A 53624-nucleotide genomic window follows, 5' to 3' on the forward strand; every position below is an offset into this window, starting at 1 on the left:
GGCGGCCCGTCGTAGGCGGCCCGTCCCGGTGACCGTCAGCCGGTCGGGAGGCCCAGCCCGTAGTAGGTGACGTGGTAGCCGTCCACGTACGAGGCCTCGCCGCCGATGATCAGGTCGGTCGGTTCGGCGACCCCGGCGGCCTTCGCCGTCGCCACGAGCATCTCCGCGAGGGCCCGGCCCTTCGGCTCGCCGGGGCCGCCCGCGTCCACGCGCCACACCGGATCGTCGTCGTCGAAGATCGACGCGGTCCCCGGGTGCTCGGCGACCGTGCCCCAGCCGAGGGCGGCGGCGTCCACCTCGTCCCGGGCGAAGCAGGCGATGGCCAGGCGGTCGCCGCACACCACGTCGAAGAGGAGCGGTGCGCCGCGGCCGTCGCGGCCGTAGAGCGGCATGGCGATCCTGATGCCGAGGGCGGTGGTCTCGGTGGGCAGCGCGTCCAGGAAGTCCGCCAGCGACCGGGTGAGCGTCTCCCAGCTGCGTGCGGTCCAGCCGCCGGGGAAGCCGAGGCCGGCGTTGGCCGCGTCCCGGTTGCTCCCGAAGAAGCCGCCGATCGAGTGCTCCTCGCCGACCCCCTGGCGCCAGAACCAGTCCTCGGCCGGGTCGGTGGGCTGGAGGACCAGCTCCGGCCCCGTCCTGCCGGCGCGCAGTTCCAGGGTGTCGGGCGTGCCGCGCCAGCGGACGAAGGGCGTGCCCCAGGGCTGTCCGCTGTCGAAGAAGGGGCCGAGGTCGCCGTGCGAGCCGATGACGGACGGCCTGCCCAGCGCCTCGGTCACCTCCTCGCGGGCGGCGCGGAAGGCGGCGGCCTGCGCGGCGGCGTCCGGTGCGACGAGCGCCACCGGCACCGCGAGTTCCACGTACGACTCCCCGTCGACGTGGCGTTCCTCGTAGGTGCCGACCGGGCGCAGGCGGGCGTCGCCCGCGGGCCGGCCGGTGATCAGGACGGGACGGTCCGGTGTCCCCTGCCAGGCCCAACCGAGCGCGGCCGCGAGGGCCTTGACGCCCTCGGGCGACCAGCCGCCGCTGTCGGCCGCGAGGAGGCGGCGGGCGAGGTCGGCGGTGGACTGCTGCGTGGTGCTTCCCCGTTGTTCGTTCATCGGGTCATCGTGCCCCACCGCGGAGGTCGCGGTTCCGCTGGGGTGGAGGTCAACACCGCGCGGGAGTCGGGCCGGTGGGATAGGTGGGATAGGTGGGATAGGTGGGACCGGCCGGGAGCGAGACGTCCGGGACCCCGGATTGGTTCAGTCGGTCGATCGTGTCATTCAACACAATCACTAGACATTGTCGAGTGACAAAGTCGCTTGTACTTTGAAAGGGACCGAAGGAAGCGGAACGAAAGGCACGCCATGACCCAGCCGTCCGTCCTCACCCGGCCGATCCCCGAGCGCTCGTCCCTGCCCCTGTTCGGCCACGCCCTCTCGCTCCCGAAGGGCTTCGACGCGACCCTGCACCTCATGAAGGAGGTCAAGGAGCTCGGGCCGCTCTACCGGCTGCGCGTCTTCGGGTCCGAGGTCGTGATCGTGGGCGGCCCGGACCTGGTGGCGGAGCTGTCGGACGAGTCCCGCTTCCGCAAGAACGTGCACGCCGACCTCGTGGAGATCCGCCGGTTCGCCGGGGACGGCCTGTTCACCGCCTTCTCCCACGAGGAGAACTGGCGCAAGGCGCACGACATCCTCATGCCGGCGTTCTCGCTGGGCGCCATGCGCGACTACCACCCGACGATGCTCGGGGTCGCGCGGTCCCTGATCGGCAAGTGGGACCGGGCCGCCGGCCGGGAGGGCGTGGACGTCTCGGAGGACATGACGCGCCTGACCTTCGACACCATCGGGCTGTGCGGTTTCGGCTACGACTTCGAGTCCTTCCGGCGCGACGAGGCGCACCCGTTCGTCGAGGCCATGGGCCGGGCCCTCGCGTTCACCCAGGACACGACCGAGTCCCTGCCGGGCACGGACTGGCTCAGGCCCGGGCGCACGGAGCGGTTCGGCCGGGACGTCGCGGTGATGACCGACCTCGTCGACGAGGTCATCCGGCAGCGCAGGCTCTCCGGCGACACCCGCACCGACGACCTCCTGGGCCGGATGCTGCACACCCCCGACGCCCGCACGGGCCTGCCGCTGGACGACGTGAACATCCGCAACCAGGTCATCACCTTCCTCATCGCCGGGCACGAGACGACCAGCGGCGCCCTGTCCTTCGCGCTCTACCACCTGACCAAGCACCCGGAGGTCCTCGCGCGGGCCCAGGCCGAGGTCGACGCGCTGTGGGGCGACGAGGAGACCCCGGATCCCGGGTACGCGGACGTCGGCAGGCTCACCTACATCCGCCAGGTGCTCAACGAGAGCCTCCGGCTGTGGCCGACCGCGCCCGCCTACGCGGTGGAGCCGCTGGAGGACACCGTCATCGGCGGCCGGTACGCCGTCCGCAAGGGCGAGACGTTGATGATCCTGACCCCCGCCCTGCACCGCGACCCCGCCTGGGGCGAGAACGTCGAGCTGTTCGACCCCGAGCGCTTCACCCCGGAAGCGGAAGACCGGCGCCCGGTGCACCTCTTCAAGCCGTTCGGGAGCGGCGAACGGGCCTGCATCGGCCGCCAGTTCGCCCTCCACGAGGCCACGCTCCTGCTCGGCCTCCTGGTGCACCGCTACCGGTTCGTCGACCACACCGACTACCGGCTGACGATCAAGCAGACGCTCACCCTCAAGCCCGACGCCTTCTCCCTCACACCGGTCCGGCGCACCACCGGGGAACGCCGTCGGCCCCCCGTCGCGGAGGTCGGGACACCGGCCGGGCGCCACGGACAGTCCGGGCCGGAGGCGCTCGCGGTGCGGCGGGCCCCCGGCACCACCCTGACCGTGCTGCACGGCTCCAACCTCGGGACCTCCGCCGGCATCGCCCGCGACCTGGCCGCGGAGGGCGCCGACCGGGGCTTCGCCCCGACCGTGGCCTCCCTCGACGACCACTCCGGCCGACTGGACCCCGCCGCCGGTCCGCTGGTGATCGTGGCCGCCTCCTACAACGGACGGCCCACCGACGACGCCGCCGCCTTCGTCGCGTGGCTGGAGGGCCTGGAGCCCGGCTCGCTCACCGGCCTCCCGTACGCCGTCCTCGGCGTCGGCGACCGCAACTGGGCCGCCACCTACCAGCGGATCCCCACCCTCCTCGACGAGCGCCTCGCGGCGGCCGGCGCCGTGCCCCTGCTCGAACGCGGCGCCGCCGACGCCTCCGGCGACCTCGCCGGCGCCGTCGACCGCTGGACGGCGGACCTGTGGACCACCCTGCTCGCACGGTACGGCGAGGACTCGGTCGACGCGTCCCCGGCGCCCGTCGAGCCCGACGCGGACCAGGCGCTGTACGCGCTGGAGGACGCCCCCGCATCGGTGCGCGACGGCCTCGCCGCGCGGCACGGCGTCCGACCGATGGAGGTCCTCGAAGCGTACGAACTCGTCGACACCGCGCACGAACTCGGCCGCTCCAAGCGCTTCCTGCGGCTGCGGCTGCCCGAGGGCGTCACCTACCGCACGGGCGACCACCTGGCCGTCCTGCCGCGAAACCCCGAGGCCCTGGTCCGGCGGGTCGCCGACCGGTTCGGCCTCGACCTCGACCGCACCGTCCGCCTGCGGGCCCTGCGCCACAGCCGCGGCGCCCTGCCCGTCGACCGTCCGCTGACCCTGGGCCGCCTCCTCGCCGACTTCGTGGAACTCCAGGACGCCGCCACCCCCGAGCAGGTGGCCGTGCTCGCCGGGCACACCGCCTGCCCGCCCGAGAAGCGGCCCCTGGACGCCCTCGCCGCCGCCGACCCCGAGGACTTCCGCGAGCGGGTGACCTCACGGGGCCTGGGCGTCCTGGACCTGCTGGAGCGCTACCGCGCCTGCGAGCTGCCGTTCGAGCGTTTCCTGGAGATGCTGCCGGTGCTGCGCCCCCGCCACTACTCCATCTCCTCCTCCGCGAGCGCCCGGCCCGGCGAGGTGGACCTGATGGTGTCCCTGCTCCGCGCCCCGCACCGCGCGGGCGAGGGCACCTTCCGCGGCATCGCCTCGGACCACCTGGGGCGCGCCGAGGCCGGTGACGTGGTCCAGGCCCGCGTCCTGCCGTGCGGCGAAGCCTTCCGCCTGCCCGAGGACCCGTCCGCACCGGTGATCCTGGTCAGCGCGGGCACCGGTCTCGCGCCCTTCCGCGGCGCGGTCCTCGACCGGCTGCACGCCGGCTCGACCGGGACCCTGTTGTGCTACTTCGGATGCGACCACCCCGAGGTCGACTACCTGCACCGCCGGGAGTTCGAGGCGGCCGAGGAGGCCGGGGCCGTCAGCATGCGCCCGACCTTCATGCACGCCCCCGTCGACGGGGTCCGCTTCGTCCAGGACCGCATCCTGCGGGAGGCCGAGGAGGTCTGGGCGGCCCTGGAGGCGGGCGGCGGCGTCCGCGTCTGCGGCGACGGCCGCCGGATGGCGCCCGCGGTGCGGGAGGCGTTCACGGCGATCCACCGCGAGCGGACGGGCGCGGGCGCGGGGGCGGCGGCCGCCTGGCTCACCGGCCTGATCGAGTCCGGCCGCTACGTCGAGGACGTGTGGGCCGGCTGAATCCCCGACCTCGCGTCGGGTCACGACGGCGGCCACGGGTGCGCGGGCACCCGTGGCCGCTTCGGCGTGCGCGGCGGCGTGCGCGGGGTGCGCGGGGTCGTCAGTCGATCGGGCCGGCCGTCAGGTCCAGCCGGCCGCCGGCGAGCGCCACCGTCGCGGCGACCAGCACCCTGAGGTCGACGCGCTCGGTCGCCTCCTCCGGGGCGTGCAGGCGCTGCATCGTCAGGCCGTCGAAACCGTTGAGGAAGAAGCGGGCGACCAGGTCCGCGGGCTGGGCGAGGACGTATCCCGTGCGGGCGGCCGTCTCGGTCATGATGCGTTCGGTGATCTCGTTGACCTGCCGGTGGTGCGACCTGCGGGCCTCGTCGAGGGCGGGCGTGCGCACCGCGAGCAGGGTCAGCTCCGTGAGCAACCGGTAGCCGGCCGACTCCTCCTCGACCGTGCGCCACAGGGCGCCGGCCAGCGCGGCGATCGTCTCCTCGAAGCCCGCGCCCTGCGGCGCGGCCCGTTCGACCTGCGCGATCAGGTCCCCGGTGAGCTGCTCCATGACCGCCCGGTACAGGTCCTCCTTCGTACCGAAGGTGTAGTGGACCGTCGCCTGGGCGACGCCGAGTTCCGAGGCGATGGCGCGCGTGCTGCCCGCGGCGACTCCCTCCCGCGTCATGAGGGCGATGGCCGCATTGATCAGCTGGGGGCGGCGCTCGGCCGCGGAAACGTGAGCCATCCGGCCACTATACCGACTTGGTCGGTGGACCAAGTCGGTAAAACAGCACGTGGGAGCGGGCGGGGCCGGGGCCGGCCCACGCCTCGTCGCGGGGTGTGCCGGCGCGGCGCGACCGCGAGCACTTCGCCGCTTCGTCGCTTCGTCGCTTCGTCGAGCGGGATCGACCCGTCGGGCCGCGACTGCGCCTCCCGCGTCACGCCCGACGACAGGGCCGCGGCGGAGGCCGGTCGACGGCCCGTCGGCGCCACGTGGGCTCGGCGTCGGGCCGGACACCACGTCAACCGCCTGCTCCCGGCTGCCGTTTCGGAGGGTTTCGGCCGGCGCCGCGCGAGGCCCCGTGGCCCGGACGGTCACCGGCCGCCAGACTGGGCGACGTGAGGATTGCCGTCATGACAGCGGGATCGCGCGGGGACGTCGCCCCGTACACGGGCCTGGGCGCCGGCCTGGCCCAGGCCGGGCACGAGGTCACCCTGGTGACCCACGAGGCCTTCGCACCGCTCCTGGCCGGGTCGGGGGTGCGTTTCGCGAGCCTTCCCGGTGACCCGAAGGCCGAGTTGCACTCGACGCGCGGTCGCGGGCTGCACCGCAGCCGCAGCGGGAGCGCGAAGCTCCTCAAGGCCGTCGCCCTGGCGCGGCGCATCGCGCCCGAGATGACGGACCCGCTGGTCCGCGCGGCACGCGACGCGGACGTCGTACTGGCCTCCGGCAGCATCGCGCCCCTGGCCTGCGTCATCGCCGAGGGCCTCGGCCGGCCCAGCATGGGGTTGTTCCTGCAACCCCTGCACGCGACCCGCGCCTTCCCGCCCCCGATGCTCGGCACCCGCTCGCTGGGCCCGCTGGGCAACCGGCTCGGCGGGCACGCCGTCGGAGCGGCCGTCGACCACGTCTTCACCGGCGCCGTCCGCGCCCTGGCCTCGGAGCACCGACTCGCCCCCGTCCGCCTGCCCTTCGCCCGACGCGCCCGCGAGCGGCGGGGCTGGCCCGTGTGGCACGGCTTCAGCGAGCTCGTGGTGCCGCGCCCCCACGACTGGCGGCCGGGGCTGCGGATCTCCGGGTACTGGTGGCCCCACGACGGGGTCGACCGGCTCCCGTCGGAGCTGGAGGACTTCCTCGCGGCCGGTCCGGCCCCGGTCTACGTGGGCCTCGGGAGCGCCACGACGCCCGATCCGCGGCGGGTCAGCGACCACGTCGTCGCCGCCCTGCGCGCCGCCGGCCTGCGCGGGGTGATCCAGCGGGGGTGGGCGGGGCTCTCCGCCGGCGGCGACGACATGATCACCATCGGCGACGTCCCGCACTCCGCGCTCTTCCCGCGCATGGCGGCCGTCGTCCACCACGCCGGCGCCGGCACGACGGGGGCGACCCTGCGCGCGGGCGTGTCCTGCGTGCCCGTACCGGTGCAGTTCGACGCCCGCTTCTGGGCGTCCCGCCTCGTGGCGCTGGGCACCGCCCCCGGCGCGATCCCCCTGCCCCGGCTCGACGCGGACGCCCTGGCCCCCCTGCTCCGACGGGCCGTCACCGACCCCTCCCACCGCGAGCGCGCCCGGCACCTCGCCCGCCTGCTGGCCGCGGAGGACGGCGTCGCCCCCATCGCCGCCGCGCTCGAACGCCTGGACCGCCCCTGAGCGCGCGGGCCGGACCGGCCCGCCGCCCGACCGGCACGTCCTCGCGGGCCCACCCGGGGGCCCGCTGTACGGTGGGCCGATGCGCTATGGGTTGAAACGTCGGGATTTCCTCCTCGTCGCGGCCATGGCGGCGGTGACCGGCTGCGATGCCGCCGGGGACCGGCCCGCGGGTCGCTCGACCGCCTCCCCGAAGGCCTCCGGCTCCCCCGCCCGGCTGTCGATCCCGCCCCTGTTGGAACCCGCCGCGGACGCCGACGGGGTCAAGGTGTTCCGGTTGACGATGCGGAAGGGGCGGACGGAGTTCCTGGCCGGTCGTCCCGCGCCGACGTGGGGGTTCAACGGCTCCTACCTCGGCCCGACGTTGCGCGCCGCGCGCGGGGACAGGGTCAGGGTGGAGGTGGTCAACGGGATCGGCGAGGACACCACCGTCCACTGGCACGGGCTGAGGGTGCCCGCGGAGATGGACGGCGGCCCGCACCGGATCATCGGGCCCGGGGCCACCTGGAGTCCGCACTGGACGGTGGACCAACCCGCCGCGACCGCCTGGTAACATCCGCACCCGCACGGTTTCACGGCCCAGCACGTGTACCGCGGCCTGGCGGGGATGTTCCTGCTGGACGACCCCGAGGCCCGGGCGTCGGGGCTGCCGAAGGACTACGGGGTCGACGACTTCCCGCTCATCGTCCAGGACAAGGTCATCAACGCCGACGGCACCCTGTCGGAGGAGCGGCTCGACGAGGGACGTTTCTTCCTCGGTGACACGGCACTCGTCAACGGCACCCGCAACCCCACCCTGGAGGTGGGCACGACCCGGGTGCGGCTGCGGCTCCTCAACGCCTCCAACGCCCGCCTGTTCCACATCGGCTTCGCCGACGGGCGCACGTTCCACGTGGTCGGCGGTGACGTCGGCCTGCTGCCGGCGCCGGTCCCGGTCACCCGCGTGTCCCTCAGCCCGGCCGAACGGGCCGAGGTCGTCGTCGCCTTCAGCCCCGGCGAGAGCGTCGTACTGCGCGGCTTCGGCGGCGTCGACGAGATCGACCGGGGCGACTTCGACCTCCTCACCCTCACCGCCGCGCGGGAACTCGCCCCCTCACCCGCGCTGCCGGACCGACTCCCCTCGACGCCGCCCATCGAGGTCCCCGCCGACGCGCGGGTGCGCCGCTTCGCGTTGGACGGGACCGACGAGATCAACGGCCTCGACTTCGCGATGGACCGCGTCGACGAGGTCGTACCGGCCGGCGCGCGCGAGATCTGGGAGGTCACGGCCTCGCACTACGCGCACAACTTCCACATCCACGAGGTCGCGTTCCGGGTCCTGGACATCGACGGCCGACAGCCCCCCGCCTGGTACCAGTCGCACAAGGACACCGTCTACCTGCCGGCGAAGTCCACCGCCCGCCTCGCCGTGGAGTTCGGCCGCTTCACGGATCCGACGTCGCCCTACATGTACCACTGCCACATCCTGCGCCACGAGGACAAGGGGATGATGGGCCAGTTCGTCATCGTCGAGCCCGGCACGGAGTCGACGGTCCCGCGCACCCTCCCGACCGCAGCGGCCCACGCCCACGCCGCCTCCGCCTCCGCCTCCGCCTCCGACGGCTGATCGCCACGTCGGAGCGGGCGGCGTCCGGCCCTCGAAACGGGGTGGTCCGGACGACCGGTCCTTGCCATGATCGCCCGATGACCGATGACCAGCGCACACACCCCTCGACGGTGGCCGACGACCGCACGTCGCTCACTTCGTTCCTCGACTACCAGCGCGAGACCCTGGCCATGAAGTGCGCGGGGCTGACCGGCGAGCAGCTGAGGCGCAAGGCCGTCCCGACCACGGGGCTGACCCTCCTCGGCCTGGTGCGCCACGCGGCCTCCGTCGAGCGGGGGTGGTTCCGCGCCGCCGTGAACGGCGAGGACGTCGAACCCCTTTGGCCCGGCCTCGTCGACGGCACGTACGCCGAGTTCGACGTCGAGGACGCCGACGTGGACGAGGCCTTCGCGGCCTGGCGCGAGGAGTGCGCCCGCGCCCGCGTCGTCACCGCCTCCTTCGCCTCCCTCGACGACACCGTCGAGTTCCGCGGCGAGACGATCTCGCTGCGCTACGTCCTCACGCACATGATCGAGGAGTACGCGCGGCACAACGGCCACGCCGACCTGCTGCGCGAGGCCCTCGACGGAACCGTCGGCGAGTAGCCGGGGGCGCGCCCGGCACGCCCCCGCCGCGGGCCGGTCCGCTTCACCTCACTCCCAGCGCAACCGCCCCGCGTCGTCCACGGCGGGGGCGTGACCGTCGAGGGGCCGGCCCGCCTCCAGGCAGCCGGCGATCCCCTCCAACAGCAGCGGAAGGGAGGTCCAGGCCTCGTGCGCGACGCGCCGGACTCCCTCCACGGGCTCGACCCGGTGGACCCGGCCCCGGTCGATCCCGCCGCGGTGGTCCAGCACGAGGCCGCCCCCGCCGACCTCCCGGCCGAGGGGGATCAACCGCGGATGCCCGTACAGGAAGAAGCTGGATCCGATCGTCAGGAGGTCGTCCTCCGCCCGCGCTTCCTCCTCCTTCGACAGGTGCGGGTCGAAGTAGGGCGACATGTGCCGCCAGTCCCCCGCGATCTCGCGGGCGCCGCGCGGCACGTAGGAGCCGGGGAACAGTTCGGACCGACCGTCGAGGACGCCGTCGTGCCGCAGCAGCGACGCGACCAGGGGTCTCGGCAGCGGCCCGCCGACGACGCGTTCGGTCGCGGCGATGTCCGCCGGATCGGCCGGGGGCGCGAGGGCCGCGTGGGTGGCCGGCGCGTGCTCGGCCAGCCAGTTCTCGATGCGTGTCCAGGAGTCGTTCACCGCTGCGGTCATGGAACGGCATGCTGCCGGACGCCACCGACATCACCCGGCGGCGGCCCCACCGGTCCGGACAGGGTGAACCCGCTGTAGCCGGCCTTCGCGGCGGTGTCGCACTCCTGCCGGTAGCGGTCGAGGCCGCCCGCGTAGGCCAGGAACACCCGTGGTTTGCCGGGCACGTTGGCCCCGTTGTACCAGGAGGCGACGTCCCGGTAGAGCGTCCCGTCCGCGAGGGAGGCGACGTGTTCTCCCCAGGCCTGCTCGGCTTGCGCGGTGGCGTCGATCTCGGTGTGGGCGTGCTCGCGCAGGTGGGCGATGCAGTCGGTGATCCACTCCACGTGCTGCTCGATGGCGACCACCGCGTTGCTCAGCACGGAGGGGCTGAGCGGGCCGAGGACGGTGAACAGGTTGGGGAAGCCGGCCGTGAGCAGGCCCAGGTGGTTGCGCGGGCCGTCCGCCCACCGGTCCCGGAGCGTGGCACCGCCCTTGCCCACGATGTCGACGGCGACCTGCGAGCCGGTCATCGCGTCGAAGCCGGTGGCGTGGACGATGACGTCGACGGCGTGCTCGCGGCGGGCGGTCCGGATGCCGAGCGGTGTGATCTCCCGGATCGGGTCCCGCGTGAGGTCCACGACGTCGACGTGCGGCCGGTTGTAGGTGGCGTAGTAGTCGGTGTCCAGGCACGGGCGTTTGGTGCCGTACGGGAATCCGCGCGGGGTGAGCGTCGCCGCGGTCTCCGGGTCGGTGACGATCGCCCGGATCTTGGAGCGGACGAAATCGGCGACCGTCTCGTTGGCGCGCGGGTCGACGAGGATGTCCGTGTACGTCCGCAGCAGTCCGCTGAGCAGTCCCGATTCCCAGCCCTGTTCGTAGGCCGCGTGGCGCTCGGCCTCCGTCGCCGCCAGGGCGGACCCGGTGGGCGGGTCGAAGACCGTGCCGCCCCTGGAGGCGCGTTGGGCCGTGCGGAACCGCGGGTAGTCGGCCTTGAGGGCGGCGAGTTCCGCCGCCGACAGGGGCCGGTTGTGGGCGGGCAGCGCGTACACGGCGGTGCGTTGGAAGACCGTGAGGGAGGCCGCCCGTTCGGCGAGCAGCGGGATGGCCTGGACGGCGGAGCAGCCCGTGCCGATCACGGCGACGCGCCGGCCGGTGAGGTCCACGTCCTCGTGTGGCCAGTCGGCGGTGTGCAGGGAGCGGCCCGCGAAGGTGCCGGCGCCGGGGATGTCCGGTTCCTTGACGGCCGACATGCATCCGGTGGCGAGGACGAGGAACCGGGTGCGCACCCTCTCCCCCGTGTCGGTGGTGACCTCCCAGGTGTGCGCGGCCTCGTCGTACACCGCCCGGTCGACCCGGGTCCGCAGGCTGATGTGCGCGCGCAGCGCGAAGCGGTCGGCGACGTGCCGCAGGTAGCGCAGGAGCTCGGGCTGTGTCGCGTAGCGCTCGCTCCACTCCCATTCCTGGTCCAGTTCCGGGGAGAAGGAATAGGAGTAGGAGGTGCTCTCGATGTCGCAGCGCGCGCCCGGGTAGCGGTTGCGGAACCAGGTGCCGCCGATGTCGTCGCATGCCTCGAAGAGCCGTACGTTCAGGCCCAGTTCGCGCAGGCGGTGGAGCTGGTAGAGGCCGGAGAAGCCCGCCCCGACCACGACCGCGTCGAGCGGTGTGGCGGCGGAGGGGGACCGGTGGGGGCGGGGCATGCCGTGCTCCTGGTGGCTTCGGGGCGTGCGCGGGTTCCGTGTCGTCTCGGGTGCTTCGTCCCGGACGCGCCGTCTCAGGCGGGTCGTCTCAGCCGTGCCGTCTCAGGCGGGTCGTCCGGGGGCGGGCGCCGAGGGGGTGAGGGCGGAGATCTCCGGCAGGCTCATCCCCATCTGCTCGTTGAGGAAGCGGACGATGGTCCAGTGCGGCAGGGCGGCCTCGTCGAAGGGGCCGAAGGCGGCGGTGTACAGGGGGATCCAGCGCAGGGCCTCCTCGACGGACCGCTCGCGCCCGCGACCGGCCCCGTCGCCGCTCGCGGCCCCGCTCCCGTCCCCGTCCTGGTAGTCGCCGTAGGCGATGCTGCGGTGGTGGATGAAGCGCCGGCCGGGCAGGCGCTCCTCGCACAGTTCCCGGTACTCGCGGGTCTGGAGGATGAGGAAGTGCCAGATCTCGTCGATCTCCTGCTCCACGGGCAGGAACAGGCCGGCGAGGCGGTCGGGGTGGCGGGAGACCAGGTAGAGGTAGCGCAGGCATTCGCGCACCTGGTGCTCGACGTGGTCGCGTTCGTACGGGGTCTTGGCGGTGAAGTACCCGACGGTCTCCTCGTGGAGGGCCGCGCCGAGCAGGTCGACGGCGGTGACGGCGTGGGGTGCTTGTGCTGCGGAGGCGCTCATGGGCGGGTTCCTGTCCGGGCCGAAGGGGCGGTGGGCGGGGGCCGTCAGCCGGCACTCCGGAGCCAGGCGTACTTGCCGGAGCGGCCGATCGGCAGGTGGGTGCGGTGGGCGGGCGCGCAGGGGCGGCCCGTGAGGTCCTGGACGGCGGCGGCGAGGCGGGCCGTCCGGGCCGGGTCGAGCGGGACGTCGTCGAACGTCACGTACGCGAGGGTGGTGGCTCCCCCGTCGGCGCCCCCGTCGGCGGCCTCTGCGCCGGCCTCGGCGCCGGGCGGCTCCGCTGGGCCGAGGCGGTACAGGAACACCCGCTCGCTGATCGCCGCGATGCGGGCGTCGAGGTCGGCCTGGGCGACGGGACCGTACGGGGTGTCCAGGAGTTCCTTCTCCCGGCCGCAGAAGGCGGTGATCCGCCCGGGGTCGGTGGTGCCGTCGGAGGTGCGCACGCAGTCCCCGGAACGGTAGCGGACCAGGGGCATGAAGGGGTTGCGCAGGCTGGTGACGATGAGGCTGTGGATGCCGCTGCCCGGGGCGACCGGGATGAGCTCGACGCTCATGTCCTCCAGGTGGGGCCGGTAGCGGCCGGTGTGCGGGTCGCTGGAGTAGAGGTAGCCCAGCTCGGTGCTGCCGAAGAGGTCCACGACGGGGCAGTCGAAGCGTTCGCGCAGCAGCGCGCGGACGTTGAGCGGGGTGTACTCGTAGGCGTGGACGATGCTTTGGGGCCGGGGGAACTCGTCCCACAGGTTCCAGGCGTCGACCTTCCGGACCAGGTGGGCGAGGTGGTAGCCCGAGCAGTCCAGGTGGTAGGTGCCGGTGGGGTGGGCGTCGGCCACCGCGCGGATCTCGGCGAGCATCGCCCGCACCTCGATCGGGGTCCAGTCGGCCGGGTCGAGGGTCCGGTTGAGGTAGAGCGTGCGGTCGTCCAGCCAGCGCTCCCCTGCCGTGGCCCCCGGCTTCCCGGCGTTGACCCGGGCGACGTGCTCGGTGGCGAGCACGGTGGTCAGGGAGATGCGCTTGCCGTGCGCCTCCCAGGTGGCGCGCAGGTCGGGGTGTTCGCTCCACAGCCGGTAGTAGGAGCGGAGCAGGAAGTAGGGCGGCCGGATCAGCTGCATCCGGGCGTGGTTGGTGCCGGTCGACAGGACGAACTCGGCCTCACCGGAGGCGAGCGCCTCGGCCAGGTGGGGGGTCATCCAGTTGTCGGGGAAACCACGGGCGATCTCGGGCTTCTCCAGGATCGGGAAGTCCCCTCGGGCGACGCTCTCGCGGTAGAGCGGGATGTCGCGCACCCGGTCCACGACGTGGGGGCTGGGCAGCGGGCTCATCGGGGCCTCCGTGGGTCGCGGGGGTGGACGGGGGCGACCGCCGCCGTGCGCGGACGGCGACGGCCCCCCGTGCGGGTGGGGGTGGATCAGGAGATGCAGCCGGTCTTGCCGGCGACGCTGATACAACCCTCCTTCGGGGTGGCGCTGATGCAGCCGTCCTTGGCGCCCTGCGCCGAGTTCGCGGCGACCCACTTGGCCCAGACGGCGTCCTGGGTCATGTGCTCGATGAGCCGGTCCATGGTGGTCCTCCTCGCATGCCGGGGATCTGGAACGCGGGCGCCGAGATCCCCCCTCGGCAGCCCGCCCACCGAAGGTAAAGAGTCGTTCAATCGCATGTCAACGAAGGGTCAAATCGATTGGCGTGAAGTGATCGCGTTGATCATTCGGAATCGCCGTTCACAGCGCTCCCGACGCCTGACGAAAGTCTCGAATTCGGTGTGTCGGTCGAGGTCCGCACGACCGGGAACGAGCGCGAGAGGGTCAGGGAACGCCGGCGGTCCGCCGGGCCGCGGCGGGGCAGACACGGCGGCCGTCCGTGTGACAGGCTGACGGCGTGATCGTCAGGGTGAGTGAGGCACGCGTCCGTCCCGAACGGTTCGAGGCGTTCCACGAGTTGATCGTCGCCGCGGTGCGCGGGTTCCCCGATCTGCACCCCGGACTGGTGGACCACGAGGTGCTCATCGCACCGCCCGACTCGCTCGTGTACGTCAGCCGCTGGCGCGGCGAGGAGGACCTCGTCGGCTACGCCGGCGCGCACTGGCGGGAGCGTCCGGTGATGCTGCCGGGCGAGGAGGAGTACCTCCTCGGCCCCCTGGTGGTCCGCCACTTCACGCACGCGCCGTTGGCCTGACCCAGCGGGCCGCGTCGACGCGGCCCGACACGGTGTGGGGCATCGGCGGGGGCCACCCGGGTGACCTGCGTCCGTCCCACGGCCCCGTACCGCCGCGCCGCGGCGCGGCGGTACGAGGATGGGCGGGTCGTTTCCCCCTCCCCGGCTGGAGTCTTTCCGTGCTCGAACGCAAGCAGCTCAAGGGCCGTACGCGGATCACGTTCGTCCTCCCCGCGGAAACCCCGCACGGGCCCGTCAGCGTCGTCGGCGACTTCAACCACTGGAACCCCGCCGCCCACCCGCTGGAGCCGCGCGGGGACGGCACCCGCGCCGCGACCATCGCCCTGCCCGCCCACAGCGCGTTCTCCTTCCGCTACCTCGGGGCCGGCGACCACTGGTTCGACGACGAGCACGCCGACGGCCACGACGGCGCCAACGGCCGCGTCCACACCTGACGCCGCCCGGGGCCCGCGGGGGCGGGGCTCACCCGGCCACGGACCCGCCGGCGCCGGCCGCGCCCGTCCCGGGGTCGACGGCGGACCCCTCCATGCGGCGCTGGTCCTCCTCGCTCCAGGCACGGGTGTCGCGCGGCCGGACGTAGGGTTCCGCGTCCGCGGGCATCCCCGCGGCGATGGCCCGCTGTCGGCTCAGTTCCGCGTCGAATTCCAGGCCCAGGAGGATCGCCAGGTTCGTGATCCACAACCAGACGAGGAAGACGATCACGCCCGCGAGGGCGCCGTACGTCTTGTTGTAGGAGCCGAAGTTGGCGGCGTAGAAGGCGAATCCGGCGGAGGCGATCATCCAGATCAGCAGGGCCAGCAGGCTGCCCGGTGTCACCCAGGAGAAGCCCCGGCCCTTGGCGTTCGGCGCGGCCCAGTACAGCAGCGCGATCATGATCGTGACGAGGAGGACCAGGACGGGCCACTTCGCGACGGACCACACCGTCAGCGCGGTGTCGCCCATCCCCAGGACGGCGCCGGCCCGGCGTGCCGGCGCTCCGCTGAAGACCACGATCAGCGCGCCGCCGCAGGCGAGGAGCATCAGCGCGAGGGTGAGCGCCAGGCGCAGCGGCAGCACCTTCCACAGGGGGCGGCCCTCGGGGACGTCGTAGACGGCGTTCGAGGCGCGGATGAACGCGCCGGTGTAGCCCGAGGCGGACCACACCGCGACGACCAACGCCACGGCCGCCACCGCGGATCCGACGCCCGCGTTGCCCTGGAGCTGCTCCACCGCGCCGGTGACCACGTCCCGGGTGGCGCCGGGCGTCAGGCCGCGCAGTTCGTCCAGGAGGCGTCGCACGGTCGATTCCCCCGTGACGCCCAGCAGCGAGACCAGCACCAGCAGGGCGGGGAAGATCGCCAGCACGCCGTAGTAGGTCAGTGCCGCGGCGCGGTCGGCCAGTTCGTCGTCGCCGACCTCCTTCAGGGTGCCGAGCAGCACCTCCTTCCATGAACGTGCGGGCAGTTCGGTGGGGCGTCGCGGTGCTCGTTCCCCGATCCCCTCGTCGGGGCCCGTCACGGCCTGTCGGTCGCCGGTCCCCCGCTCGGGTTCGCCGCCGTGGTCGAGATGCGCAGTCTGCTTCATGCCCTGCGGTTGTCCACGACCGCGCGACTCATGTCACGGGGCTCGATGACGGAATCATCGAAGGTGTCGGCGCCGGGGAGGCGATGGCGTGCGGCGATCAGGGCCGCGTGGACGTCGGTGGTGCCCGTCGCGACGCACAGGGCACGCGCGACGTCCGCGATCTCGGCCCGTACGAGCGAGGCGCCGTCCCCTTCCGCCAGGACGGCCAGGGCCCAGTAGCGATCGACGAGACCGGGCAGCACCGCCGGGTGAGCCATCAGCATGGACGAGTCCTCTCCTCAGTGATCATTCCCTGGATGGCCGTGCGGGTACCCGGTCGCCCGCCGTCCAATCGGTCGCGGGAACGCCTGATCGGAAAGATCCGCCGGTTCTCCCTCGCGCCCGACGCCGTGACGTACCGGTCGGCGGGGCGACGGGGTCTCGGCGGGGCGCGGGGGGTGTCGTGCGGCGGGCGCTCTCAGACGCGGCCGCCGGTGAGCCGGGAGAGGGGGCCGCGGCGGCGCAGTCCGGCACGCCGGCCGAGGGCGTACGCGGTGGTGACGACGGCCGCGGTGACGGTCACCGCCCCGGCCGTGACGGCCTTGCGGGCCCCGATCGCGCTCCACACCCAGCCGGTCTTCCCGACGGAGCCCCGGACGGCCTCGGTCGCGGCGGCGGTCTTCTCCGCGAACGGGGCCGGCAGGGCGGCCAGTACCCCCACCGGTCCGCTCGTCGTCTCCGCCGCGGTGCTCGTGCCCTCGCGGACGGCGCGGGCCTTGCTGAACTTCTCTGATTCGGTCATGTCCCGCGTGTGACCGCGAGGATGTCCCGCAAACCCGCATCGGGGCCGCCGCACGCCGTCCGTTGGTGTCCGGAGCGAAAGTGGGGCAAGCTCTGGCCCATGGTTTCGGTGGTGCAGAACGTGGCGATCGACTGTGCGGATGCCTACGGGCTGGCGCGGTTCTGGAGCGAGGTGACCGGCAGTCCGCAGGATCCGCAGGACAGACCGGGCGACCGGGAGACGCAGGTGTTGCTCGCGGAGGGCCCGGTGTTGTACTTCAACCAGGTCCCCGAGCCCAAGGAGATCAAGAACCGGATCCACCTGTGCCTGCGCCCCGAGACATCGCGCGAGCGGGAGGTGGAACGACTGCTCGGTCTCGGCGCCACCCTGGTCGGCGATCACCGCAACCCCGACGGATCCGGCTGGGCGGTCCTCGCCGACCCCGAGGGCAACGAGTTCTGCGTGCTGCGCAGCCATTCCGATCGCGCCGCGACCGGTTCCTGACGGCCGGGCACGCGCCGAGCGGCGGCGGGGCGCGCGGCCCGGTGGGGTAGCGTCCGGCCCATGACGGACGAAGGCGGGGCGCGGGCACCCTCCGAGGCGGAGCTCAAGGACGCCGCAGGGGTGCGACTGGTGGAGGACCTGGTCGCCCGGGTGCCCGGGTTCCAGGAGACGTACGCATGGCACGTCGACAACGAACACGAGGTGCTCGACCACCTGTTCTTCTGGGAGGTCGTCAAGGAGACCGTGCTTTCGTACCGGGGGGAAGGCGGGGCGGGCGGCCCCGACTGGCGGCGGGTCCTCGACTTCCTGGAGGAGGAGACGCGGCGCCGCGTGCCCGGCGCGATCGAGGTGATCGTGACGTCCTTCATCCACCGCCTCCCCTACGAGGGGCAGCCCGGGTACGGGATCGAGGCGCACCTCGGGCCCGAGATGATGCGGACCTACCGGGCACTGCGCCCCTGGTACGGGGCCGCCGCCCCGGGCGACACGCCCCCGCCGGAACCCGCCGGGTAGCCCCGGGCGGGGTGCGGGAAGGTCAGTCCCCGAGCGCGCGGGGGCGGCGCAAAGGCGACAGCAACAACGGCAGCACGGCGCCCAGTTCGGCGACCGCCCCGACCCACAGGGCGGACCTCGCCCCGGCGTACCGGCCGAGCAGACCGCCGATGAGGGCTCCCACCGGCATCGCGCCCCACATCACGAAGCGGACCGTGGCGGTGACCCGTCCCAGCAGTTCGGGCGGGCACAGCCGCTGCCGCAGGGTGACCGCGCCGATCCTGAAGGGCATGAAGGCGGCCCAGCCGAGCCCCTGGAGGGCGACGGCGACCGCGAGGCGCCAGTCGGCCTCGAAGCAGGGCACGGCCGCCAGCCACAGCACCCCGCTCAGCAGGACGGACGCGCACATCGCGGGCCCCGGGCCGAGCCGGGCCGCGACGCGCGCGGTGAGCAGGCCGCCGAGGAGGCCGCCGAGGGCCTCCGCCGTGAACACCAGGCCGCACCACAGCGGCGACAGGCCGAGTTCACCGGCGAGCAGCACCATCAGCATGGCCGCGCCGATCGTGCCGCACAGGTTCGAGACCGCGCCGGCGAGGGTGACGGCCCGCAGCGTCGGGTGTCCGAAGACGAAGCGCAGACCCGCCGCGATCTCCGTACGGAGGTCCGCCGCGGCCGGGGCGCCGGCCCCGGCATCGGCGTCGGCCTTGGTCTTCGCCTCGGTGGGGGCGTCCGTACGGCGGATACGGGTGAGCAGCAGCGCGGAGGCCAGGTAGCCCAGCGCGTCGAACGCGAGCGCGAAGGGCGCCGCCACCACCGCGAGCAGCGCTCCGCCCACCCCGGGCCCGGCGGCCTGGACGAGGCTCCGGGTGGCTTCGAGTCGGACGTTCGCGGCCTCCAGCGCGTCGCCGTCGACCAGTCGGGGCAGCAGGCTCTGGGCGGCCACGTCGAAGAAGACGGTGCAGAAGGAGAGGCCGAAGGCGACCGCGTACAGCTGGGGCAGCGTCAGGACGTCGAGCAGGGCGGCGACCGGGACCGAGGCGAGCAGGGCCGCCCGGCCGAGGTCTCCCGCGATCATCACGCGACGGTGGCGCGAGCGGTCCACCCAGGCGCCGGCGGGCAGCCCGACGAGGAGGAAGGCCAGGTACTCGAAGGTCACCAACAGGCCGACCTGGAACGGGGTGGCGTGCAGGGTGCCGATGGCGAGGAGCGGGAGGGCGAGCAGGGTGACGGCGGTGCCGGCCTGGCTCACGGTGTCGGCGGCCCACAGGGCGCGGAAGTCGGACGGGTCGGTGGCACGTTCCGTGTCGACGAACGCGGCGGTGTCAGCGGCAGCGGCGGGGTGAGAGGGCGTCATGGCCGTGAGATCACCAGGCGGCGGCGTGCGCGACCATTGATTTAGCCTGGGCCGAAAGGTCATGCGGGGTGGGGTGCGGCGAGAGGCGGGGCGGGACCATGGGCGCGGTGCGCTTGGGGGCGGACGACCTGGCGAACGTGAGGTTCGCCGTCTCCCCGCTGTGGGAGACGGTGGCGGGACTGCGGGCGGTGACGGATCCGGGTCGGCACGCGGTGCACCTGCCGTGGATCAAACAGGCCCTGGCGGCCGGCGGTCCGCCACCCGCACCGGGGTTCGGCATCGGGCTGGACCTGGACGCCGTACCGCCCCCGCGGTGCCCGCTGGCCGGCATCGAGGAGGAACTGGCCGCCGTGACAACGGCGTCCGGCGGGATCGTCGACAACGACGGCGACGGCGGTGGGCGGACCGACGTGGTGCTGCGCTGGTGGCGGATCGCGGTGCGACCCCACTGGCCGCGCGTCCGCGCCGTCCTGGAGGCCGACATCGCCTACCGGACCCGCCAGTTGGCCGAGGACGGCATCGGGGAGGTGCTCACTCGGCTGCACCCCGCCCTGACCTGGACGGGGAACCGGCTCGTCTCGGCCGACCTGCCGGCCGAGGGGTCGACCCCGGGCGGGGCCGGGGTGACGCTGGTGCCGTCCGCCTTCGCCGAGCGCTGCCGGCTGGTGGCCGGCCGGGGCGCCGTGCCGCCCTGCGTGGTCTACCCGGCCCGGGGGGTGGGCACGTTGTGGGAGCGCGGCGCCCGCCTCGGCGACGGTCTGGCGCGTCTGCTCGGCCGCAGCAGGGCGGGCCTGCTCGCGGAGGTCGCCGCACCGGCCACCACCACGCAACTGGCCGCCCGCACGGGGCTGAGCCCGGGCGCGGTGTCGCAGCACCTCGCGGTGCTCCGGGACGCCGGCCTCGTCACCGGCCACCGCTACGGCCGGGAGGTCCACTACGTCGCCGGCGACCTCGGGCGCGCCCTCCTCGGCGACACCGCCGACCCGCTCCCGGCCGGCTGAGGCCTCCGGAGCGAGGGGCGGCGGGAGGGTGCCCGCGCTCCCGGGGCTGCGGGCCTCGCCCGGGTTCGCCCGGCCGCGGGGGCGTCCGACCGCGGTGATGCGCGGCTGAGCCGAGCAGGGCGAGAAGGGGGCCACCTCGTGCGCGGGGGTGGCCCCTTCGTCGTCGGCGCGCTCACGCGAGCGCGCCGCGAGCCCCGCGTCATGGGCCTCGCCTCACGGGTCCCGCCTCACGGGCCTCGACGGCCCCGCGTGGTCTCCACCGCCCCTTTCCACGCCGCGTGTTGCTCGCGTGCTGCGGGAACGTGAACTGCGTGAACAAGCCGTGGCCGGCGGTGGAGGAAGGAGCCGCGGCGCACCGGCAGCGGCTAGCGTCCCTCTCGGAGCCGTTCCGAGGAGCCACCGCGACACGGGACCGGGCACCGGACGCCCGGCCGCACCATCGGCCGCGGTCGTGTCGGCTGCCGTTCACCGCGGTCGGTGCCCGCGCCGACTCCGCCCCGAGCCGCACCGACCGGCACCCCGTGACACCGCCGGTTCCGGGCGCGCCACGCGCGCCCGCGGCTCGCCCCCAGCAGCGCGCGGCGCTTCCCGGCTGCGCCTTCCCCCGCTATCACCCCCCGAGGACCTCCTGATGCCGTTCTCCCTGCCCACGGGCGGGCGCCTCGCCGTGCTCGCCTGCTCCCTCGCCGTGGCCCTCGGCGCCGCCGGCCTAGCGGGATCGCCCGCCTCGGCCGACCCGGCCTCCCCGTTCGGGCCCCAGCCGCCGCAGAACCCGGTCACCGCGGCCAACGGCGCGGCCACCATGCACGGTGACAGCGCCTCCAGCGGCACCACGCCCTACCCGGGTCCCGGCACGGCCGCCATCGCCTACTCCCGTACCGCCCTGGCCTCGGCCTGCCCCACGGTGCTCGTCGGCGGCGACGGCTACGTGATCGCCCTGTGCACCACCATCTTCGGGCAGACGCCGACCGTCCACCTGCTCGATCCCGCCACCGGAGCCGACCTGGCCTCGCTGGCCCTGCCCAAGGGCAGTCTGTTCGGCGGGGTCTACGCCTACCTCGACAACACCGACCGCCTGGTCGTCGTGGACGGGAACGACAACCTGGTCCGCGTCGGCCACCACCGCACCGGCACCGGTGGCGGCTGGACGCTGCGGATCGACCAGTCCACCCCCCTGGGCGACGCGGTGCCCGCCGGCGACAACATCGTCGGCCTGACCCCCGCCTGGGACGGCAGGGTCTGGTTCGCCACCAGTGGCGGCGTGATCGGCACCGTCGACACCGGTACCGGGGCGGTCCGCAGCATCAGCACCGGTGAGGGCGTCCAGAACAGCATCTCCACGGTCCCCGGCCGGACCGCCGTCGCCACCGACCACGCCCTGTACCTGCTGTCCGCCGGACCCGACGGCACCCCCGTCGTGGACTGGCGGGCCCCCTACGACCGCGGGCCGGCCCGCAAGCCCGGCCAGCTCAGCTGGGGCACCGGCACCACGCCCAGCTTCTTCGGCCCCGGTGACGGAACCGAGTACGTCACCATCGTCGACAACGCGGCCCCGCACGGGAACCTCCTCGTCTACCGGGCGGCCGGCGGACCGGAGCCGATCTGCCGGGTCCCCGTGCTGACCCAGCACGCTCGCAGCGGCACCGAGGACGCCGTCATCGCCTCCGGCCGCAGCGTCTTCGTCACCAACACCTACGGCTACGCCTATCCGGCCCTGCCCGCGGGCGCTCCCGCCAGTCAGCCCTCTTCCGCGAACTTCGACGGCGGCCTCAGCCGGATCGACGTCGACGCGGGGGGAACGGGCTGCTCGGTGGTGTGGAACAGTCCGGTGAAGTCCGCCGCGCTGCCCCGCCTGTCCCTGGCCGACGGGAAGATCTACACCGTCTCCGTGACGGGGCCCACCGGCAGCGCCGGCCTCAACACCTTCGCCCAGTACCACCACTCCGTCATCGACCCGGCCACAGGGGCGCAGCTGAGCAAGTCCTTCCTGGGCATCGGGCTGGTCTACAACCCGCTCCAGATGCGGGGTACGGCCGCTCCGGACGGCACCCTCTACCAGGGCACCGAGACCGGGGTGGTCCGCATCTCCCGGCGCTGACCGGGGACCGTCGCCGGATCGGGGCGGGTTGCCCGAAAGCGCTGGTGCGCCGCGTCCCGCCCGTGGTTACCTGGGCGCATGACCGTACTCGTGACCCGTCGCCACGTCGACTACGTGCGTGTCACGACCACGGGTTGTCCCGTCACCGCCTGACGCGGCGCCGCGCGGCATCGCCCCGCGCTCCCCACCACGCCCACCGGGCCTGCGCGTACTCGTCGTACGCGGTCGCGTCGTACCCCCTCGCGTCGCCCCGGGCCGGCTCTCCCGTGCCCGTCCGGGGCCCGCACCGGCACCGCCGTACCGCGCTCGCGCGTACCGGTGGCCGCCCGCCGTTCCACCCCCGCGCTCCGCGCTCCGCCCTCACCTCCGAGGAGTCCCATGAGCCTGCCCATCGACGCCGTCACCGCCGAGCACACCCCCGACGACGAGCCCGCCCGGTCCCACCCCGCGGCCTGGTCCTTCGAGACCCGCCAGCTCCACGCGGGCACCACCCCGGATCCGACCACCGGTGCCCGCGCGGTCCCGATCTACCAGACGACCTCGTTCGTCTTCCGCGACACGCGACACGCCTCCGACCTGTTCTCCCTCGCCGAGCCCGGGAACATCTACACCCGCATCCACAACCCCACCCAGGACGCCCTGGAGCAGCGCGTCGCCGCCCTCGAAGGCGGCCTGTCCGCCGTCGCCCTGGCCTCGGGGCAGGCCGCCGAGACCCTCGCCATCCTGAACCTGGCCTCGGCGGGCGACCACATCGTCTCCAGCGCCTCCCTCTACGGCGGCACGTACAACCTGTTCCGCCACACGCTCCCGAAGTTCGGCATCGAGGTGTCGTTCGTCGAGGACCCCGACGACCTCGACGCGTGGCGGGCCGCCGTACGGCCGCACACCAAGGCCCTGTTCGCGGAGACCCTCGGCAACCCGCGCGGCAACGTCCTCGACGTCCGGGGGGTCGCCGACGTCGCGCACGCGGCGGGCGTGCCGCTCGTCGTCGACAACACCGTGCCCACCCCGTACCTGCTGCGCCCCATCGAGCACGGGGCGGACGTCGTCGTCCACTCGGCCACCAAGTTCCTCGGCGGACACGGAACCACGATCGGCGGCGTGGTCGTCGACGCGGGCACCTTCGACTTCGGCGCGCACCCCGAGCGCTTCCCCGACTTCACCGAGCCCGACCCCAGTTACCACGGCCTGCGCTACTGGCCCGCCCTGGGAGCGGGCGCGTACGCCGTCAAGCTGCGGGTGCAACTGCTACGCGACCTGGGCCCCGCCATCGCCCCGCACTCGGCGTTCCTGCTCCTCCAGGGCGTGGAGACCCTGAGCCTGCGCCTGGAGCGGCACTCCTCGAACGCCCAGGCGCTGGCGGAGTGGCTCGAACAGCGCGACGAGGTCGCGGCGGTGCACTACCCCGGCCTGCCGTCCAACCGCTGGTACGAGGCGGGGCGGCGCTATCTGCCGCGCGGCGCGGGCGCCGTGCTCTCCTTCGAGTTGCGCGGTGGTGTGGAGGCGGGCCGACGGTTCGTGGACGGGCTGGAACTGTTCAGCCACCTCGCGAACATCGGGGACGTGCGCAGCCTCGTCATCCACCCGGCGTCCACCACCCACAGCCAGCTCGACGAGGCGCAGCTCGCCGCCACCGGCACCACCCCGGGGCTGGTGCGGCTGTCGGTCGGCATCGAGAACCTCGCCGACCTGCGGGCCGACCTGGAGGCGGGCTTCCGCGCCGCGAAGGAAGCGTCCTGAACCCCGCCCCCACCTCGCCGGCCGGCGCGGTCCCCCTTCCGGCCACGGGTGCGTGGCGGGAGGGGGACCCGCCGGGGCGTCGCCGGTGGCACCGGCGGATGCGTCCGCTGGCGTTGGAGGCGGGTGGTGTGCTGCCCCGGCTGCGGCTGGCGTTCGAGACCTGGGGGCGGCTCGCGCCCGACCGTTCGAACGCGGTGCTCGTCCTGCACGCGCTGACGGGCGACAGCCACGTGGCGGGCGCCGCCGGGCCCGGTCATCCGACCCCGGGGTGGTGGGACGCGCTGGTGGGGCCGGGTCGGGCGCTGGACACCGACCGGTGGTTCGTGGTGGCGCCGAACGTCCTGGGCGGCTGCCAGGGAAGCACCGGACCCGCCTCCACGGGTCCCGGGGGGCGCCCCTGGGGCGGCGCCTTCCCCCGTCTGACGCAGCGCGACCAGGTGCGCGCCGAGGTCGGCCTCGCCGACGCGCTCGGCATCGGGCGGTGGGCCCTGGTGGTCGGGGGGTCCATGGGCGGGATGCGGGCGTTGGAGTGGGCGGTCGGCGAACCGGGGCGGGTGGCCGCGTTGTTGCTGTTGGCGTGTCCGGCCGCGGCGAGCGCGGACCAGATCGCCTGGGCCACGTCACAGGTCCACGCGATCCGCGCCGACCCCCTGTGGCAGGGCGGCGACTACCACGACGGCGGGCCCGGTCGGGGCCCCCACGCGGGGCTGGGCATCGCCCGCCGCATGGCGCACGTCACCTACCGGTCGGCCGGGGAACTCCAGACGCGCTTCGGCCACGCGCCCCAGGAGGGGGAACAGCCCCTGCTCGGCGGTCGGTACCGGGTCGAGTCCTACCTCGACCACCAGGCCGACAAGCTCGTACGACGCTTCGACGCGGCCAGTTACGTCGCCCTGGCCGAGGCCATGAACACCCACGACATCGGGCGGGGTCGCGGCGGTCCTCGCGCGGCCCTCGGCGGGGTGCTCGCGCGGACTGTGGTGGCCGGCGTGGACTCCGACCGTCTCTATCCGCTCGCGCAGCAGGAGGAGTTGGCGGCCGGCATCTCCTCCGCGGACCGGGTGCGGGTGGTCCGCTCGCCCTACGGGCACGACGGATTCCTGTTGGAGACGGATCAGGTCGGCGCGCTGGTGCGGGAGCTCCTCGACACCGCACCGCGCCCGCCGCGGGCCCGCGCCACCCCGTAGGGGGCGGCGGGCGGACGTGCGTCGTGGCGGCGGCCCTCACGGGGCCGCCGCCACGCGCACGTCATGTCACGTCACGATGTTCAGACGTTGGCGCAGACGTTGCCGGCCGCCGGGTTCAGCGCCCCGATCACGTTCACGGAGTTGCCGCACACGTTGATCGGGATGTGCACCGGCACCTGGACGACGTTCCCCGACAGGACACCCGGCGAACCCACCGCCAGACCGTTCGCCCCCGCGTCGGCCACGGCCGCACCCGCACCACCCAGGACCACACCCGCGGCCACACAGGCGGCGACGACCATCGCGCGAACCCTCATGCTGATCTCCCAACGGTGAGACGAAAACGAAACGACCCGCACATCCCACCCCACCCACCACCCCCACCCCCCACATTCACCTGATGGTGGGCGAAGCGTCAGGCCGAATCGCGCAGTCCCGACAGGAGCCGGTCGAGGGCCTGCTCCGCGGCCCGCGCGTCACCGCCCCGCGCGATCCACAGGGCGGTCTCGTTCATCGCCCCCGACAGCAGTCGGGCCAACGGTTCCACCGGCTGGTCGGGGATGGTCCCGGCCGCGACGAGCGCCGTCAGGGCCTCCGCTAGGTGCCGGGCGGAGGACTCCTCGTCCAGGGCCCGCCACTCGTCCCAGCCCAGCACCGTCGGCGCGTCCAGCAGCAGGATCCGTCGCACCGCGGGGTCGGTCCCGGCGGCCAGGAAGGCCCGGCAGCCCGCCCGCAACTGCTCCCAGAGGTCCTCGTACCGCCCGGCCTCGGTCGCCACCCGTTCGCCCAGCTCCCGCTGCACCTCGGCGACCACGGCGCGGAACAGTCCGGCCTTGCTGTCGAAGTGGTGGTAGGCGGCTCCCTTGGTGACCCCCGTGGCCCGTGCCACCTCGGCCAGCACCACGTGGTGGTACCCGTCGGCCGCGAACCTTCGTCGCCCTTCGGCCAGGAGGGCCGCTCGTGTGGCCGCTCGCTGCTCCGCCCGGATTCCGGTCATCGGGTGCACCGCCCTTTCCATTTCGCGTACCGGGGGTATGCTAGCCCCATGGTTCGCATACCCGGAGTATGCGAGATGCGTGAAATGGATCCGAAGGGCTTCCGTCATGACGAACGAACGCACTCCCGCCCCCGCCCCCGCCGCCGCCGCCGCGCCCGCGAACCGTCTCGGCGGCTTCTACCCGGTGCTCGCCACCCGGGACGTGGCGGCCTCCCGCGACTTCTACACCCGCCACCTCGGCTTCGAGACCACCTTCGAGGCCGACTGGTACGTCAGCCTGCGCCGCCCCGACGCGCCCGCGTACGAGCTGGCCCTCCTCGACCCCACCCACCCGTCCGTCCCCGAGGGCCACCGCACCGCGCTCCGGGGCGGCCTGCTGCTGAACTTCGAGGTGGACGACGTGGACGCCGAGCACCGGCGCCTCGTGACGGAGGCCGGGCTGCCCGAGGTACTGCCCCTGCGCACCGAGGAGTTCGGCCAGCGCCACTTCATCGTCGCCGCCCCCGACGGCGTGCTGATCGACGTCATCACCGTCATCCCGCCCGGCGAGGAGTACGCCGACCTGTACACCGGCGCCTGAACCGCGCCCGCGCGCCGCCTCAGCGGTTCCGGCGGTGGAGTTCGAGGGCGGCCACGACGGCCACGCCGAGGGTGAGGTGCATGACCGTCAGGGCCGCGACGGTGCCGCCGTCGGCTCCGGAGGACAGCGGGCCCGCGACCGACAGCAACGCCAGTCCGCCGCCGACGTACTGCGCGATCCGCAGGAAGACCGGCTTCCACAGGGCCAGCAGCAGGGCCGCGCCCAGCCCGACGACGAGCGGGACGACGGAGGCGCCGACGACTCCCCCGACCGTGATCGGGTGCTCCGTGCCGGCGTCGTCGATGACGAGCGAGGCGCCGGACAGTGCGGCGACCGCGAGGACGACCAGGTTGACCACGGCGGCGCCGACCGCGCCTCCGACCAGGACCTTCCACCAGGCCGCCCCGGTAGGGGCCTTCGCCCCTCGGGCGGCATCGGCGCGGACGGAACGGGAAGCGGAACGGGAAGCGGTGCTGCTCGACATGGGGTTTCCTCCGACGTGCGGGTGCCGCGCCGCCGAGTGGCGGGCGGGATGGGGAAACCCTCGGACCTGAACCACGCTTGAGGTCAACCCCCGATCGACCCATCCTCGACCGGTCCACTTCGGTCGGGACACGTTTGACCCGCGAGAAAGCGCGCAGACGGCTGTGGACACCGAACCGGTCGAACGGAGTGGGAGACGCATCGTGGGCATCATCGCGTGGATCATCATCGGGCTGCTGGCCGGCCTCATCGCCAAGGCGCTCATGCCGGGCAGGGACCCGGGCGGCATCATCATCACCACGCTCATCGGCATCGCGGGCGGCCTGCTCGGCGGTTGGCTGGGCAAGGTCCTCTTCGGCATCGACTCCATCGACGGGTTCTTCGACCTTTCCACGTGGATCGCCGCCATCATCGGCTCCGTGATCCTGCTGGCCGTCTACCGCCTCGTCACGGGCAATCGCCGACACGCCTGATGCCGCGCGCCGAACACCGAACTCGAAGACAGCGCGCCGAGCGGCGGCCACCGGAGACGTCGTCCGGTGGCCGCCGCTTCCGCGCCACGCCGATCAGCCGGAAGTCGAGTTCCGGTCGCCGGGAGTCGACGTTAGGGTCGACGGGACGGCACGCCGAAGACCGGTGGCGCGGCCCGGGACGAGGGAGCGGGGAGTGGACACGCTCTTCTTCAGCAGCGGGAACCTGGAAGAGACCGAGGCGTTCCTGTCGGCGGCGTACACACCGATGAGGATCGGCGGCAGGCCCGAGGAGTCCAGGGCGCGGATCGTGCGCCGCAGCTCCGACGGCATCGTGGTGGACCGGCTGGCCTTCGACTACACGATGGCCTACGACGCCGGCTGCCTGAACCGGGTGTGCCTGCTCACCATGCACCGGGGCACCTGCGCGGACACCACCGACGGGCGGGAGAAGGTCTTCGGGCCCGGCGAGACCTTCATGATCGCCCCGCACGACCGCCCGTACCGGGGCGAGGTCCGCGCCGCCCACTACACGATCACGATGTTCGACCCGGCGCTGCTCACCGAAGTGGCCGCCACCGGCGCCGGGTTCCGCGGCCCGGTCGAGATCACCGGGCAACGGGCGATCGACCGGGCCGCCAACGCGCGACTGGGCGCGGCCGTCGCCTACCTGCGCGACCACGTCCTCACGGACGCCGCGATCGACGCCGGCCCCCTGGTGGCCGCGAGCGCCGCCCGCCATCTGGCGGCCGTCGTCCTCTCCGCCCTGCCGAACACCACCCTGGGCGACGACCCGCGGCGTACGGACAGCCGCGACGCCACCAACGACACCCTGCGCAGGGCCATGGCCTTCGTCGAGGCGAACGCGCACCGCGACATCGGCCTGGCCCAGATCGCCGCGGCCGTGCCCGTCACCCCCAGGGCCGTGCAGTACGCCTTCGCCCGCCACGCCGACACGACTCCCCTGGGCTACCTCAGACAGGTGCGCCTGGCCCGCGCCCACGAGGAACTGCGCCGGGCCGGGGCGGGCACCACCGTCGCGGGGATCGCCCGACGCTGGGGCTTCGCCCACCAGGGCCGCTTCGCCGACGCCTACCGCCGCCGGTACGGGCTATCCCCCTCCGCGACCCTGCGCGGCTGAGCCGACGGCCTCAGGCGGGTACGGAGGGATCCGGTCCGCCGTGCGCGGCACGGACCGAGGGGGCCAGGGTGAAGAGGGTCAACGCGCCCGTGATCTCCAGCAGTCGGCGCAGTTGCGCGGGCAGCGGGCCCACCAGGACCAGCTCCCCGGCGGCGCGCAGCCCCAGCAGGCAGTTGAGGAAGGCGGAGTCGGCGAAGGTCACGTCCCTGACGTCCACCACGAGGCGACCCGCGCCCGCGCGGTCGCGGACCGCCGCCACCACCCCGGTGAGGTCGGGGACAGTGTCCTGGTCGAACTCCCCCGCGCAGTGGATCACGTACGCTCCCGCCGAGACGACGTCGAGTCGGACGGGCACGGGCCTTCTCCTTGGTCGCACGGGCGGGCACGCGTGCTCGCCCCGCGCGGCGCCGCGGGTCGATGGCGTCCTCCCAGCGAAACACGGCGGGCCCGACGAGGGGAGGGCGCCGGGCCGGATGTTCGTTCACGGCGCCGGCCGCCCTCGGCGGCCCGCCGGCCGGACGACCGCCGCGCGGCCCCGCGTCCGAGGGGGATTCCCTACCCCGCACCGGCCCGTCACGGCGTGGCCGGCGTCCCGCACGTTGCGTTTTCCGGACGATGGCCCTCACCCACCCGGGGGCTCCCCGGCGAGGCGGCGTGGACCGGCACGGCGGGAGGCGGCGGCTACGGCTTCCGCTCGCCCTCGCCCTCGCTGCCGGCGACGCCGCGCGTGCCGATGTTCCGTAGCCCTTCATCTCGCCCGGGGACAGCCGCTCGCCGTGACCGGGGAACTCGTCGGCGGCCGGCTCGCGGCCTGGTACCGCCGGTGGCGCCGGGCCGTCAGCACCGTCCTGCCGTCAGCGCCGTCGTGCCCGCCGGTGGTCGGCCCGCGTGCTCCCGTCCGTCCCGCCGAGCCCGCCCGGCAGGATCTCCTTGGCCTTGGCGACGGCGAAACCCCAGCCCTGGGCCACGGTCGGCCTGCCGGGCACCGCGACCTCCTCCGGGTTGGTGAGCACGTCGAGCAGGACCGGTCCCGGTGCGTCGAGGGCGCGCCGTACGCCGTCCACCAGGTCCGCGGGGTCGACGACCCGGATCCCGGTGATTCCCATCGCGGTGGCGAGCGCCGCGAAATCCGGGTTGTCGAGCTCCGTCCCGAATTCCGGAAGTCCCGACTGTTCCTGCTCCAGTTTGACCATGCCCAGACGGCGGTTGTCGAAGACGACCAGCTTCACCGGCAGCCGGTAGGTCCTGATCGTCATGAGGTCGCCGAGCAGCATGCTCAACCCGCCGTCCCCGCAGAACGCGACGATCTGCCGGTCCGGTGCCCAGAGTTGGGCCCCGATGGCCTGGGGCATGGCGTTCGCCATCGAGCCGAGGTTGTACGAGCCGATCAGGCGTCGGGTTCCGCGCATGGTGACGAACCGGGAGACCCAGACCGTGGCCATGCCCGTGTCGGAGATGAAGACGGCGTCGTCGGCCGCGTGGGCGTCGACCGCGGCCGCCAGTGCCTCGGGTCGGATCTCGTGGTCGCGGTTGTCGAGCGCGGCCCTCAGCTTCCCCGTGAGGCGCTGTTCGGGGTCCGGCTCGGCCAACCGCGCCTGCCCGGCCCGCCAGGCGGCGAACCGCTCGCGGGCGTCGTCCAGGTGCGCTCGGTCCGCGATGGGCTCCAGCAGCGGCAGCAGTGCGCTCAGGGTGGCGCCGACGTCGCCGGCCAGTCCCACGTCGACCGGGGTGCGGCGGCCGAGGTGCTCCTCGCGGGCGTCGATCTGGACGACGCGGGTGTCCTCGGGGTACCAGTCCCGGTACGGGAAGTCGGTGCCCAGCATGAGCAGGGCCTCGCCCCGGTCGAGGGCGTGGACGGCGGCCGGGTTCCCGATGAGGCCGGTCTGTCCCACCTGGAAGTCGTTGTCGTCCTCGAAGCCCTCCTTGGCCTTCAGCGTGAGCACCATCGGCGCCGCGAGCAGCTCCGCCGTGCGCAGGACCTCCGTACGGGCGTCACGGGCCCCGCGACCGACGAGCAGCGTCACGCGGGAGGCGGCGTTCAGCAGCTCGGCGGCCCGCGCGAGGGATGCGTCGTCGGGGCGGGAGACGGGGCGGTCGAGGGCGAAGCGCGTCGGCCGGTCGTCGGTCGTCTCCCGGTCGCCCATGTCCCCCGGCACGGTCAGGACGGCGACGCCGCCCAGGGTCACGGCGGCCCGCACCGCGCTCTCCAGGGCGCGCGGCATCTGGTCCGGGGAGGTGACGGTGGCCCGGTGGACGGCCACGTCGCGGAAGAGCAGGTCGTTGTCGACCTCCTGGAAGTAGTCGCTGCCGATCTCGGCCAGCGGGACCTGTCCGCAGATCGCGAGGACGGGGGCACGGCTCTTGGCCGCGTCGTACAGACCGTTCAGGAGGTGTACGGAGCCGGGGCCGACCGTGCCCATGCACACGCCGAGGGTGCCGGAGAGCTGCGCGCGAGCCCCCGCGGCGAAGGCGGCGGCCTCTTCGTGCCGGCAGGCGACCCAGTCCAGGCCCTCGGTCGTGCGGATGGCTTCGGTGAGCGGGTTCAAGGCGTCTCCGACGACGCCGAAGACGTGCCGGACGTCGAGCTCGCGCAGTGCGTCGACGATGACGCGGGCGACGGTGCGTGCCATGGGAAGCCCTTCGTTGCGGGATGCGGGATGCGGGGTGGGGGCGCGGGGCGGGCGTCAGAGCGAGGAGCGGGAGAGGGACTGGGCGCCGCGCAGGGCGACGTCGCCGGCCGCCTCGACGACCGGGGCGGCCGGCGCGGGCGCCGTCGTGAGGGTCCAGGCGCACAGGCCGGCCCAGGTCAGCGCCACGCCCGCGGCCTTGGACCGGGCCGCGGCCCCGGGCAGCGCGAGCCCGAAGACCAGGGCGTCGCCGAGGTCGACGGCGGTCCGGGCCAGGACCACCGTGGGGAGGGCCGGCGCCGGCACCACGACCATCGCCGCCCCGATCACCGCGTCCCTGACCCCCAGGGCCCGCGTGAGCAGCACCGTCGGCGCGTCCTCGGCGAGCCCGCACGGCCGGGTCAGCAGTCGGGGGCGCCAGGCGATCGCCGCCCCGTACCCGAGCGTGGCCACCCCCAGGATCCTTGCCATCGCGGTCCTCATGTCCCACCACTCCCGTTCCGCTCGTCCCGGCCCGGCGGGATCGGCCGGGCCGTCACGGGGCGCCTGCCCCGCGTGCGCCGGGCCACGCGTGCGCGGGCGGGGCGGCCTCAGCCGTTCCCGCCGCCGGGGCGCGCCGGGGCGGCCTGCCAGGGCGCGGGGGCGGCGGTGTCGGTCCAGGCGGCCAGGGCCTCGCCGTCGACGCAGCGGATGTCGCAGGTCCGGGCGTACTCCAGGGCGGGGGCGGTGAAGGAGCTGGTGGTGACGACGACGGCCACGTCGGCCTCGTGCACGGCGAAGCAGGTTCCGCCGAAGCGTTGCAGGTCCTGCGAGCCCACGCGGTGGTGTGCGGCGTAGTGCTTGCACTGGAGGACGACGCGGAGCCCGTCCGGGGTGGTGGCGATGACGTCGGCGCCGAGGTCGCCCGCGCCCCCGACCACTTCGACCGAGGTGCAGCCGTCCCGCGCGCAGAGCGCGGCGACCGTGTGCTCGAAGCCATCGGCGTCCACCGCGGCGTGGTCCAGCGCGTCCGCGCCCACCTCGGGCGGTTCCACCCCGTGCGCGAGCGGCGTGCCGGGCCCCGGGCCGCCGTCGACGGGCACGGGGGCGCGTCGGCGTACGGGCGCCACGCTCCAGCGGGCGCCCGCGACCGCGAGCGTCAGGACGGCCGCCATCACGAGCGGCAGCACCGCGACGCGCAACCCGTCGGCCGCGCCGACGACCTTGACGAAGACGGCCGTCCCGCCCACGGCCGTACCCACGAGGCCCACGGCGAGCAGCACGTCCCGCCCGATCGGCGCGCCTCGGCGTACGGTGCCGTCGTCGCCGCCGTTGCCCACGGTCCTCGTAGCCACCGCGTCACCCTCCCCTTCGTCGCCCCGCGCCCCGGCGCGTCAGGGTGTCCTGGCGGCTCGTGTCGGGCGCGGAGATCGACGGGCCGCCTGCCCCCGTTGGGCATGTCCATGCACGTCGAGACGGCCGTCACCACTGCGGACCCGGCGCGCGACCGGGCCGGAGCCCGTCGGGGGTCGACCCCGGACGCCCTACAGTGGACAGCCCGGCGGAACACCGGACCGGGACCAGTGACGCGAGGAGCGCGGAGCACACCCATGAACGACCACCGGCCCACCGGCGGAGCCCGTCGCAGCCGTGCGCACGGGGCCCCCGGCGGTCCGCCGGACACCCTGTTCGACCTCGAAGACCTCCAAGACCTCCAAGACCTCCAAGACCTCGAAGGCCTCGAAGGCCCGGAGGGCCGCGGCAGCCCGCGCCCCACGCGGGCGGCGGCCGGCCCGTCGTTCCGCGACTCGCCCGCCGCCCGGCGGCTGCTCTCCGTACGGGAGATCCACGCCGAACCGGCCGCCGCCGCGTCGCCGCGCGGCCGGCAGGTCCTCGCACGCTTCCCCGACGCCCGCGTCATCGACGTGGACTCGCACTGGCGGATCCCGGAGCTCCACGGCAACGAGGGCAACCTCGAACGTTGGGTCAGGATCAAGAGCGAGGTCCTCGTCCTCGGCGAGAAGAAGACCCTCACCACCCGGCCGAACGGCAGATCGGCCGACTGGATCGCTCCGGGGCCCGCCAACGGCTGCGCGATGGCCTGCGCCTACTGCTACGTCCCTCGGCGCAAGGGCTACGCCAACCCGATCACCGTCTTCACCAACATCGAGCGGATCCTCGCCCACCTCGACCGGCACATCGCACGCCAGGGGCCCAAGCGGGAGCCGAACCAGTGCGACCCGCAGGCCTGGGTGTACGACATCGGCGAGAACGGCGACTGCTCCGTGGACGCCCTCGTCAGCGACAACGTCGCCGACCTGGTGGAGGCCTTCGCCCGCCGCCCCACCGCCAAGGCCTTCTTCGCCACCAAGTTCGTCAACCCCGACCTGCTGCTCCTCGATCCGCGCGGGCGCACCCGGGTGCGGTTCTCGGTGATGCCGCCCGGTGACGCACGCCTGCTCGACCTGCGCACCAGCCCCGTGGAACAGCGCGTCGAGGCCGCGGCCTCGTTCGTCGAGGCCGGCTACGAGGTGCACTTCAACCTCTCCCCCGTCGTCATCCGGCCGGGTTGGGAGGCCGACTGGGGGCTGCTCCTGCAACGGATGGACGACGTCCTGCCCCGTGCCGTCAAGGCGCAGGCGGCGGCGGAGGTGATCATGCTGACGCACAACCGCGACCTGCACGCGTTGAACCTCGCCTGGCACCCCCGGGCCGAGGACGCCCTGTGGCGCCCCGACATCCAGCAGGCCAAGCGCTCCGAGAACGGCAGCTGGAACGTCCGTTACCGCAACGCGGAGAAGGCCGCGGCCGTCGAGGCCGTGCGGGCTCTGGTCGCGGCGCACGCCCCCTGGCTGCGGATCCGCTACGCGTTCTGAGGCGGCCTCGGTGGCGAGGGGTTGACCGGCGCGCCAGAGGGCAGGATGAGCGTACGAACAGCCTGGTCGGGCGGGAGTCCTCCGCGGGCCCGTGATGAGGTGCGTGTGGTCCCGCCCGGGGTGCGCGGCGCCACCGCGCGCTTGCCGGCCGGCTCCGCACCGCCCCCACGGAGACGACCGCGAGGGGCTCCCGCAGGGAAGGCGGTCACGACATGCGCCTGCTCGACTTCGTGGTCGACGTCGACGCCACCACGCACCCCGACCGGATCGTCGTCTCCGTCGTCGGCGACCTCGACCTGTACACCTGCGGCCCCCTCGCCGACGCCCTGGACGGGATCCGTCCGCGCGGGGGGATCCTCAGCCTGGACCTGTCCGCGGTCCCGTTCCTGGGGACGGCCGCCCTCCACGTGCTGTTGGCGTTGCGCCGTCGCGCCATCGACGACGGCTGGACCCTGGAGCTGACCGGGGTGCCCGACCAGGCCCGGCGCGTCCTGGACCTCACGGACACCCGCCACCTCTTCACCCTCCTGTCCTGACGCCCGGTGCCGCCGCCGGGTCGCCGCCCGGCCCTCGAACCGGCCGCTGCCGTCGGCTCGTTGTCGGTGCCCGTGTCTAGGGTGGCGCCATGGAGATCACGCAACGGACCCTGATGGAGGCCTGGCGGCACAAGGCCGCCGGACACCCCCTGATCGACGGCGTCGAGCCACCCACCGTGGTGTCCTCGGACGACGAGCTGGAGGAGTGGATCGAGCGCGCCGAGGAGACGGGGGACGGCGGCCTGTGCCTGCTGCCGGCCGAGGACGGCACGGTGTACGGCCATCTCGCGCCCCACGGTGAGGTCTCCACCGTGCGCGGTCTCGACCAGGCCCTGTACCTGATGGTGGAGGCCTCGTTGCGTGGGCGCGGTGGCGCTCCGGCGGACGTGGCCGAGGCCCTGGAGTCGGTCGATCCGGCGTGGGGCCGACGCTTCCGCGGCGGCGGCCTCGACGACCCGGGCACGGTGGAGGCGTGTGGGCGCGACCCGTTGGACGGTCTCGCGTGGTTGGCCCGGTCGTGGCGCGAGCAGGACCCGTACACGACGCTGGCGTTCTACCGCGCGGCGCCGGGCCGGGCCGTCGACCCCGAGCGGCTGGCCCTCCTCTACGGGGCCGACCCCGCGCAGATCGCGGCCGGTGCGCGGCTGGAGGACCTGCGGGCCGTGGACGGCGGCCGGGCCCACCTGGACCGCCAGTGGAGGAGCTGCTGCTACGGGCAGGCGGGTGGCTGGACGTTCCTGCTGTACCACGACACCCCACCGGGCGCCTTCGCCGACAAGGAGGCGTACGCGGCCCTGGGCATCGAGGAGAGCGTGTGGCTGAGCGCCACCTCGGCGAAGGCCATCTACACCTTCGACTACGTCAGAAACGGCCGCCGCGTCGACGACGGCCGGGGCATCCTCGAACTCATCTGGTACGAGTACGGCCACGCCCCCTTCCCCCGGGGCGGCGAACTGGACTTCCTCAACCGCGCCCTGCGGCGGGCCGAGTTGGACCACCCCGAACTGACGGACACCTACGCGCTGTTCTTCCACGCCCTGGAGGATTCCCTCGGACTGAGCCTGCCCCGCCGGGACTTCACGCAAGGGGAGGTGCGGGCCGCGTACTGGGCCGGGACCGCGACCGGCCGGGGGTAGGTCACCGTCGGCCGGTGAACGCGCGTGAGCGCGGCCTGCCGGGGAGGAAGCCGGGGCCGCGCTCACGTGTCACACGGGGAACCGTCGGGGGGTTCCCCGGTGTTCTGCCGGGCCCGTTCAGGCGTTGACGCAGGTGTTGCCGAAGGCCGGGTTCAGCAGGGCGATGACGTTGACGGTGTTGCCGCAGACGTTGACGGGCACGTGGACCGGAACCTGGACGACGTTCCCGGAGGCGACACCCGGCGAGCCGATGGCCGCGCCCTGGGCACCGGCGTCGGCGGAGGCCATGCCGGCCGCACCGAGCAGGATGGCGCCGGTGGCGGTGATGACGGCCGTGGTCTTCTTCACTGGGTCTCCTTCAGGATGTACGTCTGTACGTGGATCGAGAACGGGCGTCGATCGTGGGCCCGGCATGTGGGCCCACGACGGACACTCGTCCCCTCCAACGGACCCGCCGGGCCCACGGACACGCTGTTCAACCCATTCGGGTGCCGGGCGTACGCCGCGCCCGCCGGGAGGCGGAGCCCCGCCCCGGGTTCACATGACGACGGCGTCGACTTCCACCTCGACCAGCCAGGCCGGGTCGATGAAGCGGGACACCTCGACGAAGGTGGTCACGGGGCGGACGGAGGCGAACCGTTCGCCGTGCGCCCGGGCCGCTTCCTTCCACCGGGTCACGTCGGTGAGCATGACGCGCGTCCGTATGACGTCGTCCAACGAGGCGCCCGCCGCCTCCAACGCGCGTTCGGCGATGTCCAGACAGCGGACCGTCTGCGCGTACACGTCGCCCGGCCCCACGGTGGAGCCGTCCTCCGCGATGGGGGCGGTACCGGCGACGGCCACCTGGTCTCCGCGTCGTACCGCGCGCGAGAAGCCGATCTGTGGTTCCAGGGGGGAACCCGAGCCGATGGTCTGTCGAATGCGTTCCATCCGATCATGCTCGCAGACCGGTTCGGGCGGTGGCCTAGAGACCGTCGGCGCCGCGGCCGAGCTCGCCGCCGGTGAACGCGTCCACCACCAGCAGGACCAGGAGGGCCACGCCGCCGAGCGAGCAGAACAGCAGGAAGGAGCCGAGCACCACGTTCAGCAGGCGCAGGTGCGGGGCCTGCGGCACCAGCACGTCCGCGGGATCTCCCGGGTCGTAGGCGACCGTGACGTACGGGCCGTCCTCGCCGTGCACGAAGCCCCGGTAGGTGCCCGTACCGTCCACGTACACGTACGCGCCCCTCGTCGCGGCGGCCGTGGCGATCACGGTGACGCCGTGCCGGTGCAGCCACCGCTCGCGCAGCCACCGGCGGACCGTGTACACCCCGACTCCGCAGCTCAGCCAGGTGATGCCACCGATCGGGATCATCATGATGACCGACGCCGCGGTGCCCGTCAGGCCGGCCGCCACGGTCGCGGCGACGAGCGTGACGAGGAACGCGAGCATGCCCCACAGGAACCTTCGCACGAACCTCCGGTGCCAGGTCGGGGCGAGGGAGCGGACGACGGTCAGGGCGGCGCCGTCGACCTCGCCGTCCTCCCGGTCCGGGAGCAGCGCGTTCAGTCCGTCGGCGAAGGCGGTGGCGGCGGCCTCGCTGACGTCGTCCACCCGGTAGACGGTCGGGGCGACCCCGTGCGGGGCGCGCAGTTCGATCGTCAGCGTCCGTCCCTCGGCGCGCGCCCGTGCGATGGCGTCGGGCACGAAGGTGACCTGCTCTCCCGGGCGGTCCAGGACGAGCGCGTCGTGGTCGGCGGTGAGCACGGCGCCGCCGCGGCCCTTGAGGACGGGGAGGGAGGAGGGGGTGATCGACATGGGCATGATCGTATTGCGGGTTCTCCGCCACGTCAGCCCTTCGCGTCAGGGGTTCCCGTGCCGGGTGGTGCCCCGCGGCCCGGAGCCCTCGGGCGGTGGCGGGCCGCGGGGCCGTTCAGAGGCGTACGAGGGACGCGGGGGTGAGGTCGGACAGGGTCGGGTAGCCGTCCACGGCCATGATCAGGTCGGCTTCCGCGAGCAGCGAGCGCAGGACGTGGACGATGCCGTCGGCGCCGCCGAGGGCGAGTCCGTAGGCGTACGGGCGGCCGACGCCGACGGCGGTGGCGCCGAGGGCCAGGGCCTTGATGACGTCGGCGCCGCTGCGGACGCCCGAGTCGAACAGCACGGGCAGGCCGTCGGCGGCCTCGACCACGCCGGGCAGCGCCTCCAGGGCGGGCAGGCCGCCGTTGGCCTGGCGGCCGCCGTGGTTGGAGCAGTAGACGCCGTCGACGCCGCCGTCCCTGGCGCGGCGTACGTCCTCGGGGTGGCACAGGCCCTTGAGGATGATCGGCAGGTCGGTGAGCGAGCGCAGCCACGGCAGGTCGTCCCAGGTCAGCGGGTTGCCGAAGACGCTCACCCACTCCAGGACCGCCGCCCCGGGGTCCTCCTCGGGGGCCTTGGCCAGCCGGGCGCGGAAGACCGGGTCGGTGAGGTAGTTGGCGAGGCAGTGGCCGCGCAGTTGCGGGAAGTTGCCCGCGGCCAGGTCGCGGGGACGCCAGCCGGTGACCCAGGTGTCGAGCGTGACGACGATGCCCTTGAACCCGGCGTTCTCGGCGCGGTGGACGAGACTGGCGGCCAGGTCGCGGTCGGTGGGGGTGTAGAGCTGGAAGAAGCCCGGGGTGTCGCCGAACTCGGCGGCGACCCGCTCCAGGGGATCGACGGTGAGGGTGGAGGCCACCATGGGCACGCCCGTACGGGCGGCGGCGCGGGCGGTGGCGAGGTCGCCGTGACCGTCCTGGGCGCAGAGCCCGATGACGCCGACGGGGGCCATGAACAGGGGCGCGGGCAGGGTGTGGCCGAAGAGGTCGACCGACAGGTCCCTGCGGGCGGCGCCGACCATCATCCGGGGGTACAGGCCCCACCGCTCGAAGGCGCGGACGTTGGCGCGCTGCGTGTGCTCGTCGCCGGCGCCGCCCGCGACGTAGGAACGGACCGACGGCGGAAGGGCGGCCAGGGCCCGCTCCTCCAGCTCCTCGTGCGTCATGGGCAGCGTGGGCAGGACACCGCCCAGGCCGCCCAGGTAGATCTCGTTCTGGTAGTCACCGAATTGATGCAGCGTCATGTGGCGCCTTCCTGTGAGGGGTGCCGGGTCCGGCAGGTCGAACAGGTGGCTTGGCCGTGGTGGTCAGACGGGCCGCGGCCCGGTCGGCGACCTGAGCCGAGAGCAGGCGCAGCGCGTCCGCCGAGGGGGTGTCCCGGGGGGTGTAGACCTCCAGCCGGTGGTCGGGGCTGTCGGGCTGGAGCCACACCTGGTAGTCGACGTCGAGGTCGCCGACGGTCGGGTGCCGCAGGCTCATCGCTCCCGCCGTGCAGTCCGCGACGTCGCCCTTGGCCCACAGCTTCGCGAAGTCCTGGCTGCGCATGGCGAGTTCACCGATCAGTTCGGCCAGGCGGGCGTCGGTGGGGTGGCGGCCCGCGGTGAGGCGGAGGTAGGCCACGTGGACGCGGGCGAGTTCGTCCCAGTTGCGGTGGAGGTCCCGGGTGAGGGGGTCGAGGAAGAACATCCGCGGTACGGACGGCCGTCGGGCGGGGTCGTGGGGCGCCTCGAAGTCGACGTGCTCCGCGACGAGGGCGTGTCCGGTGCGGTTCCAGGCCAGTACGTCGCCCCGGCGGCCGAGCACGACGGCCTGCGTGCCGTCCCCCAGGGACTCCAGGAGCGAAAGCACCCGCCGGTGCGGCCTTTCCGGGCGGGGGCGCGTGAGCGGTGAACCGGCGCGCTGTCGCGCGAGGTTGTGCAGGTGGGTCTTCTCGGCGGGATCGAGCCGCAGCACGTTCGCGAGCGCGTCGAGGACCTGCGCGGAGGCGGTGCCGGGTTGCCCCTGCTCCAGGCGGGTGTAGTAGCCGGCGCTCACGCCGGCGAGCTGGGCGAGTTCCTCGCGGCGCAGGCCCGATACGCGGCGGGCGGTGCCGTACGTGCGCAGTCCGACGTCGGCGGGCGTGACGCGGTTGCGGCGGGTCTTCAGGTACGCCCCGAGGCTCTCCGGTTCCATGCCGTCGAGCGTAGCCGGCGCGGCGCGTTCCCGGGTGTCCCCGTCAGGTGTACCCACGACGCGGGGATGGCCGGCGGGCGGGCGCCCCCGCACCGTCGGAGGCATGAACACCTCTCCCCTCCCTCCCCCGCCCGGCCTGCGGTCGTGGCTCGGCCTGTCGGTGGTCCTCGGTCCGGTCCTGCTGGTCGCGATGGACGGCTCGGTCCTCTTCCTGGCGACGACCGACATCGCCGAGGCCCTGTCGCCCACCGCCGATCAGGCGTTGTGGATCCTGGACGTCTACGGGTTCGCCGTCGGCTCCCTGCTCATCGCGTTCGGGAGCATCGGCGACCGGTTCGGGCGGCTGCGGCTCCTGATGGCGGGCGCGGCGCTGTTCGGCGTCGCGTCGGTGGGTGCGGCGTTCGCCCCCGGGCCGCAGGCGCTGATCCTCTTCAGGGCCCTGATGGGCGTGGCGGGCGCCACGCTGCTGCCGTCGGCGTTGGCGGTGCTCAGCGGGCTGTTCACCGATCCGCGCCTGCGGGCGCGGGCGATCGGGATCTTCGCGGCCGGATTCGCGGCGGGTTTCGCCATCGGCCCGTTCGTCGGCGGTCAGTTGCTCGGCCGCTTCTGGTGGGGCTCGGTCTTCCTGATCAATCTCCCGGTCGTCGCGCTCTTCCTGGTGCTGGCCCCGGTCCTGCTGCGCGAGGTGCCGACGACCCGTACGGGCGGCGTCGACGCCCTGAGCGTCGTCCTGTCCGCCGCGGGCATCCTGGCGACCGTGCACGCCGTCAAGCAGGCCGCCGCGGAGGGGCTCTCGGCGGTCCCGGCGGTCACCGGCATCGGCGGCGTCCTCGTCCTGGGGTGGTTCGTACGGCGGCAGTCGCGCCTGGAACACCCGCTGATCGACTTCGGCCTCTTCCGCGACCGGGTCTTCTCGATCGCCGCCGTCACCGGACTCCTGCCCCTGGCCGCGTGGTCGGCGACGGCCTACCTCGGCGGCGTCCACCTGCGGTCCGTGCTCGGGCTGACGGTCCGGGACGCGGCCCTGGTCGCGCTCCCGGGCGCGGCCGTGCTCACCGTCACCTGCGTCGTCACGCCGGCCCTGGTCGCGCGTACCGGCGTCCGGGCGGCGTTCCTCGCCTGCCACTTCCTCATCGCCGCGGGCGTGCTCCTGCTCCTGCTCACCACCGTCTCCGGTGGCCTGGGTTGGTACGTGGCCTCCACCGTCGTCGCCGGCGTCGGCTACGGCGTCTCCTTCAGCGTCGTCGCCGACACCGTCGTGGCCGCCGTTCCCCCGGAGCGCGCCGGATCCGCGGCGGCGCTCGCCGAGACCGGCAACGAGATCGGCAACGCCCTCGGGATCGCGCTCCTCGGCTCGCTGGCCGCCGTGGTCTTCCGGCTCCAGGGCCCCGATGTCGCCGCCACCCTCAACGAGACCCTGCGGACACCCGGTCTCGCGGCCTCGGTCGCCGAGGACGCGAAGGCGGCCTTCGTCAGCGGTCTGCACCTCGCCGCGGCCGTCGCGGGCGGCGTCCACGTCGTGCTCGGCGCCTTCGCGCTGCGCTACCTGCCGGGGCGGCGCGCCGCCGGCGCGGAGGAGGCCCGCACCGAGGAGGCCCCCGCCGAGGAGCACGGCGTGCGGTGAGCCGCCGACCCCGAACGTGGGCGGCCGTACGACGGCCGGCACCGGCCGTAGTGGCCGGCTCAGTCCTCGGGGGAGGCGGGCGGGCGACGCAGCTCGCAGAGGGCGACGGCGATCTTCACCCCGGTCGAGATCGTCAGGGCCTGGAGGAACGGCATGCCCATGAGCCACAGGGCCACCATCATGATCGTGAGCACCATGAACGCGGGCAGCAGGTTCGTCCCCCGGACCACGGTCCGCAGATGGTCCGCGACGCCCCGCCGCCGGACCGTCCTTCCGGTCGGGTGCCCGGTGACGTGCGCCTCCTCGGCCTGTGACATCGGCTGCCGCCCTTCCTCGTCCTCGTCTCCGGCCGCAAGCCTCGGGTCCGGGTGCCCGGACGGCCACCGCCGGCGCCTGCGCCGCCGCCGTCCGGGGGACGGTTTCACCCGACCGGACACCTCAGATGCGATGGACCGGGGCGGAAGTGTGCGTCCAGTGCCAGTTGACGGGCGTCCACCGCTTCTTCAGGGCGGTACGCCGCCCCGCGTAGGCGCGGAGCGCCTCCCGCACGGCGGTCGCGAGCCCGGTGAGGTCCTCGGGGGCGGGTATCCGCAGGATCAGGTGCTGTTTGGTGTGGACCAGCAGCAGGTCGCCGTCGGGGGCGCAGGCGCCGAGGGTGAAGTGGGTCAGCGGCTTGAAGGCCTTGTCCCCGGTGTCCAGCCTGGCGCGCAGCACCCCGGCCCGGTTCCAGGCGTAGAGGCCGTAGCGGTTGAGGTGGAAGGCGTGGCCGCGGTGCGCGTCGGCGGCGAGGGCGAAGCAGTGGCCGGTGAAGGGCGAGTCCCGCCACGGGTGCATGCCCTGGAGCCGTCCGGTCATCCTGCCGCGGTCGTCGACGAGGGCGAAGACGAACGGTTGGCTCCGGCTGCCGCCGCGGAAGGTCTCGGCGTAGAAGGGCACGACGAACAGGTCGTCGGCCAGCGGGACCGGCCGACCCAGATGCGAACGCTCCCAGTTCGACAGGGGGTCCTCGTCGGCCACCAGCTCGGTCAGCGCGGGCCGGGGCCGGTTCGCCCGCCCGATGGGCGCGCCCCCGTACACGGCGTGCTCCCGCACGTCGACGTCGCCCTGGTGCGCGGGCTCCGGGTCGAGCGAGGCGATGGCCCTGATCGTCGGCTTCGAGGTGGCGGTCAGGGGGCCGTCGGCCACGCCGACGAGGTTGGTGAGGACGTTGCCGTACCGCCACACGCCGTACTCGGCGACGGTGCACAGCAGTCGGCCCGAGGGGGTGACGGCGAGGGAGGAGGCGAAGGCGTCGCCCGGGAGCAACTCCCGGTAGGGCCGGCGGTCCTTGGCGTCGTAGGCGGCGAGGACGCGGCTCAGGTCGGGCGCGACCAGGGTGGTGTTGTCGGGGCCGGTGCTCACCGCGAGGACGCCGTCCGGCAGGACGCACAGGCTCATGTCGCCGCCGTCGACCACCGCCGAGGGCTCGCCGGAGCCGTCCGAACGGAACACGGCGCTCGCCATGATCTCGCCGTCGGGGGCGTAGCGGGTGATGACGCGGTACCCGAAGCTCGCTTTCACCGGGTCCGTCTCGTCGTCGTCCACCCCGTAGGTGTGGCGGTACAGGGCGTACAGCGCGTACACCTCGCCGTTCCGGGCGCCGGTGACGTCGTGGGCCCGGACGCCCCAGCCGAGGGAGTAGGGCGCGCCGAGGTCCATGCGGTGGTGGTCAACCAGGGTGCCCGGCAGGGCCAGCGGATAGGTTCGCAACATGCCCCTCATCCTGGGCCATGGCACGGACACCCGATCCCGTGGGCCCGGCCGGTGGCCCGGTGGCCTGTCGGTCTGTCGGTCCGTTGGCCTGTTGGCCTAGCGGACGTCGACGACGGAGCCCACGCCCAGCAGCAGCGCGGCGCCCAGCGCCACGAGCGCCCACGTCCTCAGGCCGCCCGGGTCGAGCGAACGGGCGGGCTGCGGCGCGACCTTGCCCCGCGGGTCGTGGACGACGGCGAGGTCGTCGCCCACGGCACCGAGCCTGGAGTTCCTGCCGTTCAGTTCGGACGGTCCGCCCGGCGGGCAGTCGAGCCTGTGGTCGTAGTACGTGTTCGTCGTGGTGGTCGTGTGCCCCTGGGCGTCGGTGGACGTGCTCGTCTCCACCCGGCGGTCGACGCCCCGCACGACGCACACCACCTCCACCCCCCGGTCCTCCAGTACGGCGTGCTCCACGTGACCGGAGACCAGGAAGACCCCGGCGAGGGTGGCGAGCCCGGCCAGATGGGAGGCGAACGAATCGTTGCCCAGCCCGAAGAGGAACACCACCACCCCGAGCCCGGCGGCCACCAGGATGCCGGTGAGGGCCCAGCCGGAGGAGAGCGTGCCGAGGGCCCGCCCCCGGGCGCAGGCGTAGGCCAACCCGCCCGCCACCGCGGGCAACGCCACGGCCCCGAGCAGGGCCGTCACGCTCCGCACCCGGATCCCGCCACCCCGCCCCGCCATGCCTCCAGGGAACCGCTCGGGCGGCGCCGCGTAAAGGGGGCGTGGGGGCGCGTACGGGGGGCTGCACGGACCGCCCTTCGGGCCGGCGAGCCCCGGGGTCGACCTCAGGGGCCGGTCCGGGTGGTCCCCGATGCGGTGTCCCCCGCCGCGGCCGGAGCATGACGGCATGATCACCAGTCGCCGGGGGACGCGTCCGTTCCCCCTCCCCCGACCCCTGCCCCTGCCCCGGCGCCGGCACCTGCCGGAGGCCGCGGTGTGGACCGCCGTGGCCCTGGCGGCCGGTGCGGCCCTGTGGGCCCCGTCCGACACCGATCCCGACCTCAGTCCGCTCTCCCTCACCATCAGCGACTTCGCCGCGCTCGATCGCGGCGGGCCCATCGATGCCTCCATGGCCCTGCTGGGAGTGGTCTCCCTGGTGCTGCTCGGGGCGGCGCGGCGGCGGCTCGACGCCGTGCGCGGGTTGCCGTCCGTCCTGTTGGCGCTGTGGGGCCTGGGGCTCCTGGTGGCCGCCGCCGTGCCCACGGATCCCCTCGTCACGGACCTCGGCGGACCGGCGTACGTGCATCGGTACGCGTCCGTCCTCGCCTTCCTCGCGCTGCCGACCGCCGGGCTGCTCCTGGCCCGACGGCTCGGCGTCGACCCGGGCGCGGTGCGGACGGCGCGGCTGCTGCGCGGCCTGTCGTGGGCCGCGCTGATCGGGGCGGCGGTCATGGCGTACCTCGCGGGACCGGGGCACCGGGAGCTGATCGGCCTGGTCGAACGCCTGCTGCTCGGCTGCGAGGTGGTGCTCCTGGGCGTGCTCGCCCGCCCCGTGGTCCGCGCCGGCGCCGGCCGCGGGCCCGGTGCGGGGTGACTCCGGCCCCCGCGCCCCGTCGCTCCCGGGAACCTACGTGACCTGCCGTCCCTGCGGCGTGGGCGCCGCGGGCGCGAGCCGCGTGAGGACGAGCAGGGTGTCGACGAGCTCCTCGGCGGGCGCTCCGGTCGCCAGTCGACGCAACTGACGGCCGAAGACCAGGTCCACGGCGACGCCGGCCAGTCGTTCGGGGTCCGGCACTCCGAGTCGCGTCAGGATGCGGCCGGCCAGCAGGTCGTAGGCCGCGAAGCCTTCGGCTGCGGCGGCCCGCAGGCGTTCGTCCCGGCCGGCTTCCACGTACAGCTCGAAGGGGGCGATGTGCCGGCTGTCGAAGACGTTGCCGCCCGCGACCGCCTCGGCGGCCTGCCCGATGTCGAAGTCCTCGTCGGAGCAGGCGTCGGCGAGCGCGGTGAAGTGCCGGGTCTCCTCGGCCACGAAGTGCAGCAGGCTCTCGCGCAGCAACGCGTGCTGGGTGGCGAAGTGGTAGGTGACGGAGCCGAGCGAGACGCCGGCCTCCTTGGCGATCCGCCGGTTGGTGACGGCGGCGATGCCGTCCTGACCGATGATCCGCAGGACGGCGTCGATGATGTTCCGGCGGGTTTCGGATGCGGGGGCCATGGCCGCATTCTGCCCCATCGCTGTCGGTGAACCTCCCTTGAGAGTAAGAGAGTTGAGTTGTCATCGGTGTGGACAGCCGGCGCGGCCGTCCCTACTGTTCGTTCGAACGAACAGTAGGCGGCCGCCGCACGGGAGTCATCATGGAGATATCCGGATCGCACGTTCTGCTCACCGGGGCCACCGGGGGCATCGGCGCCGCCCTGGCGGCGCGACTGGCGGGGGAACGGGCCCGGCTGACGCTGACGGGGCGCCGCGAGGAGCTCCTCAAGACCGCGGCGGACGCGTACGGCGCCCGGACCGTGGTCGCCGACCTCGCCGTCCGGAGCGATGTCGTCCGGCTCGCGGAGGCCTGCGCCGACACGGACCTCCTCGTCGCGAACGCGGCCCTGCCCGCCAGCGGCGACCTGCTGGACTACACCGAGGAACAGCTCGACCGGGCCCTCGACGTCAACCTGCGCGCGCCCCTGCTCCTCACGCGGCTGCTCGCGGAGCGCATGGTGGAGCGCGGTCGCGGACACGTCGTGCTGGTGGGTTCGATCTCCGGCAAGGCGGCGACGAGGTCGACGTCCCTCTACAACGCCACGAAGTTCGGGCTGCGCGGTTTCGCCCTCGCCCTGCGCCAGGAGCTGCGCGGGACGGGGGTGGGACTCTCGCTCGTCCAGCCCGGGTTCGTCCGGGACGCCGGGATGTTCGCCGACACCGGCGCCGCCCCGCCGAACGGCATGCGGACGGTGACCCCCCGCCAGGTCGCCGACGGCGTCGTACGGGCCGTCCGCCGCGACCTGTGCGAGGTGAACGTGGCCCCGCTGGAGCTCCGGCTGCTCAGCGCCGTCGCCGGCCAGTTCCCGGCGTTCGCGGAACGGGTCCAGGCCCGGGCGAACGTGGGCGGACCGGTACGGCAGATCGTCGAGGCGCAGCGCTCGCGCCGCTGACCCGACACCCGGGACCCGCGCGACGGCGGTACGCACCACCCGGGGCCGGCCCCGGCGCCGCCCCCGACTCTCAGGCGTCGGCGGTCCCCTCCAGCTCCACCAGCTGACCGGGGATCGCCAGGCGCGCCACGCCCAGCATCGTGGTGGTCGGCGCCACCTCGGCGGCGCCCAACCACGCCGCCAGGGCGCCGTAGTGCCGAAGAAGGAGGTCGACGTCGGTCGTGTAGACGCCCAGGCGCACGAGGTTCGCCGGCGACATGCCGGCCTCGCGGAGGACGGCCTCCAGATTTTCGACGCTCAGCGCCAACTGCGCGGCCATGTCACCCTCGTGCGGGGGGACGCCGTCGCCGCTCATGGCGGTCTGGCCCGAGACGTACAGGGTGCGGGTGTGTCCGGTGACGACCAGCCGGACACCGGCGGCCGGTTGCGCCTGGAGCTGACCTACCAGGACGCCCGGCACGCCGAGTGGGCGTTGTGGCAGCTCGGCACGGACGCCGAGGCCCTGGCCCCGCGCTCCCTGCGCACCGCGATGCGCGAGCGCGCCGCCGCGATGGCCGCCCGCTACGCGGATCCGTCCCGCGACGGGGCCGATCCGGCCGTGTGACGGTATGGTCCGGCACGGACGGCGACGGAGCGCGGGACGCGGGCGGAGCTCGCGGCAGGGGACGGGGACGGGGACGGCATGGGGAGCGGGCACGAGCCGCACGGGACACCCTTCGACCCGCCGTCCGCGCCGCCGCCGGCGCTGCGCACGCGCGCGTTGACCCGTGAGGTCGCGCGGGCACGGCGGCTGCTGACCGAGGGCCGGTGGCGCCCCACCCCCGAGGACGCGAACGCGGCGGCGGCCGTCATGGCCCGCCTCACCGCCCCGCTCCCGACCCGTCACGGGGCGCACGCCCGGACGGTGGCCACGGACCGGGACCGCCGGCTCCAACGCCTCCTGCGCACCACCCTGCGCCACCTCGACGCGGGCGCCGTCAGCCCGCCCGCGACGGCCCTCCTGGCCGCCGTGGCCCGGGCCTTCCTGCCGTGGCACGCCGCCCCGAACCCGCCGGCCGCGGCGGCGGCCCCGAGGTACGGGGACCCGGCCGTACCGCCGACGGCCGCGGGAGAGGCGCTCCTCCCCGATCTGATCGCCGTGTTCACCCTGTTCTCCCCGTACGCCCTGTCGGCCTCGGTCCGTCCTTCGGGCCCGCCGCCCGGGACCGCCCCGTACGCTCCCCCGGTCGAGCCCTGGCGGGTCGTCCACGCGGGCCGTTTCCGTCGTTACGGCCGCCCCTCGTCCGGGGTGTGGACGGCCGAGAGCGTGCGCTGCCGGGCCTGCGGGCACCGGGACGGCCCGTGGACGGTGAGCTGCGACTGGCGTCTGATCGCGTTGGGTTGCCCGTGCGGGGCGGTCACCCGGGACCACGGTCTCGCCCTCTCCGAGGTCTGGCTCCCGCTTCCGGACGGGCGAGCGGGCCCCGGCTCCCTACGCCGGGATCGGGTGGTCGTCGTAGCCCTCGGCCCCGTGGACGTGCATCAGGAACTCGGGGCGGAGTTCGTCCAGCGGCGCCCCGGTGCGCAGTCGTTCCACCAGGTCGGGGTTGGCGACGAAGCCGCGGCCCAGGGCGATCAGGTCGGCGCCCGCCGCCAGCAGGCGTTCGCCCCGGGCGCGACCGCCGTCGGCCGCGACCTCCTCGCGGGACAGCGCGGGGTTCGCGATCAGGGTGCCGGGCCAGGTCGCGCGGATGCGGGTGAAGAGGCCGTGGTCGGGGTCGGCGCGCACCTGGTGCAGGTAGACCGGCTCCAGTTCCGCGAGGGCGGGCAGCAGGGCGGCGTAGAGCGCCTCGGTGTCGCCCTCCTCGACGCCGTTGACGTTCGATCCGGGTGAGACGCGTACGCCGACCCGGTCGCGGCCGATCGCCTCGACGGTGGCCCGTACGACCTCGACGGTGAAGCGGATGCGTCGCTCGACGGAGCCGCCCCACGCGTCGGTGCGCAGGTTCGTGTTCGGCGAGAGGAACTGGTGCGGGAGGTGGCCGTTGGCGGAGTGCACCTCGACGCCGGCGAAGCCCGCCTCGACGGCGTTGCGGGCGGCCCGCGCGAAGTCGGCGATGGTCTCCTCCACGTCGGCGGCCGTCATCGCCCGGGGGGTGACCCCGTCCTGGAGGCCGGTCGGCGTGTGCAGGGGTTCGGGGAAGCGCACGGCCGACGGGGCGAGCGGGACGTGGCCGCTGGTGTCGGGGTGGCCTATGCGTCCGGCGTGTTGGAGTTGCAGGAACATCCGCCCGCCCGCCTCCCCCACGGCCCCCGTGACCCGGCGCCAGCCGGCGATCTGGTCGGACGTGTGGATGCCGGGGATGTGGGGGTAGCTGCGCCCGACGGCGTTCGGGGTGGTGCCCTCGGCGATGATCAGTCCGGCCGAGGCGCGCCGCGCGTAGTGGGTGGCCATCAGCTCGCCCGGCACCCCGGCGGCGTCGGCGCGGTTGCGCGTCAGCGGGGCCATGACCAGGCGGTTGGGGAGTTCGAGGCCGCCGAGGCGGGTGGGTGCGAAGAGGCGGGACGGGGCGGGGATCCGGGGTCGTTGCGTCATGCCGGTACGGTAGAAGTTGACACAGGTGTGAGGTTCAAGTGCGGGGACGCGGGGGCGGGTTGTGCGGATCGGTGAACTGGCACGGCGTACCGGGGTCAGCGAGCGGTCCCTGCGCTACTACGAGGAGCGGGGGCTCCTGGTGTCCGACCGGACGCCCGGCGGTCACCGGGACTACACCGAGCGGGCCGTCGACCGGGTCATCCGGATCCAGGAGCTCTACGCGGCCGGCCTGCACAGCGCCAACATCGCGCGGATCCTGCCCTGCATGCGGGACGAGGACGGCGGCCCGTCGGTCCGCGCCACGCCGGCGCTGGTGGCCGAACTGGGCGCGGAGCGGGACCGGATCGACCGGATGATCGGCGATCTGCTGCGGTCCCGGGAAGTGCTCGACGAGGTCATCGCGGCGGCGGCCGACGGGCTGGGCGGGGGTCCGGCCTGAGGGTGGCCGCCGAGGGCGAGGGCTCCGGCGCGGGGGTCCGCGCACCGGGTCCGCGCACGGGGTCCGGGCGCAGGGTCCGGACGCGGGGCCGGCCCGCCCCCGACGCGCTCCCCCGGTGTGGGGGTCGCGTCGCGGGACGGGCCGGCCCGCACCGTCGTCCACCCGTTACGGGATGACCTTCAGCAGCTTGTTCGCCGTGCCCGCGGAGGGGTTGGTCACGGCACCCGCCGTGGCCGCGGCCGTCAGCGCCGCCGCGGTCTGGGCCGGGGTCGAGGACGGGTGCCCGCCCAGGTAGACGGCCGCGGCGCCCGCGACGTGCGGGGTGGCCATGGACGTACCGGAGATGGTCTTGGTGCCGCCGTCGCTGTCGTTCCAGGCCGAGGTGATGTCCGAGCCGGGGGCGTACAGGTCCACCACGGAACCGAAGTTGGAGAACGAGGACTGGCCGTCGTCGATCGTGCTGGACGCGACCGTGATCGCCTCGGGGACGCGAGCGGGCGAGCCCTGCCCGGCGTCGCTCGACTCGTTGCCGGCCGCGACGGCGAAGGTGACGCCGGAGGCGATCGACCGGCGGACGGCCTCGTCGAGCGCCTCGTCCGCGCCGCCGCCGAGGCTCATGTTGGCCACGGAGGGACCCGAGTGGTTCTCGGTGACCCAGTCGATGCCGGCGACCACCTGGTCGGTGCTGCCCGAACCGTTGTCGTCGAGGACCCGCACCGCGACGAGCTTCGCCTTCTTGGCCACACCGTGGGCGGTGCCCGCGACGGTGCCGGCGACGTGCGTGCCGTGACCGTTGCCGTCGTCGGCGCTGTCGTCGTTGTCCACGGCGTCGAAGCCGTGCGTGGCCCGCCCGCCGAAGTCCTCGTGGGTCACGCGTATGCCGGTGTCGATGACGTACGCCGTCACCCCCTCACCGGCTCCGTCCGGGTACGCGTACTTCTTGTCCCCCTCCTTCGCGGTCTGGTCGATCCGGTCCAGCCCCCAGGACGGCGGGTTGGGCTGGGTGGCCTTGATGGTGAACTTCTTGTTCTGCACGACCTTGCCGACGGCCGGGTCGGCCGCGAGCCGCTTGGCCTCGGTCTCGCTCAGGCCCGTGGCCGAGAAGCCGTTGACCCGGGAGCCGTAGGTGCGTTGCAGTTCGCCACCGTACTTGTCGGCGAGCTTCTTCTTGTCGGCGGATCCGTCGAGGATGACGACGTAACTGCCCTCGATCGCGCCGGGTGCGCCCAGCCCGTAGACGGTGCCCTCGGCCGGTGTGGCCGCTCCCGCGAAGGGGGTGGCGAACAGGGCCACGGCCGCCGTGGTGGCGACTCCGGTGGCGATGGCCGCGTACCGGAAACCGCGCGAACGCTTGTGAGTTGACATGCGGAGGGATCTCCTCGTGGTGACGTGTGGGGCGTCGAACCTTTTGGAGAACCCTGTTCCGATTGACAGGAGCAAATCAAGCTCGACCCCGCCCTCCGGAGATATTCAACAAGGTTTCTGAAACAGTCCCCCGCATTGCCTTCACTCTGCACACATCTCCTCCCGAACTTCCGTACGAACGGTCCACGTCGAGCCCGAGCGCGTGAGGGAGTGACATCGAGGTCGGCCGACCCGGCGGCGGTCACGGGCTCCGCCGGTGGCGGCAGTAGTGTTCGAGGGGCGCGGCGCGCCGGCTGTGAAGCGGCGGCGACGGGGCCGCGCACCCCTTCGTGGAAAGGAAGTACCCGTGACGCGCAGCGCGCTTCTGGTGGGCGCCACCGGCCTGGTGGGCGGGCAGTTGCTCGCCCGGTTGCTCCGCAACCCGCTCTACGACCGGGTGACGGTCCTGGCCCGTCGTCCGCTCTCCGTGTCACACCCCGGGCTCGACGCCCGCGTCGTCGACTTCGACGCGCTCGGGCCGGACGACGTCCCGGCGGTGGACGACGTGTACGGGGCGCTCGGCTCGACGATCCGCAAGGCCGGCTCGCAGGAGACGTTCCGCCGGATCGACCAGCACTACACCGTCGAGGTCGCCCGGCTCGCGCGCGCGGCGGGCGCCCGGCGGCTCGCGGTCGTCTCCTCCCAGGGTGCGAACCCCGCGTCCCGCGCCTTCTACCTGCGGGTCAAGGGGGACATGGAGGAGCAGGTCGCCGCCCTCGGCTACCCGCAGGTGGAGATCTTCCGGCCGTCCTTCATCCTCGGGCCGCGCGAGGAGCGCCGGGCCGGCGAGAAGGTGGGCATGGTCGCGGCCTCGCTGTTGGCCCCGGCCATGCTCGGCCCGGTGCGGCCGTACCGGCCGGTCCACGCGGGCCGACTGGCCTCCGCGATGATCACCGCGCTGACGATCCGCCCCGAGGGCGAGGGCACGGGCGTCGCGATCTCCACCTACGACGACTTCGTACGGCTGACCGTCCCCGGCGAGTGAGCACGCGCGGCGGGTGAGCGGGCCCGGCGGGTGAGCGCGCGGCGGGTGAGCGGGCCCGGCGGGTGAGTTCCCCGCGGTCCTGATCCACCCGGTGGAAGGAGAACCGTTTCACGGCCCCCCTCAGGGGTGACCGCAGGCGCGGCGGCGCCTGCGGTCGAGGTCGGGCGGGGCGAGGATCGCCGCGTTGGGTATCCCGGCCATCGCGTCCCTGGGGGCGACTGTGACTCAGATCCGGATTGCCACGTTCAACCTCGAGAACTTCGACGAGACCCCTCCCGGCGCCCGGCCTTCGCTGGCCGAGCGCATCACCCTGATGAAGCCGCAGATCGAGCGGCTGCGCGCGGACATCGCCTGCTTCCAGGAAGTCCACGGGCAGGAACGTCCCGGCCAACAGCGGGCGCTGCTCGCGCTGAAGGAGCTGCTGGCGGGCACCAACCTCCACGGCGCCTCCCTGACCAGCACCAAACCCGCCGGCGACGCGGTCTTCGACGTCCGCAACATCGTCATCGCCACCCATCTGACGGTGCTGACGCACCAGCAGCTGAAGAACGACCTCGTCATCGAGCCCCGCTACCAACGGCTCACCGCCACGCCCCCCGACCTCTCCCCGGTCCCGATCGGCATCGAGCGGCCCGTCCTCCACGCGCAGATCGACATCGGCCCCGCGGTGCCGGGAGGGGTGCTGCACGTCATCGCCGTGCACCTGAAGTCCAAGCTCCCCAGCGACATCCCCGGCCAGATCACCGACCCGCTCCGCGGGATCTGGCGGAGCGCCGACGGCTGGGCCGAGGGCAGCTTCCTGTCGTCGATGAAGCGGATGAGCCAGGCCCTGGAGGTGCGGCGGCTCGTGGACCAGATCCTCGACGCCGACCCCGACGCCCGGATCGTCGTCGCCGGCGACTTCAACGCGGAGCCCGGAGAGGTCCCGGTCGAGGCGATCTGCGGCAACGTCGAGGAGAACAACAACCGCGACCTCGCGACCCGCGTGCTGGTGCCGATCGAGCACACCATCCCGAAGGAGGCCCGCTACACCTTCATCCACCACGGGCGCGGGACGATGATCGACCACATGCTCGTCACCCGCAACCTCCTCGCCCACTACCGCGGCTCGGAGATCCACAACGAGATCCTGCACGACGACTCCATCGCCTTCGCCACGGACGACAAGTACCCGGAGTCCGACCACGCGCCCGTCGTCGCGACGTTCGACTTCGGCTGACGGAACGGGGTGGGGTCGGGAGGCCGGTCCGAACGCTTCGGAAACGGACCGGCCCCCTCGCCGGAACGCGGGCCGCCCGGAGGGTTTCGCCTAGAGGAAGTTGTTCGGCCAGATCATGGTGCGCCACATGTGGGCCACGGGCGAGCCGTCGAAGCCCAGGCCCTCGGCGGGCTGGCGGAAGTGACGTCCCACCACGTCCTCGAACTCCTCGAACTCGACCTCCGCGTCGGGGTCGAAGGTGTACACGTCGTTGAGGGTGACCATGCGGGCGGACATGTACCAGCGGTGTCGACGGGCTTCGAGGTAGGCGGCCCGGGTGTGGGCGGGCGGGCGGTACTCCGCCCCGAAGAAGTCCTCGTACGCCTGCGGGTAGCCGTAGCCCACGGTCTCGTCGGGGAAGTAGCGCAGGACCTCGTGCTGCCGGATGGCCCAGGCCACCTCCTCGTCGACGTACGGGCCCACGAGCTGCGCTCCCCAGTGGCCGTGATGGCTGCGCAGCAGCCCGGCCACGGAGATGTCGTGCAGCAGACAGGCCAGCACCACCTTCTCGCCCATCCCCTGGGCGCGGGCCCTGCGGGCGCTCTGCAGCATGTGCCGCGTCGTGAAGGGGTCGAGGGCGAGGCGCAGTCGGAAGAAGTCGGCGAGGGTGGGACGTTCGGGCATCGGGGGCAGCGTGTGATTGTCACCCATCAT

At 73.9% G+C, this 53624-nt stretch carries 56 protein-coding genes and 1 pseudogene; 26 read left to right on the forward strand and 31 right to left on the reverse strand.

Going from position 1 to position 53624, the window contains the following annotated elements:
• Positions 1-35 precede the first annotated feature (35 nt).
• Positions 36-1094 carry a hypothetical protein gene (locus tag AB0D01_RS23450; protein ID WP_363058278.1) on the reverse strand — a complete coding sequence of 353 codons (1059 nt, stop codon included), beginning with the start codon at positions 1092-1094 and terminating at the stop codon, positions 36-38.
• Between the two features lie 249 nt (positions 1095-1343).
• Here AB0D01_RS23450 and AB0D01_RS23455 point away from each other — a divergent pair, with 249 nt between their 5' ends.
• The gene (locus AB0D01_RS23455) at positions 1344-4574 is read left to right on the forward strand and encodes a cytochrome P450 (RefSeq protein ID WP_363058280.1); all 3231 of its coding nucleotides are present in this window, start codon (positions 1344-1346) and stop codon (positions 4572-4574) included.
• Between the two features lie 100 nt (positions 4575-4674).
• On the opposite strand, the gene AB0D01_RS23460 is transcribed toward AB0D01_RS23455, so the two are convergent.
• The gene (locus AB0D01_RS23460; RefSeq protein WP_363058282.1) at positions 4675-5298 is read right to left on the reverse strand and encodes a helix-turn-helix domain-containing protein; all 624 of its coding nucleotides are present in this window, start codon (positions 5296-5298) and stop codon (positions 4675-4677) included.
• Positions 5299-5687: 389 nt separating this feature from the next.
• Here AB0D01_RS23460 and AB0D01_RS23465 point away from each other — a divergent pair, with 389 nt between their 5' ends.
• The 4 genes from AB0D01_RS23465 to AB0D01_RS23480 all read left to right on the forward strand — a co-directional run bounded on the left by AB0D01_RS23465 (position 5688) and on the right by AB0D01_RS23480 (position 9107).
• On the forward strand, positions 5688-6920 hold the full coding sequence (locus AB0D01_RS23465; RefSeq protein WP_363058284.1) for a glycosyltransferase: 1233 nt from the start codon (positions 5688-5690) through the stop codon (positions 6918-6920).
• 79 nt (positions 6921-6999) lie between these two features.
• On the forward strand, positions 7000-7470 hold the full coding sequence (locus tag AB0D01_RS23470; RefSeq protein WP_363058286.1) for a multicopper oxidase domain-containing protein: 471 nt from the start codon (positions 7000-7002) through the stop codon (positions 7468-7470).
• Between the two features lie 33 nt (positions 7471-7503).
• Entirely contained in the window at positions 7504-8523 is a 1020-nt protein-coding gene (locus tag AB0D01_RS23475) for a multicopper oxidase domain-containing protein (protein ID WP_363058288.1), read from the forward strand.
• Between the two features lie 77 nt (positions 8524-8600).
• Positions 8601-9107 carry a DinB family protein gene (locus AB0D01_RS23480; RefSeq protein ID WP_363058290.1) on the forward strand — a complete coding sequence of 169 codons (507 nt, stop codon included), beginning with the start codon at positions 8601-8603 and terminating at the stop codon, positions 9105-9107.
• Positions 9108-9155: 48 nt separating this feature from the next.
• Here the strand turns inward: AB0D01_RS23480 and AB0D01_RS23485 are convergent, their stop codons facing one another.
• The 5 genes from AB0D01_RS23485 to AB0D01_RS23505 form a co-directional block, all read right to left on the reverse strand.
• On the reverse strand, positions 9156-9761 hold the full coding sequence (locus AB0D01_RS23485; protein WP_363058292.1) for a hypothetical protein: 606 nt from the start codon (positions 9759-9761) through the stop codon (positions 9156-9158).
• The gene (locus tag AB0D01_RS23490; RefSeq protein ID WP_363058294.1) at positions 9758-11437 is read right to left on the reverse strand and encodes an NAD(P)/FAD-dependent oxidoreductase; all 1680 of its coding nucleotides are present in this window, start codon (positions 11435-11437) and stop codon (positions 9758-9760) included. The genes AB0D01_RS23485 and AB0D01_RS23490 overlap by 4 nt, the downstream gene beginning before the upstream one ends.
• 102 nt (positions 11438-11539) lie before the next feature.
• Complete coding sequence (locus tag AB0D01_RS23495) at positions 11540-12109, reverse strand: hypothetical protein (RefSeq protein ID WP_363058296.1); 570 nt, start codon at positions 12107-12109, stop codon at positions 11540-11542.
• A 44-nt stretch (positions 12110-12153) separates the two neighbouring features.
• Positions 12154-13425, reverse strand: coding sequence for a hypothetical protein (locus tag AB0D01_RS23500; RefSeq protein WP_363058298.1), 1272 nt, complete (start codon positions 13423-13425; stop codon positions 12154-12156).
• Positions 13426-13511: 86 nt separating this feature from the next.
• Positions 13512-13664, reverse strand: a complete 153-nt coding sequence (locus AB0D01_RS23505) for a hypothetical protein (RefSeq protein ID WP_363058300.1) — start codon at positions 13662-13664, stop codon at positions 13512-13514.
• A 326-nt stretch (positions 13665-13990) separates the two neighbouring features.
• On the opposite strand from AB0D01_RS23505, the gene AB0D01_RS23510 reads away from it, so the two are divergent.
• The gene (locus AB0D01_RS23510) at positions 13991-14275 is read left to right on the forward strand and encodes a hypothetical protein (protein ID WP_363058302.1); all 285 of its coding nucleotides are present in this window, start codon (positions 13991-13993) and stop codon (positions 14273-14275) included.
• 158 nt (positions 14276-14433) lie between these two features.
• Positions 14434-14709, forward strand: coding sequence for an isoamylase early set domain-containing protein (locus AB0D01_RS23515; protein ID WP_363058303.1), 276 nt, complete (start codon positions 14434-14436; stop codon positions 14707-14709).
• Between the two features lie 28 nt (positions 14710-14737).
• On the opposite strand, the gene AB0D01_RS23520 is transcribed toward AB0D01_RS23515, so the two are convergent.
• From AB0D01_RS23520 to AB0D01_RS23530, 3 genes are all read right to left on the reverse strand, one after another.
• Complete coding sequence (locus AB0D01_RS23520; RefSeq protein ID WP_363058304.1) at positions 14738-15838, reverse strand: YihY/virulence factor BrkB family protein; 1101 nt, start codon at positions 15836-15838, stop codon at positions 14738-14740.
• The gene (locus tag AB0D01_RS23525) at positions 15835-16101 is read right to left on the reverse strand and encodes a DUF5133 domain-containing protein (protein ID WP_363058305.1); all 267 of its coding nucleotides are present in this window, start codon (positions 16099-16101) and stop codon (positions 15835-15837) included. The genes AB0D01_RS23520 and AB0D01_RS23525 overlap by 4 nt, the downstream gene beginning before the upstream one ends.
• Positions 16102-16295: 194 nt before the next feature.
• On the reverse strand, positions 16296-16619 hold the full coding sequence (locus tag AB0D01_RS23530) for a hypothetical protein (RefSeq protein WP_363058306.1): 324 nt from the start codon (positions 16617-16619) through the stop codon (positions 16296-16298).
• A 99-nt stretch (positions 16620-16718) separates the two neighbouring features.
• Here AB0D01_RS23530 and AB0D01_RS23535 point away from each other — a divergent pair, with 99 nt between their 5' ends.
• Both AB0D01_RS23535 and AB0D01_RS23540 read left to right on the forward strand, forming a co-directional pair.
• A complete protein-coding gene (locus AB0D01_RS23535) occupies positions 16719-17102 on the forward strand; it encodes a VOC family protein (protein WP_363058308.1) in 384 nt (127 codons plus the stop codon).
• Between the two features lie 60 nt (positions 17103-17162).
• Positions 17163-17615: a hypothetical protein gene (locus AB0D01_RS23540; protein WP_363058310.1), complete on the forward strand. Its 453-nt coding sequence runs from the start codon at positions 17163-17165 to the stop codon at positions 17613-17615.
• Positions 17616-17637: 22 nt separating this feature from the next.
• Here AB0D01_RS23540 and AB0D01_RS23545 read toward each other — a convergent pair whose 3' ends face one another.
• Positions 17638-18948 (reverse strand): MFS transporter, encoded by a 1311-nt coding sequence (locus AB0D01_RS23545; protein WP_363058312.1) that lies wholly within the window; start codon positions 18946-18948, stop codon positions 17638-17640.
• A 98-nt stretch (positions 18949-19046) separates the two neighbouring features.
• Here AB0D01_RS23545 and AB0D01_RS23550 point away from each other — a divergent pair, with 98 nt between their 5' ends.
• From AB0D01_RS23550 to AB0D01_RS23565, 4 genes are all read left to right on the forward strand, one after another.
• Positions 19047-19949, forward strand: a complete 903-nt coding sequence (locus AB0D01_RS23550; protein ID WP_363058314.1) for a DUF5937 family protein — start codon at positions 19047-19049, stop codon at positions 19947-19949.
• A 631-nt stretch (positions 19950-20580) separates the two neighbouring features.
• Positions 20581-22047, forward strand: coding sequence for a hypothetical protein (locus AB0D01_RS23555; protein ID WP_363058316.1), 1467 nt, complete (start codon positions 20581-20583; stop codon positions 22045-22047).
• 378 nt (positions 22048-22425) lie between these two features.
• Positions 22426-23787 carry a bifunctional o-acetylhomoserine/o-acetylserine sulfhydrylase gene (locus tag AB0D01_RS23560; RefSeq protein ID WP_363058318.1) on the forward strand — a complete coding sequence of 454 codons (1362 nt, stop codon included), beginning with the start codon at positions 22426-22428 and terminating at the stop codon, positions 23785-23787.
• A complete protein-coding gene (locus AB0D01_RS23565; RefSeq protein WP_363058437.1) occupies positions 23784-24974 on the forward strand; it encodes a homoserine O-acetyltransferase in 1191 nt (396 codons plus the stop codon). Before AB0D01_RS23560 ends, AB0D01_RS23565 begins: the two co-directional genes overlap by 4 nt.
• 80 nt (positions 24975-25054) lie before the next feature.
• Here AB0D01_RS23565 and AB0D01_RS23570 read toward each other — a convergent pair whose 3' ends face one another.
• Both AB0D01_RS23570 and AB0D01_RS23575 read right to left on the reverse strand, forming a co-directional pair.
• Positions 25055-25276, reverse strand: a complete 222-nt coding sequence (locus AB0D01_RS23570) for a chaplin (RefSeq protein ID WP_363058439.1) — start codon at positions 25274-25276, stop codon at positions 25055-25057.
• A 113-nt stretch (positions 25277-25389) separates the two neighbouring features.
• Positions 25390-25971, reverse strand: coding sequence for a TetR/AcrR family transcriptional regulator (locus AB0D01_RS23575; protein WP_363058320.1), 582 nt, complete (start codon positions 25969-25971; stop codon positions 25390-25392).
• A 106-nt stretch (positions 25972-26077) separates the two neighbouring features.
• Between AB0D01_RS23575 and AB0D01_RS23580 the strand changes: the two genes are divergently transcribed.
• Positions 26078-26551, forward strand: coding sequence for a VOC family protein (locus AB0D01_RS23580; protein ID WP_363058322.1), 474 nt, complete (start codon positions 26078-26080; stop codon positions 26549-26551).
• A 19-nt stretch (positions 26552-26570) separates the two neighbouring features.
• Here AB0D01_RS23580 and AB0D01_RS23585 read toward each other — a convergent pair whose 3' ends face one another.
• Positions 26571-27035 carry a DUF6069 family protein gene (locus AB0D01_RS23585; RefSeq protein ID WP_363058324.1) on the reverse strand — a complete coding sequence of 155 codons (465 nt, stop codon included), beginning with the start codon at positions 27033-27035 and terminating at the stop codon, positions 26571-26573.
• A gap of 202 nt (positions 27036-27237) precedes the next feature.
• On the opposite strand from AB0D01_RS23585, the gene AB0D01_RS23590 reads away from it, so the two are divergent.
• Both AB0D01_RS23590 and AB0D01_RS23595 read left to right on the forward strand, forming a co-directional pair.
• Complete coding sequence (locus tag AB0D01_RS23590; protein ID WP_363058326.1) at positions 27238-27507, forward strand: GlsB/YeaQ/YmgE family stress response membrane protein; 270 nt, start codon at positions 27238-27240, stop codon at positions 27505-27507.
• Between the two features lie 193 nt (positions 27508-27700).
• Positions 27701-28645 (forward strand): helix-turn-helix transcriptional regulator, encoded by a 945-nt coding sequence (locus tag AB0D01_RS23595; protein WP_363058328.1) that lies wholly within the window; start codon positions 27701-27703, stop codon positions 28643-28645.
• 10 nt (positions 28646-28655) lie between these two features.
• Here AB0D01_RS23595 and AB0D01_RS23600 read toward each other — a convergent pair whose 3' ends face one another.
• The 4 genes from AB0D01_RS23600 to AB0D01_RS23615 all read right to left on the reverse strand — a co-directional run bounded on the left by AB0D01_RS23600 (position 28656) and on the right by AB0D01_RS23615 (position 32606).
• Complete coding sequence (locus AB0D01_RS23600; protein WP_363058330.1) at positions 28656-29000, reverse strand: STAS domain-containing protein; 345 nt, start codon at positions 28998-29000, stop codon at positions 28656-28658.
• Between the two features lie 499 nt (positions 29001-29499).
• On the reverse strand, positions 29500-31275 hold the full coding sequence (locus AB0D01_RS23605) for a thiamine pyrophosphate-dependent enzyme (RefSeq protein WP_363058332.1): 1776 nt from the start codon (positions 31273-31275) through the stop codon (positions 29500-29502).
• A gap of 54 nt (positions 31276-31329) precedes the next feature.
• A complete protein-coding gene (locus AB0D01_RS23610) occupies positions 31330-31743 on the reverse strand; it encodes a hypothetical protein (RefSeq protein WP_363058334.1) in 414 nt (137 codons plus the stop codon).
• Positions 31744-31862: 119 nt separating this feature from the next.
• Positions 31863-32606, reverse strand: coding sequence for a restriction endonuclease (locus AB0D01_RS23615; RefSeq protein WP_363058336.1), 744 nt, complete (start codon positions 32604-32606; stop codon positions 31863-31865).
• Between the two features lie 255 nt (positions 32607-32861).
• On the opposite strand from AB0D01_RS23615, the gene AB0D01_RS23620 reads away from it, so the two are divergent.
• The 3 genes from AB0D01_RS23620 to AB0D01_RS23630 all read left to right on the forward strand — a co-directional run bounded on the left by AB0D01_RS23620 (position 32862) and on the right by AB0D01_RS23630 (position 35799).
• Positions 32862-34127 (forward strand): spore photoproduct lyase family protein, encoded by a 1266-nt coding sequence (locus AB0D01_RS23620; RefSeq protein ID WP_363058338.1) that lies wholly within the window; start codon positions 32862-32864, stop codon positions 34125-34127.
• A 212-nt stretch (positions 34128-34339) separates the two neighbouring features.
• Positions 34340-34663 carry an STAS domain-containing protein gene (locus tag AB0D01_RS23625; protein WP_363058340.1) on the forward strand — a complete coding sequence of 108 codons (324 nt, stop codon included), beginning with the start codon at positions 34340-34342 and terminating at the stop codon, positions 34661-34663.
• A gap of 89 nt (positions 34664-34752) precedes the next feature.
• On the forward strand, positions 34753-35799 hold the full coding sequence (locus AB0D01_RS23630; protein WP_363058342.1) for a hypothetical protein: 1047 nt from the start codon (positions 34753-34755) through the stop codon (positions 35797-35799).
• 117 nt (positions 35800-35916) lie between these two features.
• On the opposite strand, the gene AB0D01_RS23635 is transcribed toward AB0D01_RS23630, so the two are convergent.
• The 5 genes from AB0D01_RS23635 to AB0D01_RS23655 all read right to left on the reverse strand — a co-directional run bounded on the left by AB0D01_RS23635 (position 35917) and on the right by AB0D01_RS23655 (position 39807).
• Complete coding sequence (locus AB0D01_RS23635) at positions 35917-36087, reverse strand: chaplin (RefSeq protein ID WP_363058441.1); 171 nt, start codon at positions 36085-36087, stop codon at positions 35917-35919.
• A 249-nt stretch (positions 36088-36336) separates the two neighbouring features.
• On the reverse strand, positions 36337-36729 hold the full coding sequence (locus tag AB0D01_RS23640) for a RidA family protein (protein WP_363058344.1): 393 nt from the start codon (positions 36727-36729) through the stop codon (positions 36337-36339).
• Positions 36730-36763: 34 nt separating this feature from the next.
• Positions 36764-37597 carry a hypothetical protein gene (locus AB0D01_RS23645; protein ID WP_363058346.1) on the reverse strand — a complete coding sequence of 278 codons (834 nt, stop codon included), beginning with the start codon at positions 37595-37597 and terminating at the stop codon, positions 36764-36766.
• Positions 37598-37712: 115 nt separating this feature from the next.
• Positions 37713-38879 carry an alpha-hydroxy-acid oxidizing protein gene (locus tag AB0D01_RS23650; protein WP_363058348.1) on the reverse strand — a complete coding sequence of 389 codons (1167 nt, stop codon included), beginning with the start codon at positions 38877-38879 and terminating at the stop codon, positions 37713-37715.
• Positions 38857-39807: a helix-turn-helix transcriptional regulator gene (locus AB0D01_RS23655; protein ID WP_363058350.1), complete on the reverse strand. Its 951-nt coding sequence runs from the start codon at positions 39805-39807 to the stop codon at positions 38857-38859. The genes AB0D01_RS23650 and AB0D01_RS23655 overlap by 23 nt, the downstream gene beginning before the upstream one ends.
• Positions 39808-39910: 103 nt before the next feature.
• Here AB0D01_RS23655 and AB0D01_RS23660 point away from each other — a divergent pair, with 103 nt between their 5' ends.
• Positions 39911-41431 carry an MFS transporter gene (locus AB0D01_RS23660; protein WP_363058351.1) on the forward strand — a complete coding sequence of 507 codons (1521 nt, stop codon included), beginning with the start codon at positions 39911-39913 and terminating at the stop codon, positions 41429-41431.
• 59 nt (positions 41432-41490) lie between these two features.
• Here AB0D01_RS23660 and AB0D01_RS23665 read toward each other — a convergent pair whose 3' ends face one another.
• The 3 genes from AB0D01_RS23665 to AB0D01_RS23675 form a co-directional block, all read right to left on the reverse strand.
• A complete protein-coding gene (locus tag AB0D01_RS23665) occupies positions 41491-41748 on the reverse strand; it encodes a hypothetical protein (RefSeq protein ID WP_363058353.1) in 258 nt (85 codons plus the stop codon).
• 121 nt (positions 41749-41869) lie between these two features.
• Entirely contained in the window at positions 41870-43183 is a 1314-nt protein-coding gene (locus AB0D01_RS23670; RefSeq protein WP_363058355.1) for a hypothetical protein, read from the reverse strand.
• 96 nt (positions 43184-43279) lie between these two features.
• Positions 43280-43906, reverse strand: a complete 627-nt coding sequence (locus AB0D01_RS23675) for a hypothetical protein (RefSeq protein WP_363058357.1) — start codon at positions 43904-43906, stop codon at positions 43280-43282.
• Positions 43907-44072: 166 nt separating this feature from the next.
• On the opposite strand from AB0D01_RS23675, the gene AB0D01_RS23680 reads away from it, so the two are divergent.
• Positions 44073-44759, forward strand: a complete 687-nt coding sequence (locus AB0D01_RS23680; RefSeq protein WP_363058359.1) for a DUF998 domain-containing protein — start codon at positions 44073-44075, stop codon at positions 44757-44759.
• A 33-nt stretch (positions 44760-44792) separates the two neighbouring features.
• Here the strand turns inward: AB0D01_RS23680 and AB0D01_RS23685 are convergent, their stop codons facing one another.
• Entirely contained in the window at positions 44793-45377 is a 585-nt protein-coding gene (locus AB0D01_RS23685; protein ID WP_363058361.1) for a TetR family transcriptional regulator, read from the reverse strand.
• Between the two features lie 140 nt (positions 45378-45517).
• Here AB0D01_RS23685 and AB0D01_RS23690 point away from each other — a divergent pair, with 140 nt between their 5' ends.
• The gene (locus tag AB0D01_RS23690) at positions 45518-46309 is read left to right on the forward strand and encodes an SDR family NAD(P)-dependent oxidoreductase (RefSeq protein ID WP_363058363.1); all 792 of its coding nucleotides are present in this window, start codon (positions 45518-45520) and stop codon (positions 46307-46309) included.
• Positions 46310-46379: 70 nt separating this feature from the next.
• Here the strand turns inward: AB0D01_RS23690 and AB0D01_RS23695 are convergent, their stop codons facing one another.
• A complete protein-coding gene (locus AB0D01_RS23695) occupies positions 46380-46769 on the reverse strand; it encodes a RidA family protein (protein WP_363058365.1) in 390 nt (129 codons plus the stop codon).
• Here AB0D01_RS23695 and AB0D01_RS23700 point away from each other — a divergent pair.
• A pseudogene (locus AB0D01_RS23700) lies at positions 46713-46913 on the forward strand (WYL domain-containing protein); the annotation flags it as partial. The gene AB0D01_RS23695 and the pseudogene AB0D01_RS23700 overlap by 57 nt on opposite strands.
• Positions 46914-47780: 867 nt before the next feature.
• Here the strand turns inward: AB0D01_RS23700 and AB0D01_RS23705 are convergent.
• Positions 47781-48884 carry an alkene reductase gene (locus AB0D01_RS23705; RefSeq protein WP_363058367.1) on the reverse strand — a complete coding sequence of 368 codons (1104 nt, stop codon included), beginning with the start codon at positions 48882-48884 and terminating at the stop codon, positions 47781-47783.
• 61 nt (positions 48885-48945) lie between these two features.
• Here AB0D01_RS23705 and AB0D01_RS23710 point away from each other — a divergent pair, with 61 nt between their 5' ends.
• Entirely contained in the window at positions 48946-49323 is a 378-nt protein-coding gene (locus AB0D01_RS23710) for a MerR family transcriptional regulator (RefSeq protein ID WP_363058369.1), read from the forward strand.
• A 165-nt stretch (positions 49324-49488) separates the two neighbouring features.
• On the opposite strand, the gene AB0D01_RS23715 is transcribed toward AB0D01_RS23710, so the two are convergent.
• Positions 49489-50688, reverse strand: a complete 1200-nt coding sequence (locus AB0D01_RS23715) for a S8 family serine peptidase (protein ID WP_363058371.1) — start codon at positions 50686-50688, stop codon at positions 49489-49491.
• Positions 50689-51034: 346 nt separating this feature from the next.
• Between AB0D01_RS23715 and AB0D01_RS23720 the strand changes: the two genes are divergently transcribed.
• Together AB0D01_RS23720 and AB0D01_RS23725 are read left to right on the forward strand one after the other, a co-directional pair.
• Entirely contained in the window at positions 51035-51712 is a 678-nt protein-coding gene (locus AB0D01_RS23720; RefSeq protein WP_363058373.1) for an NAD(P)H-binding protein, read from the forward strand.
• A gap of 220 nt (positions 51713-51932) precedes the next feature.
• Entirely contained in the window at positions 51933-52931 is a 999-nt protein-coding gene (locus AB0D01_RS23725; RefSeq protein ID WP_363058375.1) for an endonuclease/exonuclease/phosphatase family protein, read from the forward strand.
• A gap of 90 nt (positions 52932-53021) precedes the next feature.
• Here the strand turns inward: AB0D01_RS23725 and AB0D01_RS23730 are convergent, their stop codons facing one another.
• Positions 53022-53594 carry a hypothetical protein gene (locus AB0D01_RS23730; RefSeq protein ID WP_363058377.1) on the reverse strand — a complete coding sequence of 191 codons (573 nt, stop codon included), beginning with the start codon at positions 53592-53594 and terminating at the stop codon, positions 53022-53024.
• Positions 53595-53624: the final 30 nt, after the last annotated feature.

The sequence above is a fragment of the Streptomyces sp. NPDC048606 genome, from assembly GCF_040650855.1.
Taxonomy (GTDB): domain Bacteria; phylum Actinomycetota; class Actinomycetes; order Streptomycetales; family Streptomycetaceae; genus Streptomyces.

Excerpts from the sequence above, each read along its gene's own strand:
- AB0D01_RS23450 (WP_363058278.1), bottom strand. The coding sequence starts at position 1,094 with ATGAACGAACAACGGGGAAGCACCACGCAGCAGTCCACCGCCGACCTC.
- AB0D01_RS23455 (WP_363058280.1), top strand. The coding sequence starts at position 1,344 with ATGACCCAGCCGTCCGTCCTCACCCGGCCGATCCCCGAGCGCTCGTCC.
- AB0D01_RS23460 (WP_363058282.1), bottom strand. The coding sequence starts at position 5,298 with ATGGCTCACGTTTCCGCGGCCGAGCGCCGCCCCCAGCTGATCAATGCG.
- AB0D01_RS23465 (WP_363058284.1), top strand. The coding sequence starts at position 5,688 with ATGACAGCGGGATCGCGCGGGGACGTCGCCCCGTACACGGGCCTGGGC.
- AB0D01_RS23470 (WP_363058286.1), top strand. The coding sequence starts at position 7,000 with ATGCGCTATGGGTTGAAACGTCGGGATTTCCTCCTCGTCGCGGCCATG.
- AB0D01_RS23480 (WP_363058290.1), top strand. The coding sequence starts at position 8,601 with ATGACCGATGACCAGCGCACACACCCCTCGACGGTGGCCGACGACCGC.
- AB0D01_RS23485 (WP_363058292.1), bottom strand. The coding sequence starts at position 9,761 with ATGACCGCAGCGGTGAACGACTCCTGGACACGCATCGAGAACTGGCTG.
- AB0D01_RS23490 (WP_363058294.1), bottom strand. The coding sequence starts at position 11,437 with ATGCCCCGCCCCCACCGGTCCCCCTCCGCCGCCACACCGCTCGACGCG.
- AB0D01_RS23495 (WP_363058296.1), bottom strand. The coding sequence starts at position 12,109 with ATGAGCGCCTCCGCAGCACAAGCACCCCACGCCGTCACCGCCGTCGAC.
- AB0D01_RS23500 (WP_363058298.1), bottom strand. The coding sequence starts at position 13,425 with ATGAGCCCGCTGCCCAGCCCCCACGTCGTGGACCGGGTGCGCGACATC.
- AB0D01_RS23505 (WP_363058300.1), bottom strand. The coding sequence starts at position 13,664 with ATGGACCGGCTCATCGAGCACATGACCCAGGACGCCGTCTGGGCCAAG.
- AB0D01_RS23520 (WP_363058304.1), bottom strand. The coding sequence starts at position 15,838 with ATGAAGCAGACTGCGCATCTCGACCACGGCGGCGAACCCGAGCGGGGG.
- AB0D01_RS23525 (WP_363058305.1), bottom strand. The coding sequence starts at position 16,101 with ATGCTGATGGCTCACCCGGCGGTGCTGCCCGGTCTCGTCGATCGCTAC.
- AB0D01_RS23530 (WP_363058306.1), bottom strand. The coding sequence starts at position 16,619 with ATGACCGAATCAGAGAAGTTCAGCAAGGCCCGCGCCGTCCGCGAGGGC.
- AB0D01_RS23535 (WP_363058308.1), top strand. The coding sequence starts at position 16,719 with ATGGTTTCGGTGGTGCAGAACGTGGCGATCGACTGTGCGGATGCCTAC.
- AB0D01_RS23540 (WP_363058310.1), top strand. The coding sequence starts at position 17,163 with ATGACGGACGAAGGCGGGGCGCGGGCACCCTCCGAGGCGGAGCTCAAG.
- AB0D01_RS23545 (WP_363058312.1), bottom strand. The coding sequence starts at position 18,948 with ATGACGCCCTCTCACCCCGCCGCTGCCGCTGACACCGCCGCGTTCGTC.
- AB0D01_RS23550 (WP_363058314.1), top strand. The coding sequence starts at position 19,047 with ATGGGCGCGGTGCGCTTGGGGGCGGACGACCTGGCGAACGTGAGGTTC.
- AB0D01_RS23555 (WP_363058316.1), top strand. The coding sequence starts at position 20,581 with ATGCCGTTCTCCCTGCCCACGGGCGGGCGCCTCGCCGTGCTCGCCTGC.
- AB0D01_RS23560 (WP_363058318.1), top strand. The coding sequence starts at position 22,426 with ATGAGCCTGCCCATCGACGCCGTCACCGCCGAGCACACCCCCGACGAC.
- AB0D01_RS23570 (WP_363058439.1), bottom strand. The coding sequence starts at position 25,276 with ATGGTCGTCGCCGCCTGTGTGGCCGCGGGTGTGGTCCTGGGTGGTGCG.
- AB0D01_RS23575 (WP_363058320.1), bottom strand. The coding sequence starts at position 25,971 with ATGACCGGAATCCGGGCGGAGCAGCGAGCGGCCACACGAGCGGCCCTC.
- AB0D01_RS23580 (WP_363058322.1), top strand. The coding sequence starts at position 26,078 with ATGACGAACGAACGCACTCCCGCCCCCGCCCCCGCCGCCGCCGCCGCG.
- AB0D01_RS23585 (WP_363058324.1), bottom strand. The coding sequence starts at position 27,035 with ATGTCGAGCAGCACCGCTTCCCGTTCCGCTTCCCGTTCCGTCCGCGCC.
- AB0D01_RS23605 (WP_363058332.1), bottom strand. The coding sequence starts at position 31,275 with ATGGCACGCACCGTCGCCCGCGTCATCGTCGACGCACTGCGCGAGCTC.
- AB0D01_RS23610 (WP_363058334.1), bottom strand. The coding sequence starts at position 31,743 with ATGGCAAGGATCCTGGGGGTGGCCACGCTCGGGTACGGGGCGGCGATC.
- AB0D01_RS23620 (WP_363058338.1), top strand. The coding sequence starts at position 32,862 with ATGAACGACCACCGGCCCACCGGCGGAGCCCGTCGCAGCCGTGCGCAC.
- AB0D01_RS23625 (WP_363058340.1), top strand. The coding sequence starts at position 34,340 with ATGCGCCTGCTCGACTTCGTGGTCGACGTCGACGCCACCACGCACCCC.
- AB0D01_RS23630 (WP_363058342.1), top strand. The coding sequence starts at position 34,753 with ATGGAGATCACGCAACGGACCCTGATGGAGGCCTGGCGGCACAAGGCC.
- AB0D01_RS23635 (WP_363058441.1), bottom strand. The coding sequence starts at position 36,087 with ATGGCCTCCGCCGACGCCGGTGCCCAGGGCGCGGCCATCGGCTCGCCG.
- AB0D01_RS23640 (WP_363058344.1), bottom strand. The coding sequence starts at position 36,729 with ATGGAACGCATTCGACAGACCATCGGCTCGGGTTCCCCCCTGGAACCA.
- AB0D01_RS23645 (WP_363058346.1), bottom strand. The coding sequence starts at position 37,597 with ATGTCGATCACCCCCTCCTCCCTCCCCGTCCTCAAGGGCCGCGGCGGC.
- AB0D01_RS23650 (WP_363058348.1), bottom strand. The coding sequence starts at position 38,879 with ATGACGCTGCATCAATTCGGTGACTACCAGAACGAGATCTACCTGGGC.
- AB0D01_RS23655 (WP_363058350.1), bottom strand. The coding sequence starts at position 39,807 with ATGGAACCGGAGAGCCTCGGGGCGTACCTGAAGACCCGCCGCAACCGC.
- AB0D01_RS23660 (WP_363058351.1), top strand. The coding sequence starts at position 39,911 with ATGAACACCTCTCCCCTCCCTCCCCCGCCCGGCCTGCGGTCGTGGCTC.
- AB0D01_RS23665 (WP_363058353.1), bottom strand. The coding sequence starts at position 41,748 with ATGTCACAGGCCGAGGAGGCGCACGTCACCGGGCACCCGACCGGAAGG.
- AB0D01_RS23670 (WP_363058355.1), bottom strand. The coding sequence starts at position 43,183 with ATGTTGCGAACCTATCCGCTGGCCCTGCCGGGCACCCTGGTTGACCAC.
- AB0D01_RS23675 (WP_363058357.1), bottom strand. The coding sequence starts at position 43,906 with ATGGCGGGGCGGGGTGGCGGGATCCGGGTGCGGAGCGTGACGGCCCTG.
- AB0D01_RS23680 (WP_363058359.1), top strand. The coding sequence starts at position 44,073 with ATGATCACCAGTCGCCGGGGGACGCGTCCGTTCCCCCTCCCCCGACCC.
- AB0D01_RS23685 (WP_363058361.1), bottom strand. The coding sequence starts at position 45,377 with ATGGCCCCCGCATCCGAAACCCGCCGGAACATCATCGACGCCGTCCTG.
- AB0D01_RS23690 (WP_363058363.1), top strand. The coding sequence starts at position 45,518 with ATGGAGATATCCGGATCGCACGTTCTGCTCACCGGGGCCACCGGGGGC.
- AB0D01_RS23705 (WP_363058367.1), bottom strand. The coding sequence starts at position 48,884 with ATGACGCAACGACCCCGGATCCCCGCCCCGTCCCGCCTCTTCGCACCC.
- AB0D01_RS23715 (WP_363058371.1), bottom strand. The coding sequence starts at position 50,688 with ATGTCAACTCACAAGCGTTCGCGCGGTTTCCGGTACGCGGCCATCGCC.
- AB0D01_RS23730 (WP_363058377.1), bottom strand. The coding sequence starts at position 53,594 with ATGCCCGAACGTCCCACCCTCGCCGACTTCTTCCGACTGCGCCTCGCC.